The organism is Roseibium sp. AWQ4_290 (genome assembly GCF_056160985.1).
The window spans coordinates 1-53,161 of the sequence record NZ_JBSWYG010000032.1; the positions used below are offsets into that span (position 1 = coordinate 1).

The window sequence follows — 53,161 nt, forward strand, 5'->3', positions numbered from 1 at the left end:
CACGCCCGAGGAATTTGCCATGAAGACGAGACTGGAAATGAAGGCCGCATGAGGCCAGAAACAAACCGACGGATTCTCCTCGCAGATGGAGGAAAGTCGGGTCTCAGGTCACCTTTTATATGTACACCGCGAAGCTCGCGACAGAGGCGGCCATTATCTGGAATGAGGTTTTTGGCGAGGAAGCTGAAGCGCGGCTCCATCACACCTTGGGCATGCACACGGTTGGAGACTCCAGAACAAAGGACCTTCTGGAACCGACCGACTGGAAGCTCTATGAGCCGGACGACTATGTCGATCCTCTCACCGTTTTTGACTCTCTCGCCGTAACCAATTACTTCGGCGGAAAGACGATCACCTTCGAGGATCTACGCCAGGACATCTTGGACGCTATTGCCGACCCCGAAGTCGACGCCATGGCGTATTTCCGGGACCTTCTGCTGACACCGGATTATCCGGGATCGATTCAAAACTCCTACAACGAGATGATCGAACAAAGGGAACTGGCCGACCAATACGGTCTCGACCTCATCATGTATGAGGGTGGAACGCACATCCAGCATTACGACGGCACCGATATGACGCCCGAAGAAGCGGCAACGCTTCTGGATTTCATGTCGGACTTCGCTGGAAGCGAATATATGGCCGAGCTTTATCAGGTGCTGCTTGAGAACTGGATGGAAATCGGCGATGGCCCGCTGATGCAATTCGGCACAGTCGGCGAGCATTCCATCTATGGTGTCTTCTCCTTCCTTGAGAACCTCCAAGACAGCAATGCCCGCGCCGATTGGTTGTATCAGACCAGTGAAGAAGTCGATCAATGGTGGGACGGCGCTGAAGGCGGCGAATACCATCAGCAGGGTGTTACGGAAGACGGTACGGAGGGCGATGATGTTCTCATTGGCACCAATCAGGAAGACTTCCTCATCGGCCAGGCCGGAAATGATATTCTTGTGGGCGGCGCTGAAGACGACGGCTACAACGGCGGCAGCGGTATCGACACGGTCGTCCTGTCCGGCACGTTGACCGACTACATTGTCTACCGGGAGGACGACGGCTTCAAAGTCGCTCACAAGGGCGGTTACGGGACAGACTATCTGGTGAATGTCGAGCAGCTGCAATTCGAGGATGGCAGCATCGCCCTTCTAGAGGATCTGCTCGGATCTGAAGACGCCAATTCCCCTGTCCAGGCGCAAGACGATGCCATTACGGTCCGGGAAGATATTGCGCTCAACCTCGGCGCCCTTTTGACTGGAAATGACAGCGACACCGACGGCGACACTTTGCACATAATAGATGCCGATGATCTCTATAGCAGCGGTCATGTTCTGGTGAACCCGGATGGAACCGTGACCTACACACCCGGCAAGGACTTTGTCGGCGAAGACACCTTCACCTACACCGTTACGGATGGAACGGCCCGGTCCGAGGGAACGGTCACTGTTACCGTGATCAATGAGCCGGATGCACCGGTCGTGGAACCGGAGCAGGTCTACTCCGTTCTGGATACGGCCGAAGTCGGTTCAACACTTCTGACCGTTGAGGCGAGCGATCTGGATGGAGACACGCTGACCTATTCGATCACGGCTGGAAATGACGAAGAGCGCTTTGACATTGACCCTGCGACTGGCGAAATCAAGGTGGCAAAGTCCCTGCTCAAGGAAGGACCGCTAGAAAGCTACGCACTCAACATCACCGTATCGGACGGGCAGCTAACGACGGAAGCAGTCTACAATCTGGACGTTCACGGGCAAGCCGACAGTTTTGATCTGGCAACCGTTTCCGGCAGCCTTGTCAACGGGCTCGAAGGCACCCAAGACACGGTTTATCTCATATCAACCAATGGCGAGGGCTTCCGTGTCGGCACGATCGGATATTGGGGTGAAACAGGTGAGGAAATGCGGCTTGGCAACATCGTCGACGATGTGAACCCGGTGCCGGCCTATACGGTCTACCAGGCAAGCCATACCGTCGAAATTGACGGCCTGGACTACAAAGCGTCCAGCAGCATCTTGAACAACAACGTTCTGGCATCCGGGGACACGGAAACAATCTCGGACTCCGCCCTCGGCACGGCTCTGATGTTTGCCAATGTCATCGCCAATGTGGAAGTCGTCGTCGGATCGGACTATGCAGACCGGTTCTTTGGCAACGACACAAATGAAACCCGCTACGGTGGCGCTGGCAACGACTATATGAGCATGGCAGGAGGCGATGATCTCCTGGTCGGCGGACTGGGCCGCGACACCTTGTTTGGGGGAGCTGGCTCCGACACTTTTGTGTTCGACAACCTCGACACCTTCGATGTCGTGAGGGACTTCAATCCCGACGAAGGTGATGTTCTGAGTCTGTCGTCTCTTCTGGGCAACTTCGACCCGGAAACAAACGCGCTCGTGAACCTAGTCAGCCTCACGGAAAATGACGGCACCTATAATTTGAGCATCCGTTTAAACGGGGACGGTGATTACACCAAAGTGGCGCAGCTCAACAACATTACCGACGAACTCAACCTCGAAGATCTGATCAACAACGGAAACATATCAATCAATGATATTTTCTGATCCATAACATTGGCCAGGCGCTGGCATGATACAGCGCCTGCAGCTTCCCTATGGTCGGTCAGGCGGGCCGAAAATCCAGGTTTCTTTCGTCGGCTTTGGATTAGAGCATCGGCCGACAAGTCCGCACGATGCTCTAATTTCTGGGCGCTGACGAAATTTCACCCATCATTCCCTCTATGCCAGCCTCCGTCCCCTTCACTAAGGCTGGTTTCAAGGATGCGAAATATGTTGTCGAGTAACTTTCAATTCACTCAAGGTCTGCTGCGCATATTGGCCAGTGCTGTGATTTCAAATTTTGTTGTCATGAGTGCCTTTGCAGAATCGGTGGACGTTCGCGGTGCGGTTGACCATCCTCTGATTGAGCGGTTCCCAGACACTTCAATATTGTCTTACAGAGTGAGCGATTTTGCTGGCCTGAATTTGGCGACGGGACCATTGACAGACGAAATCTTATCCAGACAGGGACGAACAGCAATGCCGCCCGTCCGTCAGGTTGAAGGGCATATTACGCAAATTGGGTATCGCGCGAACACAAAAGAGACCTCGATGTTACGCATATATCGAAGCTTTGAGGAAGCATTTCGGCAAGCCAACTTTACCCCTCTTTTTAGTTGTGCGTCCGACACCGAATGCGGCCGAAATTTTGTCGTGCAAACTTATTGGTATGGCGACCCTGATCGTCAGGGCATCTATCAAAACCTGAGTGCCCCTAACATCGATAGTGACTACAACTACCGTTATTGGGCAGGCTTTGCTGAAGCGGAAGGACAAAAATATGCTGTTTCCCTGCTTGTGGCACAACACAGATCGGGAAGAATGGCGGCCAACATAGCGCTCGATATTGTGCGTCTGGAAAAAATATCGCTTGAAGAAATAACAATAAGCCTGACTGTGGACTCGATAGAGCAGAGCATTTCAGATACCGGCCGCGCGGTTCTGGATGGCATCTATTTCGACTTTAACAAAAGCACATTAACGACACAGTCAAAGGACGCGATTGGCGTTATTGCTGATTTCCTGCGGAAGCATCCAGAAGAAGAGTATTGGGTGGTCGGCCACACAGACAATGTTGGTTCGTCAAACTTCAACGCAGCGCTTAGTGAAGATCGAGCCCGGGCCGTCAAGCGACAGTTGGTCGAGGCCGAAGGGATTTCAACATCTCGCTTAACGTTTGCTGGGGTCGGACCGCTAAGCCCCATTGCGGGCAATGAAACCGAGGAAGGCCGCAGCAAAAACCGGAGGGTTGAACTGGTTCCAGTCCAATAGCGAGGCTGTGATGCGAAAATACTTCGTAAGCGTCCGGTGAGGCTCTACCAGGCGCAAAACCAACGGAGTAAGGGGGAAATGCTCTATCCGTTCATCCCATCAGCTCACTCAGAGCCCAAGCGTCAAATTTGACCCGCAGACTGGTCTGTTCACGTATGTGCCTCTGCCCCCTCACGCCTCGACCAGCCGGCTGTCGTCCCGTGCTGCTGCCAGGGCCAGCCCTGTGCACATCATCAGCGGGCCGACGCCTTTGCTGTCGTTGGAAACGACCGGTTCGCTCAGGTAATAGGCCGCAGACCCGTCTCGGTAGGTGCCTTTAAAGCCGCCGAGGCCGGCGACCTCGCAAATGGCGGACATGCGCGGGGAGCCGTCCAGACCGGGTGTCATGGCGAATTCCGTCAGTCCTTTGAGAAGACCGGCATCCGCTGTCCCTCCCCGCAGGGCTGCGCCAGAAGGCGGCGGGGCTTGTGTTCCGCCGTGCAGGTCCGGAGGTGAGACCGGGTCCAGCAGGCCAAGGGCACGGGCGCGCAGGAGAGCGTAGACGAACATGGCCGAGGCGGAAGTCTCGATATAATTGCCCTCAAGATCCGGAGCGTCGATCACCTGCAGCCACAGGCCCGGTGCGTGCTGAAGGCGTTCGATCCGGGTGAGAAACGCCTGCGTGCGCGCCTTCAGCGGCAGGAACGCCTGCGGGCCGGTCAGATCCGCCACGTCCACCAGACACATGGCCAGCCAGCCCAGCGCCCGCGCCCAGTGGGCTTTGGACAGGCCGGTCTGCGGATCGGCCCAGAGCTGCTCGCGGGCCTCATCAACCCCATGGGCGTAGAGGCCGGTATTTGGCACGAAGGTCTGGTCCAGCGCGGTACCGATCTGCCTGACGGCATCTTCCACCAGGTCCGGGCAACAGGTCACCTGGCCATAGGCAACCTGGAAGGGAGCGGCCATATAAAGCCCGTCCAGCCAGATCTGCCAGGGATAGCGCAGCTTGTGCCAATAGACGCCGGAGCGGGTGCGCGGGTGACTCTTGAGCTGGCGCGCCAGAAGACCGGCGCCCGCCAGCCAGGCGGAATCCCCGGTCACTTCATGCAGGTAGAGCAGCGCGCCTCCAGACTTGATATTGTCGATATTATAGTCCGACAGGCTGTAGCCGCGCAGCGCCGGGCCGGGCAGAAGCTGCGGGGTGATCAGGCGCATCAGATGTGCCAGCCAGCGCTCCTCTCCAGTGGCCCGGTGCAGCAGCTCCAATCCCCGGTAGATCAGGCCGTCCTCATAGCACCAGGCGCCGCCCTTATAGGCCCCGTAGGTGGCGGCGTAGCGGTCGAAAAACTCAGTCAGCACGGCCAGCCTCCTGCTCAAGAGGGGAAATTGCGCCGCTGAACCCGGCAAATTCGGCAACAATCTGTTCATGGCGGCAGGCGGGCACGCCGCAGGCCATCAGCGGCACCCCGGCCTCAGCCTCCGGGTCGAAACTCACCTTCAGGCCGGAGATCTCAATTCCGCTCAGCGGTGCCTCTGGCAGGCCAAGCAGGGCGACAGCCGCCAGGCGCACCTTTTCGGCAATCACGTTTTTCACCGTGATGCCGGTGATGTCCGGGGTGCCCTCAGTCACCGGCGCCAGCTGCCGCGACTGCACAAACGCGCTCTTGCCGTCCGCATCGCAGAAATAGAACGCATTGGCGCAGATGGCCGTGTCGACCTCGCACATATGCACATCGGTGAGGCTGACGCGGGCCACCCTGCCACCGCGCCCGCGCCGGGTCTTGATCCTCAGGCCCCGGTCGGTACGCAGGAAGGCGCAATTGGCAATGCGGATATCTGAGATACCGCCGCTCATTTCCGAGCCCAGCACAACCGCGCCATGGCCCCGCTCCATCAGACAATGGCGGATGGAAATGTTGCGGCAGGGCGCCAGATGATCCGTGCCATGGGCGCTGTCCCGCTTGCCCGCCTTGATGGCGATGCAGTCATCACCCACGGAAAAATGCAGGCCGGTCAGGGTCACATCCTCACAGCTTTCCGGGTTGAAGCCATCGGTGTTGGGGCTGTCGGGCGGGTTTTGAATGGACAGGCCTGCAGCCAGCAGGCTGCGGCATTGGAACGGATGGACCGTCCAGGAGGGGGAATTGCGCACCGTCAGGCCGCTCAAGGTGACATCGGTGCAATGGGCGAGGAACACGGTCCGCGGCCGCCGGGCGCCCCGCCGGGTCTCCTTGGGCCAGTCCCACCAGTCGCCCCGGTCGCCGCCGCCATCCAGAATGCCCTTTCCGGTCAGGGTGAGGCCTGTGCAGCCGACCGCATTGATCAGCGCGGCGAAACAGGGCTCCGGCAGCCCTTCCCAGGTGCCCACCACCCGGTTGTGGCCGTCCCGCGCGGGCAGAACCGGCCAGTTCTGCCAATCCGAAAGAGCCGCCAGTTCGGCCCCTTCACTCAGATAAAGCGTCATATGGGAGCGCAGGAAAAGCGGGCCGGTCCAGTAGCGGCCGGGGGGAACGATCAGGGTGCCGTTTTCCGGCACGGCGTCAATCGCGCGCTGCAGGGCTGCCGTATTGTCCTCAGCCTCCGGATCAGCCCCGAACCCGGCCGCATCCACGGAGCCACCGCAGGCGCGGGTGCGGAAGGTCAGATCACCAAGGGATGTTGACAGGGTGTAGCCGGTCTCCGGCGTCAGGCCGCTGACGTGCAAGACAGCGGCGGTGGCCGTCCCGTCCGCCACGCACCCACCCGGTTGTGCCGTCAGCGTGTAGGGGACGGGCTCGCCCAGATGATAAAGAGTGCCTTCCGGCGCGAGCAGAAGGGTTGCCGTTCTTGAGGAAACGGTGATCAGCGAAAGCAAGGTCAAGATCTCACATGAAGGTTGGAGGTTACGGCGGCCGGACAGACCGGCCACCGCACAAAGGCTCAGGAGCGGTAGTCTTCCAGGGCGTCGTTGATGCCCTCGATAATCTCCTCGGCTGCGGTCTGCGCATCGATCCGCCCGTAGGCGTAATATTCCAGCGTATCGAGAAAGATGCTGCGCACGTCGGGATGCTCGTTGAACGGCGACACGCTTGGCCCGGTGCCGGTCATGATGATCTCATTGGCCTGTTTCAAGATCGGCTTGACCGCCCCGGCTTCAATCAGCTGGGTGGCGGCCGCCCTGGAGGCAGGCAGGCCACGGGCGCTCGACATGGCCGCAATGCCTTCCGGCTCGTTCATCAGGCAATTGAGGATCTGGGCGGCGGCCTTGGGATCTTTCGCCCGCTTGGAGATGGCAAAGGTCATGGAGGCCTTGCGGTACACTCCTTCGGTCTTGGCGCCGTCCACGTTCAGGATCTTCACCGGCACCAGTTCGTTGCCCTCTTCCAGCGGATCGGAATATTTGAAATAGGTGGAATCCCATTCATAGGACCCGCCCATCTGCCCGCTGGCCCATTTCGGGTTTTCGTGCAGCTTCATATTGCCTTCCGCAGCACCCGCCTTCCAGGAGCGGATCGCGCCCTTGTCGACCAGCATCTGGTAGAACTCCAGGCCTTCGGCCAGCTCTTGCGCGGTCCAGGCCACGGTGGTCGTCGCCGGGTCGATCAGGTCTTTTCCGGTCTTCTGGGTCACCACGTTGGAGATCAGCAGCACCGCGTTGATGGTGGCCGCATCAAAGGGATAATAATCCTCCCCGAGCTTTTCCTTGAAGACCGGGGCTGCGGCGATCAGCTCCGCCCAGCTGGCGGGCACCGCAAGGCCCGCCTTTTCATAGGCGGTCTTGTTGAACATATAGACCCGCCCCGTGGTGGAGACGGGCAGGCCGTTCAGCTTGCCGTCCATTTCCCCGGCCTTCAGCTGCTCCGGTGTCCAGTTGTCCAGCGCAATCGTGTCCTTCAGATCATAGAGATTGGCAAAGCCGTCCCCATGGAGAGAAAACAGCGGCAGCCAGGGCCAGTTGATCTGCATGATGTCGGCTTCAGTGCCCCCGGCAATCTGGGTGGTGACCTTTTCCAGATGCCCGGCCCAGCCGGTGAATTCCGGCTTGATGGTGTGGCCGTGCTTTTCGCCGCACACCCGTAAGGCCTCCTGAGTGGCCTTGTGGCGGGTATCACCACCCCACCAGCTCATGCGCAATTCGGCCGCGCCTGCAGATCCTGTGGCGGCTGCCAGCGCTGTGGTGGCCAGCAGGGCCGCAGCCATTGTCTTCAGTCCTGTCATTCCTTCCTCCCATGACACACCCGGCCTCACCCGAGTGAAATGTTGTCCTCTGTGTGACGGTCGAACAGGTGGATCTTGTCGCCCTGGGGCCGCAGGGCGACCGCATCGCCGCGCGCAGGCAGATGTGCCAGCTGGCCGCCGGGCACCACCACAACAAAGTTGCCGCTGCCGACCTTCAGGTGGCAATTGAGCTCATGGCCGAGAAATTCCACATTGGTCACGACCCCGTTGAGGGCATTGTGAGTGCCGGGCGGTAGCAGCTCCAGATGCTGCGGCCGGATGCCCAGCTTGACCGGCCCGGCGCTTTCGCTAAGCCGGCCGGCCAGCCCTTCCCCGATGCGGATGGTCTGACCGGCCAGGGTCAGAAGCGGCACGTCTTCGGTTGTCAGCACCGCGTCCACAAGGTTCATTTCCGGCATGCCGATGAACCCGGCCACAAAGGCATTTGCCGGCCGCTCATAGAGCGTCACCGGATCGGCCACCTGCATGATGCGGCCTTCGCGCATGACGCAGATCCGGTCGCCCATCGTCATGGCCTCGACCTGGTCATGGGTCACATAAACAACGGTGGCCGGTTGGCCCTCGGCCTTCAGCCGCTTGTGCAGGTCGGTGATGCGCACCCGCATGGAGGCGCGCAGCTTGGCATCGAGATTGGACAGGGGCTCATCAAACAAAAACACTTCCGGCAGCTTGATCAGCGCCCGGCCGACGGCGACCCGTTGCGCCTGCCCGCCGGACAATTGCTTGGGCAGGCGCTCCAGAAGCTCCTCGATTTCCAGCACCCTGGAAACGTCCTTCGTGGCGCTTTCAATGGCCGGTTTCGGCTGACCCTTGAGGCGCAGGCCGAAGGATAGATTGTTGCGCACCTTCATATGCGGGTAGAGCGCATAATTCTGGAACACCATGGCAATGCCGCGCTTGCCTGGCACCAGATCGTTGACCACCTTGCCGCCGATGGAGATCTCTCCGCCGGTAACGGTTTCCAGCCCGGCAATCATGCGCAAGGTGGTGGATTTGGCACAGCCGGAGGGACCGACCAGAACCATGAACTCCCCTTCTTCCACCGCCAGATCGATGCCATGCACGGCCTTGAAGCCGCTGCCATAGGTTTTTTCAACGGATGTCAGTCGCAGCTCAGCCATTATCCCTTGACCCCTCCCGTGGAGATCCCTTCGATGAAATATTTTTGCGCGAGGAAGAACACGAAGAGCGAAGGCGCGAGCGCCAGCACCGACATGGCCAGGATCTGGTTCCAGTCAAAGGCTTCCGTCGTGTCGATAGACAGTTTGAGAGCCAGCGAGACCGGATAATTCTCAACGGAAGAGATGTAGATCAGGGGCCCGAGAAAGTCGTTCATGGTCCACATGAACTGGAACAGGCAGACCGAGATGATCGCAGGCATCAGCATCGGTACCACGATATAGACCAGCGTCTGCAGCGTGTTGGCCCCGTCCACCCGGGCCGCTTCTTCCATGTCCCGGGGGATGGCCCTGAGAAACTGGATCAGCATGAACACGAAAAACGCATCTCCGGCGACGGCGGACGGCACCCAGAGAGGCAGGAAACTGTCCAGCCAGCCAATGTCCCGGAACAGAAGATATTGCGGAATGCGCGTGACCACATTGGGCAGCAGCAGGGTTGCGATCACCGTTGCAAACAAAATGCGTTTGCCGGGAAAGTCGAACCGGGCGAAGCCGTAGGCCACCAAGGTGCACGACACCGCTGTGCCGATGACCTTGGGGGTGATGATCAGGAACGTGTTCCAGAAAAACCGGGCGAAGGTATAGGGCGTTGAGGTTTCCCAGCCCTTGATATAGCCCGACAGCGTCGGCTCCCTGGGCCAGAAGGAAGGGCTGGAGAAGATCTCCGCGTTGGTCTTGAACGAGGCGCCTACCAGCCAGATGAGCGGATAGAGCATGACCAGGCCAACGGCGGTCAGCACCGTGTAGTGCAGCAGGCTGTTGAGCCGCCGGCGGCGGCGCAGCTTGATCTCCATGACGGTGGCCGGTTCGTTCGACTGGACGGAGGCTGGCGGCAGGATGTCGGCGGATGTGGACATGGGGTCAGCTCCTCTTGTCGCCGGCGTAGTAGACCCATTTCCGGGAAGACCAGAAGGCAACAAGGGTCAGCACCATGATGATTGCGAACAGCACCCAGGCAATGGCCGAGGCATAGCCCATGTCGAAGCTTTTGAAGGCTTTGTCATAGATGTAGAGCGGCAGGAAATAGGTGGCTTTCAGCGGCCCGCCATCGGTGATGATGTAAGGCCCGTTGAACTCCTGAAACGCCTGCACAGTCTGCATGATCAGGTTGAAGAAGATCACCGGTGTGATCAGCGGCAGGGTGATGTAGCGGAAGATATGCCAGGGATTGGCCCCGTCGATGGAGGCGGCCTCATAAAGGGACTTGTCGACCGATTGCAGTGCCGCCAGGAAGATCACCATGGCCGAGCCGAATTGCCAGACCCGCAGCAGAGTGATGGTAAACAGCGCATTGGCCGGATCGCCGAACCAGTTGATGGCATCGATCCCGAACATCCCCAGCAGCATGTTGACCAGACCGGCCTCGGCAAAGATGTAGCGCCAAAGCACCGCGATGGCGATCGACCCGCCAAGGATGGAGGGCACATAATAGGCGGTCCGGAACAGGTTGATTGCCTTCAGGCGGTAATTGAGCATCACCGCGATCAGCAGGGCAAAACTCAGTTTGAGCGGCACTGTCATCACCACATAAAGCAGCGTCACGCCCAGCGATCTGGTGAAGGTGCGGTCCCGGGTGAAGAGCTTTTCGTAATTCTCCAGCCCCAGCCATTTGGGGGTGCTAAGAAGATCATAGTCGGTAAAGCTCAGATAGAAGGAGGCGACAAAGGGAAAGCCCGTAAACAGCAGCAGACCGATGATATAGGGCGAGACATAAAGGACCCCGAGATACTTGCTGTCACCGCCCATGGCGCAGCCCTCCGGCCCAGATTCCGGTCCTCTCTCCGGCGCGCATTCTGACCCGCTTTCCGGCCGTCGGCTCTATGCCCCCCGCGGGGCAGGCCGTTCTCGCGGCAAGGGCCGGTACCGTGGACACCAGGATGAGCCTGCACGCCAAAAATCTCGCATAAGTTGCATTTCCAGGCGAATTGCTCTGTTCGAAATATTTCATGTCTTTAGCTGACTGCCACAGCTGCGGCCCCGTGGACTGTTGCGTCCAGGTGCAGATGTGGCACTCTTTCCTCCCAAAACAGGCAGCATCCCTTGGTATCGGGAGATGCAGCCCCTGTCAGATCCATGCTAGCGCCCTCGGGGCTAGATCGAAATGAAGGCTATCAAACAAAAACATGGAGAAAAACGAACAAAGTCTGTTTTCACGCATGCCGGTTCAGGCCCTGACGCTCCGCCTGGCCCGCACCCCCATCCGCATGCAGCACTCCAGAAGCTGGCGTATCAACAAGGTCAATCCGGTGCATGATCTCGTATTCTGTCTGAGCGGCTGCGCCCGGTATGAGATCGCGCACGAGAGCATCTGCCTGAAGGAAGGCGAAGCCATGATCCTTTATGCCCGGGAGCGGTTCCGGGGCACCAATACGGGCGAAGGAGACTATACGGGCGTTGCCCAGCATTTCACGCTCGGCCTGTTCGGCCGGGCCGATCTTCTTGATAAGATGACCCTGGCTCGCACCGCTCCTTTGAAAAACTGGGCCGTGCTGCGCCCATTGATCAGTCATTACCGCGAGACGGCGGCCACGATCAGCCCGACCCTGGCGCAACACCACCAGTTTATGGTGCTGCTGCTGGCCTTTCTGGACGATGCGTTTCTGGGCTGGCGGGAGGATGTGGATCTGCTGGCAAGCCAGGGGCAGCTGTCCCTGCAGATCATGCTGCTGGCCTCGCGTCTCGCCGCCGATCCGCTGAAACCCGGCGGCCTGAACGAGGCGCTGGCCGAGGTTCCCTATAACCGGGACTATTTCCGCCGCGCCTTCCGCGAGCGCATCGGCATGACGCCGCAAAAATTTCTTGAGCTGAAACGCATGGAATATGCGGTCCACCGGTTGGGTCTTGGCCAGACGGTCAAGGAGACCGCCGCCGAGTTGGGCTATTCGGACCCCTATTTTTTCTCGCGCATGTTCAAGCACTATATCGGCACCAGCCCCTCCAGCTACCGCCTGTTGCGCACGAAGCGGTCGGGCTACCGATATGCGGAGTAAGGAGGCTTTGATCCGGCGCCTCCCTTTGACGTGGGAGAACCGTTTGACGAAATCCACGTTCGCCGCAGGCCGCCGCCTGCGCCGGGAACTGGTGGCCGGTTTGATCCTCGCTCGGAGCCTCCCCCGGCCCCTCCCCAGCCCCGGGGAGGACGCGCTTGGTCCCTTCGGCTTCAGGCTGAGCTCCGGAAACCGGACATCCCGTTTTCAAACGGCTGTCAGCACGCCCCCAGCCGTCTCAAGAGCTGCGGGACTTTGATTTGCCATCAGCACGCCAAGCTTCCCCTTAGTCAATTATTAAGGCAATTCCTTTGTCCTGAGATACAGCCGCCGATTGCGGCCGCTTTTTTCTCTGCAATCCCCAGATGGGGATGGGCAGCGCGGCCCGTGCAGACTAAAGGCAGATGCGCTTGAGGAGAGACCCATGAAAGGCATTGTCTTCAACGAGTTTTTTACCCTGGTTGATGAGGCCTTCGGTCCGGACATGACCGAAACCATTATCATGGAAGCGGATTTGCCCAATGACGGCGCCTATACGGGGGTCGGTTATTACGACACCGCAGAGATGGTGCGGCTCGTCAAGGCCTTGAGCGCGCGCAGCGGCCTGCCCGTGCCCGAACTGTTGAAGACCTTCGGCAAACATCTGCTCGGCAGTTTTGTGACCGGGCATGAGACGTATTTTGCCTCCTGCACCAGCACGTTTGAATTTGTCAGCTCCATTGAGGAACAGATCCATGTGGATGTTCTGAAACTCTACCCGGATGCGGAATTGCCGAAACTGACCGCCAGCCCGGTCTCAGAGACAGAAATGACCCTGGACTACCGTTCCAGCCGGCGCATGGCAGACCTTGCCGAAGGGCTGTTATGGGGGGCCATCGGCCATTATGGCGAAGACATCGGCATTGCACGCACCGAGCTGCCCGACCAGGACGGCGACCAGTGTACCCGCTTCACCTTGATGAGGAGGTGACCCTGAAAGAGCTCTCCTATGACATGCTGGTCCGGCGGCTGGAGCGGGAAAAAAAAGCCCGCCTTGCGGCTGAGACCCTGCTGGAGGAAAAGAGCCTGGAGCTCTACGAGGCCAACCGGGACCTTGCGGCTGCCGCTGCCAAGCTGGAGCGGGAACGTTCGCTCCTCAGCGCCGTTTTCGACGCCCGCCCGGCGGGTCTTGTGCTGACGGACAGCGCCCTGCGGCTGGTGCGGATGAACCCGGCCGCGCGCAGTTTTTTCGGCCTTGACGGGGAGGTCCTGCCCGAGGCCGAACTGACCGATTTTCTGACCGGTGAAGATCGGGCCTATGCCTGGATCCGGGCTCGTTCCGGCCAGGAGCCCGTGTTTGACGACACCACCATGGACTTGACCGTCAACCAGCGCGAGGGGGAGGAAATCCCGGTGCGCATGTCCTGTTCCCCCATCGGTCAAGGCGAATTGCGCCTCTGGATCCTGCTGGACATCCGCCGTCACCTGGCGATTGAAGCCGAACGCCAGCTTCTGGAACAAAGCCTCAATCAGGCTCAGAAGATGGAGGCGCTGGGCACATTGGCGAGTGGCGTGGCCCATGAGATCAACACCCCGATCCAGTATGTCGGCGACAATGTGCGCTTCATGCAGGAAGTACATGAGGCCGCCGGGGCTGTGATGACCGCCTATGACGCCCTGACCCAGGCTGCCAAGGGCACCAGCGGCCTGGAGGATCTTGTCCAAGCCGTTGAGGACCAGCGGACGGAAACCGACATCGCGTTCCTGATGGAAGAAGCTCCCGTGGCCCTGGACCAGTCCCTTCACGGACTGCAGCAGGTGGCCTCGATTGTCTCGGCCATTCGGGAATTCTCCCACCCGGGCGAAACCGAACTGAAGCCGATCGACATCAATCTGGTTCTGGAAACCACCATGTCGGTGTCCCGCAACAGCTGGAAACACGTGGCGGAGATTGACCGGCACTTTGCTTTGGATCTGCCTGATGTCATGGGCCAGCCCGGGGATCTGCATCAGGTGTTCCTGAACCTGATCGGCAATGCCACCGATGCCATTGAAGACAGCGCGCCAGCCGGTGGCGGTGTGATCCGCATCGAGACCCGGCTGAACGGCTCCTGGATCGAAATTTCCATTGCCGACAACGGCGCAGGCATTGACGCGCAGACACGCAGCCGGATCTTTGATCCGTTTTTCACCACCAAGGAACCGGGCAAGGGCACCGGCCAGGGTCTGGCGATCGTCTACAAGATCGTGCACGTGAAACATGGCGGCCGCATTGAAGTTGACAGCACACCCGGAAAAGGCACCACCTTCACCGTGAAGCTGCCGGTCACCCCACAACAGACCGGTGTCCCGCAGGCTCGCGCGTCTTCCGGGCAGATGGTCCCCGCACCTCCCGCAAAAGAGCAGCCGGAGGATGCCGGGGACGCCCTCTCCGGTGAATTTATCGGCTAGAGCATCGTGCGATAAGTCTGCACCATTTAACCGGATCTGCTTTGTCTGTTGCGTCGACCTCTCTCATATCAGGCCGCGATAGACAAAGCCGATGAAACGCGATTTGCTCCAAGGCACGCCACCGCCCTGCAAGGTCTTGTCACAAACCACCAGTCCCCAAATGAGGATATCGCACCAGGCGGCACTGATGCAAAGTTGCAGTCAGCTGCCACCTCTTGACGCCCCGGGAGCGCAGCTCTGGCCGAAAGGACAAGCCGGATGTTGTTCGCCAAACGCTTTTTCAGAGCCGCTCCCCTGGCCTGGATTACTTTGCCCGCACTGGCCGGGGCCGCGTTCCTGTGGGGCGCAAGCCTGCTGGTGGCGGACATGGCCAATGCCCTGAAAAGCCAGTCGGACAGTCATGAATTGCTGGCCTACCTGTCCCAGGGGCGTCACCAGCTTGAACACCTGGAACGGGATCTGGCAGCATTGGCCGAAAGCCCCGCCGGACCTTCCGGAAACCGGCAGAGCTCAATTCTGGAGATCCAGACCCTTTACCAGTCGCTTGTGGACAGTCTTCAAGTCGCCGGGAACGGCGGACCGGACGCTCAAACACACCTCCAGAGCCAGAGCCAGAGCCAGAGCCAGACCCAGACCCATCAAGCGCTCGTGGCCCTCACAGACACGATCAGAACCGACCTTCAGGCTCTACGCCCCGCGTTCGCGGCGCTGGGACAAAACCATCCGCAAGATACGGCAGCGCATCTGACCGCCGCCCTCAACGCCATCCGGGCGCATATGGAGCCTGCCGACTGGCATCTGATTCAGGCCATCACGCAGGAAAGCCAATCGCATATCGACAAGCGGGCCGCATTTCAGCTGGCCCTGGTCGCGGGGCTGACCGCTGCCGCGCTTCTGCTTCTGGCTGTCAGCCTTGTGCTGGGAACACGGCTGAAAAAGCAATGCGCCGCTCTGCGCCAATACGCTCAAAAAACCAACAAGGTCCAGCTCACGGACGGCTTGACCGAACTGCCCAACCGGTATGCTTTTTTGCAGATGATTGAAGAAGCTTCCCAGTCCCGCCAAATCGAAGGCCCCCGCAGGTGCCCTGACGGCGGCGCTGCACCGGATGGCTGGGGCATTGTGGTTCTGAAACTCAGCGGGCTGAAGCGCGTCAATATCCAGTTCGGCTATTCTTACGGTGATGATGTGATCGCCCGGCTCGGTGCCGATCTGTCCGGCTATGTGCGCGGACTGGACGGGCGCAACCGGATTGCCCGCACGGGCAGCGTAGAGTTCTCCTTCCTGATCCATGACATCACCAGCGAAGAGGAACTGGCTGTTCTCGCCCATATGCTGCTTGCCATTGTTGCTGTGCCGGTGGAGCGGCACGCGATCGCTGTGACGCTGGACGGTTATGCGGGGATTGCCACCAGCCAAGCGGAAGGGCTCGACTCCAGGGAGTTGGTTCTGCGCGCCGATCTGGCCATGCAGGAGGCGGCCCGCAAGGGGACCAACGAAGTCGCCCGGTTCTCACAGCCGCTTCAGGCCGGTCAGATCCGCCGCCGCAAGATCGAAGACACCCTGAGGGGCGCAATCGAGACCAACCAGATTTATCCCGTCTATCAGCCGCAATTCGACATGATGAGCGGCGAGATGGTAGGCATGGAAGCCCTGGCCCGGTGGAACAGCCCGGAGCTCGGCATGGTCCCGCCCCTGGAGTTTATCGAGGCCGCCGAGCGGGTCGGCGGCATTCTTGAAATCGGCCGCCACATTCTGCAAAGAGCCTGCGAGGATGTGGTCACCATGCGTGGTACTCCGAGTGTTTCCGTCAACCTCTCGGTCCTGCAGATTGTTCAGGACGATGTGCCAGCCTTTGCCCGCCAGGTTCTGGACGAAACTGGCCTGGAGCCCGTCCGGCTGAAGCTGGAAGTGACCGAATCCGTCCTGATCAGCGATGGCCGGCGGGTGCATGACACCCTGACACAGCTCAAGCGCCTCGGCATCTCCATTTCCCTGGACGATTTCGGCACAGGCTATTCCGCCCTCTCCTATCTGACGGATTTCGACTGGGACGAACTCAAGATCGACCGCAGCTTCGTGGCCAAGGCCCTCAACTGCGACAAGGCCCGGCATGTGGCGACAACCGTGGGCGCCCTGGCGGGCAAGATGGATGCCTGCCTGACGGTGGAAGGGATCGAAACCTCCCCGCAACGGGACCTGTTCGCCGCCATCGGCTACCGGGTTGCACAAGGCTATTTTTACGCCAAACCCATGGATTTCCGCGACCTGAATGCATCTCCCTACATCCTCACCTCCAGAAATACGCATTGTAATATTTATCAATAACTCAACGGAATAAATTTATCTGAATGAGAATTAGAATTTAAAATCAAATTATACTTTTGAAAAATTGAACATATACACTTGCTTTACTTTGTGTGACTACGGTAGCCACATGAGTGCAGCAAGACAGCGAATTCTGTTCGTCGATGACGAAGCCATGATGCTGAGCTCCCTGCAGCGGGTGCTCCGGTCCCAGCACGTGTGCTGGGATATGGTGTTTGAGACCGATCCGGTTGCCGCAATCGAGCGGGCCCGGAGCGAAGACTTCGATGTGGTTGTCAGCGATCTGCGCATGCCCCATCTGACCGGCATCGAGATGATCGACCGGATGCGGAAGGAAGAAGCCTCAGACCGCGAATATATTCTCCTGACCGGCAATGCGGATCTGGCCTCTGCCATTGATGCGATCAACAGGTCCGGCGTCTTCCGGTTCCTGACCAAGCCCTGTGCCGCCGAAAGCCTGATCGAGGCGATTGAGGTGGCCCTGTCTGCCATCAAGACCCGCAAGGAGCAGCCGGGTCATATGGCCACGGCGGCTCTCTCTGCCATGGCGCCTGCGGTTGCCGTGGTCGATGGCACCAGCCGGATCGTCTATTACAATGACAGTGCCGATGAGGTGCTGAAGTCCCACAAGGGCATTGTGGTGGACCGGAACGGCGCCCTTGCGGTCAACGCGCCCGGCGCCCGCAGCGAATTCAAGGCCGCCGTTCAAAAAGCAGCCGAAGAAATGGACTCCGTTCCAAAATTCGTCTCCCTGTCCGACCCGGAAGATCTGGAGCCCCTGACCGCCGTCATCATGCCTGTCGGCCAGAAGCGGGTTGCCGTCATGTTCACGGTGCCCGGCCGCTATGCGCCGCCGAGTGTTGAAAGCCTAGTAGACCTGTTCGGCCTGACCCAGGTCGAAGCGGTGATTGCCCAGACTATCGCCAGTGGCGGCACCGTGGAGGAGGCTGCGGGCAACTGCAACGTGACCCAGGAAACGGCCCGCACCTATCTGAAGCGCATCTTCCAGAAGACCGGTGTCCGGCGCCAGGTGGATTTGGTACAACTGATCCTGACAACACCGGCCGCCTTGGTCCGGCCCCGCGCAGTATCTCTTTAAAGCACTTAAATATATACCTAAATTCCGCCACTCCACGTGCTAGGCGTGCTGGAACTGCGAAGAAATTTCAAAAAAACAAGCCCGATAGAGATCCTGTACCCAAATGGGGATACTCGGGAGCTGCTCCAATTCGTAAGGTCCATGCCAGAAACGTTCAAACGCATGAGACCCGGCATGACCCGCAAAGTGAGCATACTGTTTGTCGATGACGAGCCCAACATCCTGAAGGCCGTCCGCCGGCATGTGCGCCATTACCGGGACCAGTGGGACATGCATTTTGCCTATGGCGGCGTGGACGCGGTCAAGGTGATCACCCGTGAAACCGTCGATATCCTCGTCACGGATATGCGCATGCCGGAAGTGGATGGCTCGCAGCTGCTGGAATGGATTTCCGGCCACCATCCCCAGATTATCCGCATTGTGCTGTCGGGTGAAGCCAAACAAGACGAGATTTACCGTATCGTCGGCCGCAGTCACCGCTTTCTGGCAAAGCCGTGCTCGCCGGAAGCCATCATCTCCGTCATCAAGGACATTGTCGATGCCCAGCTGCATGACCAGCTGGAAAACGGCATCTTCAAACTGTCCGTCCTGGACACCCTGTGCTCGCCTAAGGGCCTGTTCAAGAATCTGACCAGCGCCCTTGAGGCGGAGGAGCCGGGCATTGACCACATCGCCGGACTTGTCCGCAAGGATCCCAGCCTGTCCCTGCGCCTGCTGCAGTTGTGCAATTCCGCCTATTTCAAACAACCCGTGCCGACTTGCAGCATTCGCAAGGCGGTCGGGTATGTCGGCCTCGATCGGTTGCGGGAACTGATCGAGGCCGGCAGGCTGGGGCAGGAATGCTGCTCTGAAGACCTGCACGGGTTTGCACCTGAAGACGCGCACCATCTGGCAGAGGACTCCAAGGCGCGTTGCCTTGAGCTGACCCAGGATACGGAAGCCGCTGCAGCTGCGTTCCTGCTTGGAATAAGCCTGCGCTCCGGCGCGGTCGGCTCGGCCGGAACGCTGGCCCAGGCGGCAAAACGGGTTGCCTTTCTCACGGTCCTGTTCGGGCTGCCGGCGGGCCTTAGCACCGCCCTTCAGCAACTCGCGGACACCAGCCCGTCGGCACCGACCGGCGCATGGCCCCAGCTGATTGCCGAGGCCGTGGCCAGGCAACACGCCCCGTCATCGAAGAATGAGGTTGCAGCATGAGCGAGAACCGCAAAGTCCTTCTCGTCGATGACGAGATCCATGTCCTGCACGCGGCCAACCGCGTTCTGCGCAAAAGCGTGGACGTGACCATGGTCAACAGCCCGCAGGATGCCCTTGAAAAAATAAAAACCGAGGGCCCCTTTGCCGTCGTGGTCAGCGACCAGAACATGCCTGGTATGGACGGCATCCGACTGCTTGGTCTTATCTCAAAAAAAGCCCCATCGACCACGCGGATCATGCTGACCGGCAACAACGACCAGAAAACGGCGGTCAACGCCGTCAATGACGGGCGCATTTTCCGGTTTATCGGAAAGCCCTGCAACTCGGAAATGCTCCTGAAAGTGATCGAGGAGGGGATCGAGTTCCACCAGACGCTCGCCGCAGAGCGGGAGCTGCTGGAACAGACCCTGTCGGGAAGTATCAAGATGCTGGTTGACATCATCGCGATCTCCCGGCCGCGGGCCCATGTCCGCGCCTCGATCATCCAGCGCTGGGCCCGCAAAGTGACCAAGACCCTCGGCATGCGCCCCTCGCTGGAACAGGGCATTTCCGCCATGCTTTGCACCCTTGGCTACCTGACGCTGCCAGATGCCCTGGCCGACCGCTATTTCAACGGTGACGACCTGTCTCCGGAGGAAAAGCGCCAGGTCAACGAGGCGGTGGCCCAGGCCCGGGACCTTGTTTTGAATATCCCCCGCATGGAGGGCATCGCCGAGGCGATTTACTACTGCCGCAAGGGCTTTGACGGCAGCGGGTTCCCCTATGACGACATTGCCGGGGAGAACCTTCCAGAAGCCTCAGGCGTCTTGTGCGCCCTGATCGATCTGGCAGAGATTGCCACCGGCGATCAGCCCGATTTTGAGGCCTGCATGAACGAGCTTGAGCGCAATGCGCCGCGCTATGACCCGAAAATTCTGGAGGCGATGCGCCAGGTGCTCGGCGGCGACCAGGTGTTTGCCGGCAGCGTGGAAGCGGTGCGCAAGAAGGTGCCCGCGAACCAGCTTCTGGGCGGCGACATTCTGGCCTCCGATATCCGGGACGGCGAAGGCCGCTTGCTGCTGGCGGCCGGCAGCCAGCTGAGCGCCATCACGATCAAAAGGCTGCGGGCTTTGCCCACGCTGAATGCGTCCGAGACCTCCATTGAGGTCTGGCGTCAGGCCGCCACTGCCATGGCGGCCGGGGAAACGGCGGGTGAGACGGCCACCCCCGTTTCCTAATTCTTAACCAACAATACGAGGAGGAGGAGATTATATCCCTAAATGGGGATCGTGACGCAGGGTTCTTAGTGGCATCAATGGTGAAAACCGGAGGTAAGTGTCATGAAAAACCCTATCGACTTGATTGTACCACTGAAGAAAACTCGGCTGCAGGCTCTGAAACAGATCTTTCTGTCAGGTGCTGCAGCCTTTTTCTTGTCCGGCGTCCCGCAGGCTTCCGCAGAAAAAGTTTACACCTTTGGCGTTGTGCCCCAGCAATCCGCCACGCGGCTTGCCCAGGTCTGGGTTCCGTTTCTCAAAGAGCTGGAACGCCAGACCGGCTACAAGCTGAAATTCACCACAGCAAAAGACATTCCGACCTTTGAGGCCTGCCTCTCTGAGCGGGCGTATGACTTTGCCTATATGAACCCGTATCACTATACGGTCGTCCATCAGAGCGCAGGCTATGAAGCCTTTGCCCATCAGGCGGACAAGAAGCTGAAAGGCATTCTCGTTGCCCGGGCCGACAGCAGCATCGAGGCACTAACGGACCTGAACGGCCAGAAGATCGCATTCCCCTCCCCGGCCGCGTTTGGCGCCAGCGTGGTGCCCCGGGCCGAATTGTCCGCCGATCAGGTCGACTTCGAACCCCTTTACGTGAAATCGCATGACTCGGTCTACCGGGCGGTTGCCCTGGGCCTGGTGGCCGCGGGCGGGGGCGTGGTGCGCACCTTCGGCAATGTGCCGCAGGATCTCCAATCGCAGCTGCGGGTCTTCTACAAGACCGGTGCCTACACCCCCCATGCCTTTGCAGCCTCCGCCAATGTGGATGCGGACGCGCGCGCCACACTGGCTGAGGCCATGATCGCCCTCAAAGACGAGGCCCTATTGGGCCCGCTCGGCATGACCGGCTTTGTTCCGGCGGGCAACAGCACCTGGGATGATGTGCGGGCGCTCAACTTAAGTTCCAGCCAGACCCAGATCGCTTCTGCGGGAGAAGAGACATGTCATTCAAACTAAAGACCATTCTGGGCATTGCGCTCATTGAGATCCTCGTTCTTGGCATTCTGGTGGTGACCAGTCTTCAGGACCTCAGATCCTCCAACGAGCAGGAACTGCGCACCCGGGCGGAAACCTCCGTCCGGCTGCTGGCCACCATGACCAGTGACGCGGTGCTGGCCCTTGATCTGGCAACGCTGGACGCGCTTGTGGAGCAGGCGCTGAAAAATCAGGGCCTGCTCTATGTTCAGATCCGCAATTCCAGCGGACTGGTTCTGGCGGAAGGTGGCCCGGTGCCGGCCAGAACCCTGACCCATGGCAATCGCGCTCAGGATCTGGACCTGGAGGATGAGAGCGTCGATGTGGCCGCCCCCATACTGGCGGGCGGGGCCCAGTTCGGCGAGGTGCAAATTGGCCTCTCCACCTCCCTGCTCAATGACGTGGTGGCCGCCGGCACGCGGCGCATGCTGACCATTGCCGGCCTCGAGGTGATCCTGGTGGCCATCTTCGGCTATCTGCTCGGTTCAATCCTGACCCGCCAGCTGACCCAGCTGCGCGACGGGGCCGCCCGGGTGGCCAAAGGCGAGTTCGGCTATCACATGCCCGTACGCGGCAAGGACGAACTGGCCAGCACGGCCCAGTCCTTCAACCAGATGTCGACGGCCCTGGCTAAATTCGCCAAGGTCACGCGTAGTGAGCGGGACGAAGCGGAAGCCGGACGGAAATTCGCCGAAACCCTGTTACACAACGCCATCAACAGCGTGTCTCATGCGATCTTCATCGTGGGAGACAATGGTGAACTGCGCTTCGTCAACCGGGCCGCTCTCAACCTTTACGGCCTGAGCCGGGAGGCCTGCGGCCCAGGCGTGCATTTTGAGGACGTGCTCCTCAAGGCCTATGCCGCCACGCCCGTTCAGGACTCGCTGGCCCAGACCGAAGCTGTTCAGGACCGGCTCACCCGTCTTGAAGCCGAAGGCATCCAGACCTGGCAAAGCACCTGGAGCGAAGACAGGGTGCTGCTGCACACGCAGCGGCCCATAGCCTCCGGCGGCTTTGTCATGGTCGACACGGATATCACCGAACTCTACGAGGCGAATGAGAAAAACCGCCGTCTGGAACTGGAACTGATGGAAACCCACAAGCTGGAATCCCTCGGAACCCTGGCGAGCGGCGTCGCCCATGAGATCAACACCCCGACCCAGTTCATCGGCGACAATCTGAAGTTCCTTGGAGAAGCCTTTGACGACCTGAAGAGCTTTGTCGACGAGGCTGGCGGTGCGCTGACAGAGGCCCAGACGGACAAGCTGGAAGAGATCGACTGGGACTTCCTGAAGGACGAGATCCCCTCGGCCCTGACAGAAGCCGCCGAAGGCGTTCAAACCATCGGCAAGATCGTACGGTCCATCAAGGAATTCGCCCATCCGGACGATGCGGAGACATCCGAGACCGACATGATCAAGCTGATCGAAAACGCTCTGACCGTGTCCCGGTCCCAGTGGCGCCACAGCGCGGACCTGACTTTCAGCCCGCCGGAGGAGGAGATGATCGTGCCCTGTTATCCAGGCGACGTCTCCCAGGTGGTGATCAATCTGGTGGTCAATGCGGCCGACGCCATTTCCGAATATTCCCAGTCCCGGGACTATACGGGCGGCAAGGGCGAAATCACCGTCAGCGCCGAAAAGGACGACACCACCTGCACGATCAAGGTGACGGACAATGGCGCCGGGATCGATGAGCAGGCCCTGCGCCGCGTCTTCGACATGTTCTATACTACAAAGCCACCGGGAAAAGGCACCGGACAAGGGCTCGCCATCTGCAAATCCATCGTAGAGATCAAGCACAAGGGCAAGCTCAGCGTTCAGTCCGAACCGGGTAAGGGCAGCACCTTCACCGTTTGTCTGCCGCTCAATCCGGCCCAGGCCAAACAGCCTGAACCGGCCCGCCCCCAGGCCGCGTAAACCGGAACGCCCTCCAACCCAAGCGCAGACAGAACCGGCCCCCTTACGGGGCCGGTTTTCTGCCGACGCAGGAATTGACCGCTTTGCGCCCCTGTTCGGCCGTTCACGGGGTTTCGGCCCGGCCTGAAAAGCTGTCGCACACCGCAAGCTTTTGCCAGACACACCCAATAAGACCCTTTTCGGCCGTGCCCAGAGAGCGCTCAGCGAAGAGGGCATCGCCAACTTGTTTGGGTCGGCCCGCATGGCTCCCTGTTTTGGCGGATTTCAGGCGTTCATCCCAGCGGTGTAGTCCTGCCATAGGCCGAACGCATCTGCTCTCGCGTGCTGGTATGAGGGCGCGGACAGTTTGCATCGGTGCGGCCGGAAGACCGTGTTGATCTGATCGTGGGCGGACAGAAACTGTTGAGCTTGCCGAGGCGACTTGAAACGGCCCATGATCTTCTCCCGTTTCCGGGCCGGACGATGGGACTTCTCAATCCTGTCGTTCAGCCCTTTGTGAGGGCGATGATCGGCGTCTGGAGCCAGGGCCCGAACCGGCTTGGTGTAGCTGCGCAGCTTGTCCGTTGCCAAGACCCTGGGCTCGCCGTATTGCGCGACCAGTGCACCGAAGAAACGCCTGACAGCCTTTGCATACCGGTGGGATTAAACCAGGATATCGAGCACATCTCCATCGCCGTCAATCGCACGCCAGAGCCAGTATCTCACTCCGCCAATGACGTTCACAGCTTCATCCAGATGCCATTTGGCATTGGGCTTTGGTCTGTCCCGGCGAATGCAGCGCGCGAAGCGCTGGCAAAACCGGTTCACCCATTTGCGGATCGTTTCACGGCTGACACAAAGACCCCGCTCCGCAAGGAGGTCTTCAACATCTGCCGTAGTCAACGCAAACCGGTGATCGGCCCAAACCGCATAGGAGATAATCGATCTGGGAAAGCGCCCCCCTTAAGGTGCGGCAAATCGAAATCCTCAAACATCACAGCGATCTACCAAACCCAAACGCGATCAACAAGTTGGCGATGCCCCGTCGCCAGCCAAAAGAAAACCGGCCCCCAAGAGGGGCCGGCTCGCAAGGCGGACATGTGCTGAATGTCAGGCGGCGGCGTGGAGATGTTGCTCCAGCTCCAGGCGCAGTTTGGCGATGTGATCCCGCTTGAGCGGGAATTGCAGCATGGTGCCGCCCGCTTCCGTCTGGGCGATCCGGGCCTGGATCGGGCCGGACAGGCCGTCGGTAACGAACTCCACCGGCGTTCCCGGCGCGCCACTGAGGACCGTGTCGACAAAGCAGGAGGCCGTCGACACCTTGCGCACCCGCACAGGCACCGTGTCGCGGCCCAGGGTGACACTGCCCTGCCAGTCCACATCATGGATCCGGTAGGTCTCATCATCTCCGCGGCTGGCAATGGCATCCAGGAAGGTCTCGACTTCCGTACCAAGCAGCACAGCTTCATCATAGACCACCGAGCTGCCGGCCTTGACGCTGTCGGCGGTCTCTGCACTGGTGTCGGCGTTGCTTTTCATCAGGGAGACGCTTTCCTGCACCCGCCCGGCATTCTGGGCAACGGTTTCCATGCTGTGGGCGATCTCGGAGGTCGCGTCTTTCTGCTGGCTGACGGAGGCCGCAATGCTGATGGCGGTTTCCGTCACCTCGCCGATGGCGCCATAGATCTCGTTCAGGGACCTTTCCGCCCCTTGGGCCGTTTCCTGAACCGCATTGACCTGTTCGCTGATTTCCGCCGTTGCCTTGGCGGTCTGGGCGGCCAGCTCCTTGACTTCGGACGCCACCACGGCAAAGCCCTTGCCCGCCTCCCCGGCCCGGGCCGCCTCGATGGTTGCGTTCAACGCCAGGAGGTTGGTCTGGTCGGCAATCTCCCGGATCAGATCGACAACACTGGTGATCTGGCCCGACACGTCCAAAAGGCGGTTGAAGTCGTCGCGGGTCTGCTCGGCCTTGGACGAGGCAGACGAGGCAATTTCAGCCGAATGGTCGGCATTGCGCCGGATTTCCTCAATGGAAGAGATCAACTCTTCGGCCGCAGAGGAAACGGTTGCCACCATGTTAGAGGTTTCCGATGCATCCTTGTCGAGCACGGCGGATTGATCCGCCGAGACGGCCGAGATTTCGGTCAGGGACAGGGCCGAGGTAGACATTTGCGACGAGGAGGTGGACATGCGCTGGAAGATGCCCCGGATCGCATTGCCGAAGACACCGATCATCTGATCCAGCTCGTCCCGGCGGCGGGACGCGGTTTCCTCCGTGCGGATCTGCTCTTCGCGCATCTTGTGGCGCTCGACCAAAGCCTCATGGAACACTTTCACGGCCTCGGTCATCTCGGCAATTTCATCTCGGCCCTTCGGCACGTCGATCACCACATCCAGGCGGTTGCTGGTCAGGGACTGCATCACCTCCACAAGGCGGGTCACCGGGCGGCTGATAAGGCGGCCAAGGCCAAAGGCGGTGGCAAAGCCGATGATGAGCCCGGACACGGTGGCGGTGATGGCAAAGATCATCGCGGTTTTCGTCTGCGCGTGCACCTGTTCCTCGATCTTGTGTTCCGCAGTCACTGCAATGGCGTTGATCTCGTCTAGGTCGTGGGAAATGATGCCGGCTTCTTCCACCATGACTTCCTTTTCCAATCGGCGGATATCCGTGTCCAGCACGCGGAACCGGTCCAGCGCTTCCACATAGACATCGAGCTGGTGCAGGGCGTCTTCGATCAGGGTGCGGTCCTCCGCCGAAACATCTGTCAGGGCTTCACTGGTCAGATCCCGGCGGACCCGTTCGATTTCCGAAAGGGCAAAATCGAGGTCATTGTCCTGGTGGGAATAGACAAACCGGTTGGCATGGTCCTTGGCGATCAGCAGATGGATAATGGCGTCGGTTACCATATTGAGCGCCTCTGACGGCTTGCCGTCTTTCACTTCGCTGCCCAGAACATGGTCGAAGACCAGTTGCAATTCGTCCTGCAGGGTTTTGCTTGCCTCCGAGAGGTTGCCGGTGATCAGCTGGTTCTGCTCGTTCCGCTCCTGCGCCAGTTTGAGGAAGTTTTTCCAGTAAATCCTGATGTGCTTTTCGGCATCCTTCAACCGGCGGAGCTCTTCTTCGTCGTGCATGAGCTTCATGTCCTTGACGATCAGAGCCGTTGCCTCTTCATAAGCCTTTTGCGCAGCCGCCATATTGTCCGCCGAAGACACGGAAATGAAGTCCTTCGCCCGGCCTTCCAGCTTGGCGAAGGAGCGCGTGATTTCGCTGGTGGCGGCCAGAACATTGCCCTGAGCGGAAAATTCGGTGAATTCCTCATCAAGAACGCCGAGCGTGAACACAAATGTGCTGCCGAGAAATCCGAGCAGAACAAGCAGTACGCCAAAAGCGCAAAAGAGTTTGTTCATCAGGCGAAGATTGTAGAACCAGGCCATAACTGACTCCGAAAACTGCGGGAAAAGTGTGGTCCAAAGCGGGATGACCGGCGACTCAAGCCGCCAGAACGTCGCTGACCGTGGTGAGCAACTGCCCGTTTTCAATCGGCTTGGACAGAACCGCGTCAGACTTCACGACGGCCAGCTTCAGGGCTTCGGCCGCCGTGATACCGGCGCCGCCGCCTGACATGGCAATCACCTTCGGCGCCCGGTGGCCATCCTTGAGGGCAAAGACAACGTCTGTGCCATCCGTGTCCGGCATCATGATGTCGGTGATCACCAGATCGAATGCCTGGGCTCCAGCCAGATCGAGCCCTGCGGCCCCGTCTGCCGCAGCGACAACCGTATGTCCGGCCTTTTCAAGGATCGCGGCCAATGCGCGGCGAACCGCATCTATGTCGTCGATCAAGAGAATATGCGCCATGTGACTACTCCTTACGCGAGGCTGAATGGGTCAATATGCGGGAAAGGTGATCTGGAACCGGCAGCCGAAGCTGCGGGGCGCCCCGTTGGGCAACCCATCGGCAATGGAGACGTCGCCCCCTGCGGCCGCGACAATGGTCCTGACGACGGAAAGGCCCAATCCGGATCCCGTTTCCCGTGTCGTGAAGAAAGGTTTGAAGACTCTCTCCCGGTCATTCTTCTCAATTCCCGGGCCATGGTCAGACACGTTGATCCGGCAGGTACCAGCCGTTTCCGTGTTCGCCTCCAAGACAATGCACCCGGCATTGTCCATGGCCTGGGCTGCATTCTGCACCGTGTTCAAAAGCACCTGGAACAGATTCGTTTCCGACACAGGCAGACGCACGCTTCTGTCCAGCCGGTCGAGATCGACCTTAAGCCTCACCGGCGCTGGGATCAGGATACGCAACAACTTTTCGGCCCGCTCCAGGGCCGCACCGGCCGTCGTAAGGCCGGTCTGCCCCTCCGCAGTTCCCTTTGTCAGCAACAGAAGGCTGTTGGAAATCTCCGCCGCTTGCAAGGTGCTCTGAAGCGCGGTTTCCAGATCCTCCCGCGCTTCGGCGCTTGGCAGAGACGGGCCGTGCAGGGCCAACAGGCTAACCACAGGCTGCAGCAGGTTGTTCATCTGGTGGGCAAGAGTGCCGGAGGCCAGTCCAAGGGCTTCCAGCCGGTTTTCACCCCGATCGCGCTCCGCTCGGATTTTCACTTCGGTTATATCGCGCTGAATGCCCAGATAGGCCATCAGCTTGCCATCGCGCCCAAAGATTGGAGTCAACTTCAGCGCATTCAGGAAAGCCTGCCCGTCCTTTCGGTAGTTGAGCAATTCGACATCGACAGCGGATCGGGCTTTCAGGCCGTCGGCGATCGTTTTGACCACCTTGGGGTCCGTCAGAGGACCTTGAAGAAAGCGGCAGTTTTTCCCGATCACCTCTTCGGCCGCATAGCCGGTTGTGCGGGTGAAGGCCGGATTGACGTAAAGAAGCGGCATATCGGGGCGCGTGGCATCCGCAATGCTGATCGTATCCGGTGACGCTTCCATGACTGCGGACAGAAGATCCGGCGCCGCAGCGATCAACTGGCGCAGGGCCGCCTGGCTAGATGGCGGCCTGTCCAGCCCCCCGTCATCTTGCACACGGCCGTTCCGCGCCAGACAGGGGATCTGATGACAGGGCATTTGCTCACCCGCAGACACTGCTGAGTGAGCCTGGCTCCCGCCCAAGGGGATTTGCGTAAACTGGACAACTGCTTCCTGCATACCTTGCCTCCGCTGCAACCTCGCACGGCAAAAGAAATGCAGACAATTTGAATAGAATTCGATCCCCATTTGGGGACTGGAGCGGCCAGCATGCCGTCTCCGGCGCGCAGCCTTTGCGTGAACTACTGCCAAGACTACATGTTTTGCGATAACTTCAAGCGGACGAATACTTCAAATAACGCATCAAAGAGACACAGTCTCAACGGCCTATATCCTCAATAAAATTATACACATACATCGATATGAAAAATATGCGCATTAAATTCACATTTAAAATAAAGTAAAAAAAATTTGCTCCTTAGGTCACTTTAGTACAAGATACGCAGCGTTGATTTAAGTAAATGGGGTTTTTTCCGCCGATACCAAAAAATCTCGAACCTCTCTCCAGGTTCTCGCTGGCGAAACGTCAGCTGTATTTCACTGCGGTCCAGTCGTGTGTGGGGCCGGCATTTGTTCGCAGATTTTAACTTTGAAATATCGTAAGGGGCACAGCATGAGTCTTCTTCCATCCTTCTTCAAATCCGTTCCTGTTAAAACCGTGGCCGCAGGAGCAGGCGCTCTTCTTTTGGCAGCAGGCACCGCGTCAGCATCAGCGATCATCGACAATGGCACCATCCAGCTGGGCGTGGACGACTTCGGCCAGCTGAACGTTTCCGGAGGGACCCCCTCCCCGGTAAGCGGTACTACACCCGTTGGCTTACGGTTCATTCCGACCGGCAACGAGTCCACCTCCCACGGCTGTCTGTGCGAAGGCTGGGGCGTCGGGATTGCTGACAGCGGCGCCAGCGGCAGTGCCAACAATGACTTTGGTGGAGCGAGCGGCCTGTCCCTGGTGTCCTTCGCGTCAACTGCCTCAACGGCGACTTCCGTTGTCGATATGGGCAGCGACCTGCGCGTGACACACGACTTCAAGCCGGCAACGGAGACCTCAAATCTCTACCGTGTGGATGTCACAATCGAAAACACTAGCGGGGCCGCCATTGCGGATCTGAGATACACCCGCACATTCGATTGGGATATCGAACCGGATACATTCAGTGAATTTGTCACCCATGGGGGCGTTGCAGCCGCGTCTTCCGTTCTTCTGGCAGTGGATAACGGGTTTGTAAGTTCCGATCCGTTCGCTGCACGGTCGGAAATTGTAGCCGGCGGCACCGGAGATTTCACGGATCTCGGACCGGCCGACCATGGCTCCAATTTCGATTTCGGATTTGGCGGCCTTGCCGCCGGTGAAAGTTTTTCCTTCGAGATCTTCTACGGCGCCACCACCACTGAGGCCGGCGCGCTTGCCGCTCTGGGCCTCGTTGGCGCAGAAGTGTTTTCCCTTGGCCAGCCTGCCCGGGATGCCGCAGGGACGGGGGCCGGTGGCTCAAATACGTTCATCTTCGGCTTTGCCGGTGTTGGCGGCACTCCGCTGCCCAGCCCCAACCCGATCCCGGTTCCGGCCGCCCTTTGGCTTTTCATGACCGGCATTGCGGGCCTTTACGGAATGCAGCGCTTCAAAAAATCCTAACCTAGCGTAAGCACACAATGGACAGTCACCGCACTTTCGGTGATTGTGGGACGCCCGGCGGGCGTCCCATTCAGTCAACCCAATGGTACCGGCATGATTTCAACGTGTGACTTCTCCCCCGCATCCCTTGTGCAGATCTTTCTGCAGCGGGCCATGCGGTTTCCGGCAGCAGTCGGTCTGGCCGCCTTTTTCTCACTCCTGGCCGCCTTGAGCGCCAATGCCCAGGACAAGCCGGAAACGACTTCCGAGGTCGCAGGCTGGGCCACAGCCTGCAAGATGGGCTCCTGCAGCCTGACCAAGTCCGTTGCCGAAAAATCATCTCAGCAGACATTCCTGTCCCTTTCCGTACTGATCGAGCAGGATGGGCGCAAGCCAGCTCTTCTGATTGCCCTGCCGCTTGGCACCTCTCTTGAGCCGGGCGTTCGTGTCGTTCTGGGAGAAGATGTCTGGAACGTTCCCTTCAGCGCCTGTTTCCCGAACGGTTGCCAGGCGTTGCAGGATCTGAGCGCAGCACAGCTCGATCTTTTGCGCGGCAGCGACAGTGCAGATATTCGCTTCTTTGCGGTCTCATCGGAAGATCCGATCGCGGCAGATGTCAGCCTCTCCGGCCTGGGCGACGCGCTCGATTTTGTTCAGAGCAACTGACGGACGCGGTGGCAAACGCAGAGCCAGGCAAATACCCGCCTCGCTTCTCCATCCCCGAGACGTGTTGCGCTCTGGCTCCTGCGGCGTTTCGTCAAGGTCAATCCGGCTTTCCCTTTGCGCTGACCTCTTGGGTTTCAGGCCGCGCAAGAGACCTCCGATTGCGGCTCCACATCTAGTCACCCTGATCTGAAGTTCGGCTCATTTTTCAGCGTGTTCCGAACGAACTTCAGCTTCATAAGTGTGACTAGCAAACCCATATTTCTAGTGTGGTTTTCGGAATTGGAATCCGCTCAGGCGCGCGCTGCACAAATGAAGCGTATTTCAATTCCACCACGCTAGCGCGCCGGCAGAATATTGTGCTCCGGACCGTACGGAAAGCCAGTGATATTGTCCGCACCGGTCTCGTTCACGATCAGAATGTCATGCTCCCGGTAGCCGCCTGCGCCCGGCTGGCCCTCAGGGATCATGATCATCGGCTCCATGGATACCACCATGCCCGGCGCCAGGACCGTTTCCACATCCTCGCGCAGTTCAACGGACGCCTCGCGGCCATAATAATGGCTGAGCACCCCGAAGGAATGGCCATATCCGAAGCTGCGGAAAGACAGGAGATCGTGGCTGCGATAGATCTCGTTCAGCTCCGCAGCGATGTCGCAGCAACGGGCCCCTGGACGGATCAGCTCAAGGCCCTTTTCATGGACATGGCAATTGATTTCCCACAGGTGCAAATGCTCTTCAGACGCGTATTCACAGAACAGCGTGCGCTCCAGTGCCGTGTAATAGCCGAAGATCATCGGGAAACAATTGAGGCTGAGAATGTCCCCCGCCTCGACCAGCTTGTTGGTGACCGGGTTGTGGGCCCCGTCCGTATTGATGCCGGACTGGAACCAGGTCCAGGTGTCCATCAGCTCCACGAACGGAAATGACTTGGCGATTTCCCGGATCATGGCATTGGTTGAGGCAATGGCCACCTCATGTTCCGGCACTCCGGCCCCGACGGCTTCCACCAGCGCTGCGCCGCCCACATCGCAGACCCGGGCGCCTTCCCGGATAAGGACGTGCTCCTCTGCGCTTTTGATCGTGCGCTGTACCATGGCGTCTGCGGCCACATCCACAAACTCCACCCCGGGAAACACGCCTTCCAGAGCTTTCAGAAGATCCAGTGAGACATTGTCGAACTCCAGACCGATCCTGCGGATCCGGGAACTTGGCCAGCCCAGCAGGCTCTGCACCGCGTGGAAAAAATTGTCCCGCTGCCAGTCGGTATAGATCACGGTGTCCCCATGGGTGCGGCGCCAGGGCTGGCCGCCGTCAATCCCGGCAGCAACGGTGCTTGCGGTATCCTGGGTGACGACAAAGCCGTATTTCCGGCCGAAGGAGCAATAGAGAAAACCCGAATAATAGCAAATGTTGTGATAGGAGGTGAACAGACAGGCCTCAATCTGGCGGGACTCCATCAACTCGCGCAGATTTGCCTGCCGCCGGTCCATCTCATGCGGTGAAAACGGCGAAAAGGCCTTTTCACCATTGTTCATTTCATAAATGCGGATCATGTCTTTGCTCATGGTACAGCTCCTTTCCACTGTCTCTTGTCTGCTCTGCAAACTCCGATTTCAGACCGGGCTATCGTCCAGCCATTAATCCGCCGGCCCGTGTCTCGCGCCGGGTGCCGACCACCGGTGTGTGCCGCCGGTGTGTGCAGCCAGGTTTCTGTCTGGGCCTCAAACGCAAAGCGGGCCGGTTTCTCTCAAAAGAAACCGGCCCGCCAGGCCCAAATTCAAATTGTCATGCTGCCGGGAAGACCTGTCTGCGCCTTCCACCCGGTGACTGGCGTTCCGCCACCGGCATCCTGTGAGCAGCGAGGCGGACGCATCATGCGTTCCCCTGAACGCAAAAAGTGTCCACCCTTTAAGAATGTGGTCAACCGGAACCGGTTAACCACCCAGGCCAGGTTAGCCGGGTGTCAGCCCCCGCAACCGTTCGGAGCGCCTGCGCAGCAGTTCCAGCACCGTCAGCAGGGCGACGGAGATCACCACCATGAGGGAGGCCACCGCCAGAATGGTCGGCGAGATCTGCTCCCTGAGCCCGGTGAACATCTGCCACGGCAGGGTCTTCTGACCGGCAGACCCGAGGAACAGCACAACCACCACTTCGTCAAAGGAGGTGATGAAGGCAAACAGCGCTCCGGACACAACACCCGGCACAATCAGCGGCATCTGCACCTTGAAGAAGGTCCGAACCGGATCGGCCCCCATGCTGGCCGCCGCCCGGACAAGGCTCTTGTCGAAGCCGACCAGGGTCGCCGTCACCGTGATGATGACAAAGGGCGTTCCAAGAACCGCATGCGCAAGCACCACACCGAAATAGGTGCCTTGCAGGCCAATGGACGAATAGAAGAAATACATGCCCGCCGCAGAAATGATCAGCGGCACGATCATCGGCGAAATCAGCATGGCCATGATCGCCGAGCGGAACGGGACATGGGACTGGGACAGGCCAATGGCCGCAAGGGTTCCCAGAACCGTGGCCATGAGCGTGGCCACGGGTGCAATCATGACCGAATTCTTCAGCGCCTGCTGCCAGTCCGGATTGGTGAAAAAGTCTTCATAATGCTTCAGGGAATACCCGGCCGGGTCAAGGGCCAGCATTTCCTTGGTGAAGGTGAAGAAGTCCTGAGCATTGAAGCTCAACGGCAGGATCACCAGGATCGGAAAGATCAGGAAGAAGAAGATCACACCGCACAGAAACCGGAACGAATAGAACCAGGTTTTCTGCAGCGGGGAGGCGTATGGTGGAAGTGCGCTCATATCGTCCTCCTATCCGAGTTTCACGTTATCGATGCCGACGATCTTGTCGTAGACCACAAAGAGGATCAGCACCGCCACCAGAAGCAAGGACCCCAGGGCAGCTGCCAGCCCCCAGTTCAGCGACGAGGAGATGTGATAGGCAATCCGGTTGGAAATGAAAATGCCAGAGGTGCCGCCAACCAGTTCCGGTGTGATGTAGTAGCCGATAGACAGGATGAACACCAAGACGGCACCGGCGCCGATCCCCGGAACCGACTGCGGGAAATAGACCCGCCAGAACGCTGTCCAGTCATTGGCGCCAAGGCTTTTCGCAGCACGCACATAGGAGGGCGAAATCGTCTTCATCACAGAGTAGAGCGGCAGGATCATGAAGGGCAGAAGGATATGCGTCATCGCGATAATGGTGCCGGTCTGGTTGTTGATCATCACCAGACGGCCTGCGTCGCTGATGATCCCGGTCCAGACAAGGAAGTCGTTGATCACTCCCTGTTGCTGCAACAGCACTTTCCAGGCGGAGGTGCGCACCAGAAGACTGGTCCAGAAGGGCAGAAGCACCAGGATCATGAGCAGGTTTGACGTCCGCAGCGGCAGCGCGGCCAGCAGAAAGGCGATCGGGTAGCCAAGCAGCAGACAGGACACCGTAATGACAATGGACAAAAACAGCGTGCGGCCGAACAGGAACAGATAGATCCGTTCGTCTTCCGGCTTCATTTCAATGCCGTTTTCGGTCTGTTTGGCGTCAAAGGCGTTCAGAAAATATCCCGGCGTATAGGCGGGCGAAAAGCGCTGCAGGACCTGCCAGGTCTGCACATCGCCCCATTTTTTGTCCGCCTGCAGGAATTGCTCCTTGAACGGTCCTGCCTCATCCATGCGATTGATGCGTCTGCCGGTCTTTCGGAAGAGGCTAGAAATGCCGCTTTGCTCATAGTTCAGCCGGGAGCCGAGACGGGTATGTTTTTTCTCCGCCACCGCGACCACCATGTCGTCATACAGTGCGGCAAACACGGCTTCATCCGGCACCTGGCTCGAAGCCGGGTCCCAGGCGGACAACGAAACAACCGTTTTTGGAAGGGTGTCGGAGACGATACCGTTTTCCACCGACCTGTAGAGCATGTCCATGATTGGAAAGAGGAAAGTGATCAGGACAAAAATCAGCAGGGGGGCAATCAGCAACAGGGCGCGCATCTTTTCGCGCCGCAAGGCTTGTCGAAGGGCCGCTTTTAACGGCAGGCCATCCTGCGTTGTCAGCACCTGTCCATTGTGAGTGGTATCGCTCATATAGGGTCTTCCGCAAATCTCAACAGAAAATCCGGGCGGGGGTTCCCGCCCGGATCAAAGCCATCAGGCGTTACTGTGACAGCCAAGCCTGGAATTTGGCGTCGATGTCATCGCGGTAATCCGCCCACCACTCGTAGTTATAGAGGAAGGTGTTCTTGGCGTTGTTCGGGTCTGTCGGCATGTGCGGGGCCATGTCGATACCGAGGGTTGCGTGTTTGCCGACCAGCGGTGCGGACGACTTGCGGGCCGGGCCGTAGGAAATGTACTTGGCCTGATCAGCAAGGCGCTGGGTGTCGGTTGCGAAGTAGACAAGCTTCTTCACTTCAGCAAGACGGTCCTCCGGAAGACCGGCCGGGATGATCCAGCCGTCCAGATCAAAGACCTGTGCGTCCCAAAGCATTTTCACCGGCTGCTTCTGCTCTTCGATCAGAGCAAACAGACGGCCGTTATAGGTGGAGCCCATCACGACTTCCTTGTCGGCGAGCAGCTGCGGGGTTTCCGCACCCGCGGACCACCAGACAACGCTGTCCTTGATGGAGTCGAGTTTCTTGAATGCGCGTTCCTGGCCTTCTTCGGTCTCCAGAACGTTGTAGACATCTTCCTTCGGCACACCGTCACACAGAAGAGCCCATTCCATGTTGTTGATCGGACGCTTTTCCAGGGACCGCTTGCCCGGGAAGGTTTCCAGATCGAACACGTCACAAATGCTGGTCGGCTCCTTGCCGCCCCATTCTGCAACGTCGGACCGGTAGCCGAATGTGGTGGAGTAGACAATCTGCGGGATGAAACACTCGGAGACCAAAAGGTCACCGAAATCGTCCGATGCAGAGGTTCCGTCCGGAGCCGGAGCCAGATCCTTGTCCGGATCGATTTCCATCGCAAGACCTTCGTCACACAGGCGGATCGCGTCGGACGCAACCACGTCGACCAGATCCCAGGTGACATTGCCAGCTTCGTTCATGGCGCGAAGTTTGGCGACCGCTTCTGCAGATGATTCATCCCAGATGATGTTAATGTCCGGATGATCCTTCATATAAGGGTCGGTGTAGGCAGCCTTCTGGGAAGCCTGGTAGGCACCACCCCAGGAAACGACTGTGAGGTCTTTCGCGCTTGCTGCGCTCGCGGCAAATGCCAGGGCCGTGCCGGCCAGAATAATAGTCTTGAGCTTCATGTATTTAGCTCCCTCTTTTAGGATTGAACGGATCAATGTCCGTCGTTGTCGCAGGCGGCCTGAAACGGCCGCCGGGCGAATTCAGGCAACCACGTCGAGCGCTTTGCAGTCATTCAAGGCCCAGCCGACCTGGACCGTCTCGCCGACATGCAGCGTGCGCTTCTCTCCGCGGTTACGGACCTTGACGATGAACTCGTCATTTCCAGCCACATTCATGCGAACGCGGATGTGATCCCCAAGGTAAATCAATTCTTCGATCCTGCCATTGACAAGATTGTCCATTGCATCATGCGTATCGAACTCGACCCTCTCTGGACGCAAGGACAGGGTAGTCAAATCCCCGACCTCGGACACATTGACCTTGTCGGCCTTCAGCCGAGTGCCGTCGTCAAGTTCAACCAGGCATTCTTCGCCCTGGATACTGACCACTTTGCCGTTCAACTTGTTGTTTTCACCAATGAACTGCGCCACGAAGGAATTTTGCGGATCTTCATAGAGATCATCCGGGGTCGACAGCTGCTGGATGACACCATCATTAAACACGGCCACCCTGTCGGACATGGTCAATGCTTCGGTCTGGTCATGGGTCACATAGACGACCGTGACACCCAAATTCTCGTGGATGTGCTTGATTTCATACTGCATTTGCTCACGCAACTGCTTGTCAAGCGCTCCGAGAGGCTCGTCCATCAGCACCAGTTCCGGGTCGAACACAAGCGCACGGGCCACTGCAACGCGCTGCTGCTGGCCGCCGGACAACTGCGCCGGACGCCGGTTGCCAAAACTGCCAAGCTCGACCATGTCGAGCGCGCGCTGAACCTTCTCAGCCTGTTCCGCCTTGCTCACATTGCGAACCTGAAGCGGAAAGGCGAGGTTCTCTGCCACTGTCATGTGGGGAAACAACGCATAGTTTTGAAACACCATGCCAATACCGCGCTTGTGCGGAGGCACATTGTTGATCGGCCGGTCATTCAGGTAGATTTCCCCGTGGGTCGCCGGTTCAAATCCTGCAAGCATCATCAGGCAGGTTGTTTTTCCGGACCCGGACGGGCCGAGCATCGTCAGAAATTCACCAGGAGGAATGTCTAGATTGAGGTTCTTTACGACCAGGGTTTCCCCGTCATAGCTCTTTTGAACGCTGTCATACTTAACAGCAGCGCCCCTCGTATTCGCCATATTGTCCCCAAATCCAATTCTATTGTTAATGGGCACCACAGATAAACCCGCAGGCCAAAGCTCTGCCAGACAGATATCGCTCCGTGCTGCCGAAGCTAGAAAAACAAAAAAGCAGGTTCATTGAAAGGGGCTTGTGAAAAAAAATGTATATTTTTTGATCAGCGCCCGACTTAATATTTTGCATTGTGGCAGAAAGAAGGAAAATCTACTCACAAGGAAATCGGCGGGAGACTCGTACGTCTTTCTCCCATAACACACATATTTTTTGCGCGCTGACTTAGACAACAGAATGTCCTTGTGATGGTTCCGTGACGTTTGATCTTGAACCTGCCTAAATGCGACGCAATTCGATCAAAAATCGCCGTCTTCCATCGTCGAACGTTGCGGTCTCAAATGGTTGCCAGGCTGGCGGATGGCCTGTCCATCGGGCAAGTCTCTTGAAGCCGGACCGTTGTCTCAGTTACGGTCCGCAAAACGCAGGAATCACCGTGCCCGATCCAAGCTCCCAGACGCCGCTCTTTCTGACCACAAAAGAGGTTGCCGACCTTCTACGGGTGAAAGAACGCAAGGTTTATGATCTGGCAGCCGCCAATGAAATCCCCCACCGCCGGATCACCGGCAAGTTGCTGTTTCCGGCGGAGGCCTTGAAGCGCTGGATCGACGGGCCTGATGAAGACGCGAACGCGGACCGGCCGACCGTTCTGGCCGGTTCCCATGACCCCCTGCTCGACTGGGCCATCCGGGCCTCCGGCTGCGGATTTGCAACCCTTTGCAACGGCAGCCGGGACGGGCTGGACCAGTTTCAGTCCCGGCAGGCCGCCGCCGCCGGCCTGCATCTGCCTCAAGAGACCGGCTGGAACACCGACGCAGTGCAGGAAGCCGGTGTCACCGGCGCGGTTCTGATCCACTGGGCCGTCCGCACACGCGGGCTGCTCGTGTCGGAAGACGCAGCACCAGATATCAAGACGCTCGCCAACCTGAAAGGCAAACGCATTGCCATGCGCCAGCCCGGTGCCGGGGCTGCGATCCTGTTTACGAAGCTTCTGACAGAGGCCGGGCTGAGCGAAACGGATATTCTCCCCGCAGCGCATCCGGCCCACACGGAAAGTGATGCGGCAGCAGCCGTTGCGGCCCAGGAGGCTGATGCCGCGCTTGGCCTAAAGGCCATGGCCAGGCAATTCAAGCTGCCGTTCCTGCCGCTTGTCGCGGAGCAGTTCGATCTTCTGATCGACCGCAAGTCCTATTTCACTCCCGCCGTGCAGACCTTGCTGGCCTTTGCCCGGACCAGCGCGTTTCAGGAAAAGGCGGTCAGCCTTGGCGGCTACGATCTTGACGGCCTTGGCTCTGTCCGCTGGATTTCTCCCTGACCCGCCCCTTCCTTTCTCTGACAACAGGTCCGGCCTTTCATGAGCGATCTCCGTCCCCACGAAATCATGGTTCCCACCTCCGCCCCCGATGATGCCAGGCTGCATTTCATCGGGCAGATCAGCACACCCTGGACGGAGCGCAAAGACTGCCCCCGCCAGGGCCGGCAGGACGGCCCAGAATGCCGGATCGACGTGTTCGAGCCCTGGGTGCCGGCCCTGAAAGGCCTGGAAGCCTATGAGCAGATCGAAGTGCTGTACTGGCTCGACAAGTCCCGGCGGGATCTGGTGGTTCAAAATCCGGGCCACAGTGAAGGCAACGCCACATTCGGCACCTTCGCCCTGCGGTCCCCGGTACGCCCCAACCCGATCGGTACGGCCAGCGTACGGCTGATCAAGGTGGAGGGCGCCAGCCTGACCGTTAAGGGGCTCGACTGCCTTTCCGGAACCCCCTTGATTGACCTCAAGCCGGACCGCTGTGCTTTTACGCCTAAAGCCGCCCCGAAGGACTGAGTTGTTGCTGAAAGGAACAGGGCCTCGACCTGCGGCTTGCTTGACAAGCCCGCAAGGCGGATGGCACTCCGCCAGACAAAAACCCGCCCCAGCGGCATCCGGAGGACTTCATGCAGCCCCTTTCCAAGACCCACCCAACCAGCATCAACGGCGTTGTCCGTGTGGAACTGGACGGCCCTGTTGGCCTGATCGCGCTCAACAACCCACCGGTCAATGCGGCCTCCCATGCGCTGCGGACGGGCATATGGCAGGCCGTTGAGGCTCTGGCCGCCGAGCCCGGCATCAAGGTCATCGTCCTTTATGGCGAAGGCCGCACCTTCATTGCCGGAGCCGATATTCGCGAATTTGGCAAGCCCCCTGCGGATCCCTGGCTGACGGAGCTGTGCAGCTTCCTGGAAGACTGCGCAACGCCTGTTGTCTGCATTCTCCACGGTACAACCCTTGGCGGAGGCCTGGAAGTCGCCCTTGCCAGCCATGCCCGGGTGGCCCTTGAAGGCACAAAGATCGGCCTGCCTGAAGTTACGCTTGGCATTTTGCCCGGTGCAGGCGGCACCCAGCGCGCGCCCCGCCTTGCGGGCATCAAGACGGCACTGGACCTGATCACCAGCGGCAAGCCCGTGTCTGCAGACGCCGCCCTTGAGAGTGGCCTGATTGACCGGATCAGCAGCGGCCAGCCCCGCGAGGTTGCTCTGCAGACGGCACAAGATGTACTGAGCGGAGCCCTCAAGACCCGCCGGACCTGCGACCTGGAAGTGGTTCCTGACCCTGTTGCGCTCGCCGCCATGCGTGACACACTGGCCCGAACCCAGCCGCTGCTGTTTTCACCCCTGAAATGCGTGGATGCGGTGGAAGCCAGCCAGCTGCCGCGTGACGCTGGCATGAAAGAAGAACGGCGCCTCTTTGAAGCCTGTATCGACAGTCCCCAGCGCGCCGGGCTGATCCATGCGTTTTTTGCCGAACGGGCCGTTGCCAAGGTCCCTGAAGCTGCCGCTACGCCGCGCCCGCTCAGCCGGATCGGCGTGATTGGCGGCGGCACCATGGGGTCCGGCATTGCGACGGCCGCGCTGCTCGCCGGATTTGACGTCACCTTGAGCGAACGGGACCAGGATGGCCTTGACCGGGGCACGGCCACCATTGCGGCCAATCTGGACGGGGCAGTGAAACGGGGCAAGCTGAAACAGGCGGAGCGGGACGCCATTCTCGCGTCCGGACTCGCCACCGCCACGGATCTGGAGACGCTTTCAGAGTGCAGCCTCATCATCGAAGCCGTGTTTGAGGACATGGCGGTGAAGAAAGAGATCTTCACAACGCTCGGCAAGACCGCGAAGGACGGCGCGATCCTCGCCTCCAACACCTCGTATCTGGACATTGACCAGATCGCCGCCGTCACCGGCCGCCCGGAAGACGTGATCGGCCTGCATTTCTTCTCCCCTGCCCATGTGATGCGGCTGATGGAAGTGGTGGTGGCCGAAAAGACCGGGGCTGATGTGGCTGCGACCGGGTTTGCCCTTGCCAGGAAACTGAAAAAGATCGCCGTCCGCTCCGGCGTCTGCGACGGGTTCATCGGCAACCGCATCATGACGTTCTACAAAAAGTCCGCCGATTATATGATGATGGATGGGGCAAGCCCTGAAGAGATCGACCGGGCCATGACCGGGTTCGGCTTCGCCATGGGCCCCTATCAGGTGGCCGATCTTGCCGGGCTGGACATCAGCTGGGCGGCCAACAAGCGCCGCGCAGCCACCCGCCCGGCGGAAGAACGTTATGTCCCGTTCGCCGACAGGCTGTGCGAACAGGGCTGGTTTGGCCGCAAAACCGGTCAAGGCTTCTATCTTTACGGCGATGAGGGCCAGGGCGCCAACCCTCAGGCGCTCGCCATCCTTGAAGAAGAACGGGCAAAGGCAGGCGTGACGGCCCGCAGCTTCTCGGAAGAGGACATCGTTAGCCGGTTTGTGACCGCAATGATCCTCGAGGCCTGCCGCGTCCTGGAAGAAGGCATTGCGTTGAGGCCGGTCGATATCGATGCGGTGTTCCTGTTCGGCTACGGTTTCCCGCGCTTCCGCGGCGGTCCGATGCACACGGCCGACCAGATCGGCGCAGCGGAGCTGGTGCGGCGGATCGAAACCTATGCCAAAGAGGACAGCTATTATTGGCAGGTTCCTGCGCTGTTAAGGCAAATGGCAGAAACCGGCGGCACCTTCGCCGCCCGCAACGAGGCCACCTGACCATCGTTTTCCCACACCCCTGCCGCCCCGGCCCTGCTCCGGGGGCCGATGCGCCTGTGCCGTTCAAGACCAGATCCCGGCACGGCCGGGAAGACGCTCTTGGTGAGGATGATATTATCTGAGTTTGGCCAGCAAAGCTGAAAGCAGCTCGAAGAAGCCATCCGCGTTGGCGCCAAGCGCCACATCGGTATTGGCGTCTTTTCCACTGAGTTTCAAAAGGTCATGCACAGTTCGCCCAAAGCTGAGACCGCTGTTGGTTTCGACGTCCACGCGCATGGACTTTGTCTCAAAAAGCCCGGGCTGCAACAACCAGGCGACCGTGCAGGGATCATGGAGCGCCGGCCCGTCAAAGCCGTGACGGTCGCGGTAGGCCTTGTCAAAGAACACGGCAAGATCAGCGAACACCCGGCCAGCATCATTGCCCAGATCCCTCAAGGCCTTGACCCGCTGCGGTGTCGCAATAACCTGGTGGGTGACATTGAGACCGAACATGGTTTTGGGCACGTCAGCGTCCAGAACAATCTGCGCGGCATGGGGATCGCAATGCATGTTGAATTCGGCCGCTGGAGTGTCGTTGCCGTAATCCGTCGAGCCCCCCATGAAGACGATCCGCTCGATCTTGGACATCACATCCGGCGCCAGCCGCAGCAGGACCGCCAGATTGGTCAGCGGCCCGGAGGCAACCAGGGTGATCTTGTCCGGGGAGGCGCGCAACGTGTCGGTCAGGAACGCGATGGCCGCCTTGTCCTGGGCGCGGCTGACAGGCGGTCCGATCTCCGGCGCTTCCAGCCCCGATGTTCCGTGGATGCTGGACGCCTCAATCGCAGGCCCCAGCAACGCCCGGTCGATGCCCCGGTAGACGGGAATATCCGCGCCCAGCCAGTCAAGCACGCGCAGCGCATTGTTGGTGGTCTGGTCGAGCCCGACATTCCCATAGGTGGTTGTGATGCCGAGCACCTGAAGCTCGTCAGAGGCCACCGCCATGGCGATGGAAAAGGCGTCATCAATCCCGGGATCGCAGTCAAGAATGATCTTTGTCGTCATACGCCTTGGCTAGCCGAACACCCGCGGCTTGGCAAGGGATCAACGGCCCCCAAACGCAAGGCTGCGGACCGCCGGCACAACGGGCTCAGATCTGTTTTGCCGCCTGCAATCCGCCGCGCGCATAGTCCGGCACGCTGGCCCCGAGCCGCAGCGCCTGGTCCGGATTGGACGCATTGCCCTCCAGCGCCCGCTTTTTCACCCCTTGCAGGATTGCGCCCATCTTGAAAAACGCAAAGGCGAGATAAAAGCCGAAATCGCCAATGCCGCCGAGCCCCATGCGCCGGCAATAATCCGCGATGAAGGCTTCATCCTCCGGCAGGCCCAGGGCCTTGCGCTTCACCCCCGCAAGGCCCCGGCCTTCCGGTCCTGGCGGCCTTTGCCATTGCATGACAAGCGCGGCCAGGTCCGCGAAGGGATGACCGGCCGTGGACAGCTCCCAGTCCAGCACCGCCACACAGTCAGGCCCCTCTCCGGCAAAGATCAGATTGTCGATGCGATAATCCCCATGCACCAGCGTGCGCTGGCCGTCGTCCTCGGGAATATTGTCCGCCAGCCAGCCGATCAGGGCGTCCATGGCGGCAATCGTCTCCGTTTCGCTCGCCCGGTATTGCTTCGTCCAGCGGGCAATCTGGCGCTCGAAATAATTGCCCTGCGGCCCGAAATCCGACAGACCGAACGCGTCCAAATCCACCTTGTGAATGGCCGCCAGCACCTTGTTCATCTGATCGTAGATCCCGGTGCGCAGGCCAGCGCCGAGCCCCGGCAGCCTCGGATCATCGAACGTCCGGCCCCGTACCCGGTCCATCACATAGAAGGTGGAGCCGATGACACTGTCATCCTCGCACAGTACATGCATTCTGGCCACCGGAACGCCGGACCCGGCAAGCGCCTGCTGCACCTGGAACTCCCGATCAACCGCATGTGCCGACTTCAAAAGAACCCCGGGCGGTTTGCGGCGCAGCACATAGTCACCGGACGCGGCCACCAGATGGAAGGTGGGGTTGGACTGGCCGCGGTTGAATTTTTCTGCCCGGACAGGGCCTTTGAAGCCTGCAATGCGTCCTTCCAGCCACGTGCCCAAGCGCTCCAGATCAAGATCGGCCGTGCCCTCTGTCATGTGTTCTCAGACCTTGCCGTTGCCGTATTTTCTCAGTTCCGCGCGGGCGACCTGACGCCGGTGGACGGCATCCGGACCGTCGGCAAAGCGCAAGGTCCTAAGATGGGTCCACATGGCGGCCAGCGGAAAGTCCTGGCTGATCCCGGCCGCTCCGTGCACCTGCATGGCCTCATCCACCACCTTGAGCGCCATCAGCGGGGCGACGACCTTGATCTTGCTGATCCAGGGCTGAGCCGCCCGCGTGCCTTGCGTGTCCATGACCCAGGCCGCCTTGAGGCACAGGAGACGGGCCATCTCGATCTCCATCCGGGCATCGGCAATGATGTCGTGATTGGCGCCGAGATCGCTTAAGGGCTTTCCGAATGCCTGCCTTTGCAGGGCCCGCCGGCACAAAAGCTCCAGAGCCTTTTCCGCCTGGCCGATGGCCCGCATGCAATGGTGGATACGGCCCGGCCCAAGGCGCCCCTGGGCAACCTCAAATCCCCGCCCTTCCCCCAGAACCAGGTCCTCTTCCGGCACCCGCACATTGGCAAAGCGGATATGCATGTGGCCATGCGGGGCATCATCTGCCCCAAACACCTGCATGGGGCGCAGCACCTCGATGCCCGCGGCCCCGCTTGGTACCAGAAACATGGAATGGCGGCTGTGCTTGTGGGCGCCGGGGCTGGTGCAGGCCAGGACGATATAGAGTTTGCAGCGCGGGTCCCCGGCGCCGGTGGCCCACCATTTTTCGCCGTTGAGAACCCAGTCCGCACCGTCGCGTTCGGCGGTCAGGGCCATGCTGGTCGCATCCGAAGACGCAACAGCCGGTTCGCTCATCAGATAGGCGGAGCGGATCTGCCCGTCCAGCAGCGGTTCCAGCCAGCGGCGCTTGTGGTCCTGGGTGCCATAGCGCTCCAGCACTTCCATATTTCCCGTGTCCGGCGCATTGCAATTGAAGACTTCCGCCGCGATACTGACCTTGCCCATTTCCTCGGCGAGATAAGCATATTCCACCGTGGTCAGGCCGAAGCCCCTCTCGCTGTCCGTCAGCCAGAAATTCCAAAGGCCTCGCTCCTTCGCCTTCGCCTTGAGGCCTTCGAGAATTTCAAGCTGGCGCGGGGTGTGCTGAAAGCGGTCACCGGAAGGATGCCCGCCAACTTCATGATGAAATTCGATGTCCAGCGGCGCGATCTCGGTTTCAACCATCTGCCGGACCTGCTCGATCAGTGGCTGCACCCGCCCGGTAATGCCCAGATCCATGACGTCTCCCTAAATGATGTCCCGCGCGCGCCTGCACGCATCCAGATATTCCTGTTCCAGCCGGTCCACAACCGCCGAGACCGGCCCAACCGACTTGATCGCGCCAATCCCCTGTCCCGCCCCCCAGAGCTCCCGCCAGGCCTTCGGCAGCGGACTGTCGCCGGGCATGACGCTCGCGTTCCACTCCGCCGGCAGGTTTTCGGGATCAAGACCGGCTCGCGACAGAGACCCTTTCAGATAATTGGCCGGATGTCCGGTGAAGAGCGACGAGGTCATGATGTCCTCCGCCGCCCCGGTCACCATCATTTCCTTGTAGACTTGGTCGGCGTTGGCTTCGTTCGTCGCGACGAAGGGCGATCCGACATAGCCGAGATCGGCACCCAGCACGCGCGCGGCCAGAAGCGCTTCGCCCGTCGATACCGCTCCGGCAAGGAGCAATGGACCGCCGAACCATTCCCGGATTTCACGAACGAGCGCAAACGGCGACTGCGGACCGCCGTGGCCGCCTGCACCGGCCGCAACGGCGATCAGTCCGTCGGCCCCCTTTTCGATCGCCTTTCTGGCGTATGTGTTATTGATGACGTCGTGAAGAGCGATGCCTCCACAGGAATGCGCCGCCTCATTCACCTCGACGCGCGCACCCATGGACGTGATCCAGACCGGCACCTTCCAGCGGGCGCAAATCTCGACATCCCGCTCCAGCCGGCCGTTGGACCGGTGCACGATCTGGTTGACCGCAAAGGGCGCTGCGGGCTTATCCGGATGGGCTTGGTTGTGCCGGTCGAGCGCTTCGGTGATCTGCTGCAGCCAGATCTCCAGCATAACCGGACCATCCGCCGTATCCCGGGCGTTGAGCGCCGGAAAGCTGCCAATGATCCCCGCCTTGCACTGGGCAATGACGAGATCCGGGCAGGAGACGATGAACAGCGGCGCGGCGACGGCGGGCAGCCGCAGTCCGCTCAGGGCCGCCGGCAAGCGGCGCAGCCTCAACATACTGCCTGCTCCGGCCCGGGGGAGGTCAAATAGAACCGGTTGAGCCAGTCCGCCTTGAGCGCCGGGCGCTCCGCGCCCTCGATCTCTACCGTGGCATGCCACAAAATATCGGTCTCGCCGGGCCGCTTTTGGCGCAGGCTTCCCAAGGCAAAGTGCCCGCGTACCCGGCTGCCAGCCCGCACCGGCGACAGGAACCGGACCCTGTCGAACCCGTAATTGACCCCCATCTGTGCGCCCTCTATCTCCGGCTGGGCTTCCTGCCCCATGGCGGACAGGAGAGAGAGCGTCAGGAACCCGTGGGCAATCGCTCCGCCGAACGACGTGCCGGCGGCCCGCAGCGGGTCCACATGGATAAACTGGTGATCGCCGGTCACAGCGGCAAAGGCATCGATACGCGCCTGGTCGATCAGATGCCAGGACGACACCCCAACGTCCTCGCCCACACGCTGCGCCAGCCTCTCCAGCGGGAGCCGCCCCCGCCGCACCGGGTCCTTGTCCAATGTCACGTATAGGCCTCCTGAAACAGGTCCGGTCCGGTTTCCACATTGATCCCGCCACTCAGCGGCAGAACCGCCCCGGTGACATAGGCACCGCCCGGCCCGCACAGGAACTGCATGGCAGCGGCGATATCCTCCTTTCGTCCGACCCGGCCGAGGGGCACCTGCGCCCCGACCCGCGCACGGACCGTCTCGTCCTGCGTGGCAAAGGCGGTCATCTTGCTGACAAAAGGCCCGGGGGCCAGCGCATTGACGGTGATCCTGCGTCCGGCCAGTTCCTTGGCCAGGATCCGCGTCAGATGGTGCACGGCCGCCTTGGATGCCGCATAGCTGTAGGCCCTGTCCCCATGGGGCACCTCGCCCATGACCGAGCCGACATTGACGACCCGGGCCGGATCCGGGCCACTGGCCGCCGCACCCAGCAGCGGCAGAAGCGTCTGGGTCAGGTGAAAGAGCCCTGTGACGTTCACCTGCATGACCCGCTCCCAGGCCCCATAGGGAAAGGCCCCGAGCGGCGTGCCCCAGCTGGTGCCTGCATTGTTCATCAGAACATCGAGCCGGTCCGTGCGCCCGCCAATTCCAGTGCACAGCGCGTCAATGCCCTCCTCGCTGGCCACGTCGCCGCCGAAGCCCTCCGCGGTTCCGGTCAGGCCCAGAGCATTGAGGGCGTCTGCCGCGTCCCGGCAGGCCTCTGCCTTGCGGCTGGCAATCAGGACCCTTGCCCCCGCAGCCATCAGGCCTTCCGCTGCCATCAGGCCGATGCCCGTTGCCCCGCCAGTGACCAGTGCGGTCTTGCCCTCAAGGCTGAACAATGCGTCCGGGGTCATAGCCCGCCCTCGGAAAATTGCTGACGCAGCATACGTTTGGACACTTTTCCGGTCGCGGTCAGCGGCAGCTGGTCCAAAAACACTACGCTCTCAGGCACCTGCCATTTGGCAAGCTTTGCCTTTAGCAGCGCCAGAATATCCTCTTCCTGCGGCCGCGCGTCCTCCCGCGCAACCACCACCAGCAAGGGCCGCTCGTCCCATTTCGGGTCTGGCACCGCGATTACCGCACAATTGGCGACCTCCGGATGGGACATGACGATGTTTTCCAGATCAATGGAGCTGATCCATTCCCCCCCGGACTTGATCAGATCCTTGGACCGGTCCGTGATCTGCAGGAACCCATCGGGATCGATCGTTGCGATATCACCGGTCGAAAACCAGCCCCCTGCATCAAAGGCCGGTGCCGAGGCCTCCGGATCGTTGAAATAGCCGGAGGTGACCGTGTTGCCGCGCACATAAAGGTGGCCCGGCGACACCCCGTCCTGGGGCACCAGGGCGCCTTGATCGTCGACCAGTTTCATCTCCACACCAAAAACGGCCCGGCCCTGGGACTGTTTCCGGTCGATCCGCTCCTCCAGCGGACAATCCGCCATGGCGGGCGGCAGATTGCCCTGGGTGCCGACCGGGCTCATTTCGGTCATGCCCCAGGCATGGCAGACATTGACGTCCCGGGTCTCGAAGGCCTCGATCATGGCACGCGGGGCCGCCGAACCGCCGATAACCACATCGGCAAAGCCCTTGGGCAAGGCTCCGCGCCGACCGATCTCGTTCATCAGGCCCAGCCAGACCGTGGGCACCCCCCAGGCGGAATAGACCTCTTCCCGGTCCATCAGGTCGAACAGACTGGTCCCGTCGAGCGCAGCGCCCGGAAAAATGAGGCTCGCCCCGCAAAGCAGCGCCGCATAGGGCAGGCCCCAGGCATTGACGTGAAAGAGCGGAACCACCGGCAGAATGCGCCTGCCCTCCTGCAGCACCTTCGGCAGGCTGAGGCACAGGGTAAAAGCATGCAGAACCGTCGAGCGGTGGGAAAAGAGCGTGCCCTTCGGATTGCCCGTGGTGCCCGATGTGTAGCAGAGCCCGGCCGCCTCTGTCTCCTCGATCTCCGGCCAGTCAATCACCCGGCTGCGGCCCTTGAGCAGATCCTCATAGCACAAGACGCCGGGAAGCGAGCTGTCCGGCATATGCTCGCGGCCGGCCAGGATCACGATCTGCAGTCCCGCAGGCAAATGCGGGCGCAGCTTTTCCAGGATTGGCACAAAGGTGGTGTCAACGAAGAGAAGCCGGTCCTCCGCATGGGTGATGATGTAAATCATCTGCTCGGCGGACAGGCGCGGGTTGATGGTGTGGCAGACCGCGCCGATGCCCGAAATGGCGTAATAAAGCTCCAGATGCCGGTAGCCGTTCCAGGCAAGGGTGGCAACCCGGTCGCCCTGTTGCACCCCAAGGGCTGCCAGCCCATGGGCCAGCTGTGCCGCCCGTTCCGCTGTTTCCTGGAACGTGGTTCGGTGAAGATCCCCTTCCGTGCGCACGGACACGATCTCCGCCTGCGGATAAGTTGCCGCCGCAAAGGTCAGGATGTCCGCCACCTTCAGCGGACGGTGCATCATCAGTCCCTTCATGCCGTGTCCTCCCAAACACTGTTGCGTTTTCGCAATCTTTGAAAAAAGGGAACGGCAACCGTAGCGCGTGGCCCCCGATCTGGAAAGGCTGTGCTGCGCGAAAACCTTTGACAGCACGCGCCACTTGGGCCAAACCCCTGCGCGGACCCGCAGCTCCGGTGGCCCCGCTGCGCCAGATGAACTGGCGGCACCTGACGGCACCGGGGACATCCGCAGGAAGGATCGATTTTCCGACATGACCCAGACTTTGGTCATTGCCGTTTGTACCGCGCAGCGCCCCCAGATGCTGACAGCATGCCTCGACAGCCTTGACAAGCTGGTGCACCCGGACGGGGTCGCCCTTGCCGCCGTGGTCGTGGAAAACGATCCGCAGCCAGGATTTTCCGGCGAGGCCGGAGCCGCGCTTTCTGCCCGCCTGTCCCTGCCCGTCACGTTCCACCATGAGCCGCGCAAAGGCATCCCCTTCGCCCGCAACCGGGCGCTGGAGGCGGCTCTGGAGCAAGACCCGGACTGGATCGCCCTGATCGATGATGATGAACGGGCCGAACCGGACTGGATCGAGAAGCTGCTGGGCGCCTGCCGGACCTTCGGCGCGGAAGTGGCCAACGGGCCCGTGCGCCGGATCTATGAGAAGCCTGCGCCCCACTGGTGGAAATCGCAGTTGCTCAAACCCCGGCCGACCGGAACGCAGATCACCGAAGCGCCCACCAACAATGTGCTGGTGAGCGCGCGCCTGGTGCGCCCGGACGGGCTGGGCCTGCGCTTTGACGAGCGCCTGACCTTTGGCAGCGAGGATATCGACTTTTTCCGCCGCGCCCACGGGGCAGGTGCCAAGATGATCTGGGTGGACGATGCCTTTGTCGAAGAAGACATTCCCGCCTCCCGCGTCACCACCAAACGCCTTTTGAGCCGCATGCATATGGCCGCCACCTCCGGCGCCTTCAACATTGTGCTGCGCGAAGGCCGTACCAGCGCGGCCTTGCATTTCATCCCCAAATGCACCCGGCGGATGTTTTTCGGCTTTCTGGCCACCTGTCTCGGCTTCTGCCTCCAACCCTTCGCCCGCCAGCGGGGGGAAAAGCTCTTCTACTATGGCCTGATCCGGCTGATGAAAGGCTCGGGCAATCTGCGCGGCCTGTTCGGCCGGGCCCACAATTATTATGACGTGATCGATGGCAACTGAGCAGGCGGATATTTCAGGCAAGCTGGCCCATATCCATCTGGGTGTAGACGGCGGCGCGGAGAAATTCTTCGTGCGCCTGTCCCGCGCGCTTGCCAAACGCGGCGTGAAACAGATCGCCTTCATCCGGCACGACAGGCCCTGGCGCGACGAGCTGGCCGAACATTGCGAGGTGCACGAGCTGAAATTCAGTCGTTCGCATCTGAAGCGCCACTTTGTGCGCTGGGGCATTTCGCGGCAGATCCGCCGCTTCGGAGCCAGGGCAACCCTGGGCTGGATGAGCCCGGCCAGCAAGTGGCTGCCCAAACCTGGGCGGGACATGCGCACCTTTTTGCGCCTCGGCGATTTTCCCGACGGCTTTCACACCTATGGCAATGTTCAGGATCTGATCGGCAATACCCCGGAAATCATCCGCCAGGCAGTCGAGATGGGCTGGCCTGCAGAGCGGGCCCACATGATCAGCAATTTCGTTGAGCCCCTGCCGGACGGTCTCAAACCCGTTACCCGTGCGGACCATGCCACGCCGCAGGACGCAACCGTTCTGATCGCCCTTGGCCGGTTCGTGGAGCGCAAGCGCTTTGACCTGCTGCTGAAGGCGCTTGCCCAGCTTCCGGAGACCGTGCATGCTTGGCTCATCGGGGATGGAGAGCTGATGGACGAGATGAAAACCTTGGCAACGGATCTGGGCGTGGAGACCCGCGCGCACTTCCTGGGCTGGCAAAAGGACCCGTCCCCCTTCCTCCTCGCCGCCGACATTCTCGTGTGCCCGGCCGATGACGAACCCCTTGGCAACGTGGTGCTTGAAGGCTGGAACGCCGGCCTGCCCGTCGTCGCAACAGCCTCTCCCGGGCCAAGCTGGCTGATCGAGCACGGCAAGACGGGGCTTTTATCACCGTGCGGGGATGTGGAGGGGTTGGTGGGAAATATCCAAGCCCTCATTTCAAGCGTCATATGTCGGGAAAAGTTCCAAACAAACGGTCATGCGCGTCAGCAGGAACAGCACTCCGAAGACGCAATCTGCGAGTTCTACGCAAAGCGGCTCGGACTGAAACTCGTCCGCGCTACCTGAGTTTGCGTCGCCAATTGCTTCGTAGGATCGACAGCAACCTAAGAGTCTGTAGCGACGTTCAATTGAAACGGCACCATTCGAATAGACCGGGCAACGAGGCACAGAGTTTCTTAATCGGCCTTCTTGAAAAGTGCTGTCTTCCCAAGTGTCTCTATCTCTGCAAAACCGCGTTCGCTGAGATAGGCTCGCAATTCGCTGATCGCCGTTGCACCAACGATATGAGGGTGCATTTCAACCACGATGGTCGAAACGTTCGCAAGATCGCAGTTCGGAAGTAGGTCGATTTCCGCTCCCTCGGCATCAATGATTATCGCAGTGGGACGAAACTCATCGACAACACCAGAAATAGCGTCCGCTTCTACGAGGGTCGGTGTTCCCAGTTTTCGATCAACGAGCGATGAAGACAGAACATGTTCTGAGAAAAAAAACTCGAGTTCGCCACTGGTTACCGCAACAACCCTGCTTCTCAGATTGGGACGCATTCCGTTCAAAGAATAATTTGCCTCAATTACAGGCTTCATCTTCGGGTTCGGTTCATAAGACAGAATGTTGTCCTGGCCGCAGATTTTTGCACAAGCAATGCCGATAAAACCGATACCGGCACCAACCTCCAGAACGCGGTCCTGCGCTGTTATTCCCAGCCGGACCAACTTAAGCTCAGGGGTCTCGTAGTCCCTTTGCAGCAATTGCTTGCGTATTCCCTTTGGGACAAATTCCGGATCGGTGTTGAGAACGACCCCGCCAATAGAAATTGTCTTGTAGTTGAGTTTTCGCCTTATTTTATAGGCAATCCTCTTGGTGATTTTCCCAAGCATGCAGAAACCTTTTTCTACCCGTCGATCCACTCCCCAAGCAGACCGAGAACCCGCTTGTATAAAGCTGCCAAGCTGAGTCAAGTGGAATGAGATTGGTCCACCCAGATACGGGACGTCTATCGGTCCGATCCGTTCACGTTTCTTTCTGATGGGTTGCATAGGGTCAAAACCTGCTAAGCGCAGCCATTGTGTAGCACATGCCATCAAGCTATGATGGCGACTTGATATCATGCCAATACGGGCGTGAGACGTAAATTCTGTCCCGCGGCTTGTATGCGCAATAGGGACGAGTACGAAAGAAACTGAATATGTGCAGCGCTGCACCTTAGCGTGTGGACCCAGACGGTGACCCGCTGAAAGCAAGTCGTCAAATTTGTCAATTCATACAAGCCGAGATTATATGAACGTCTTACCCGCAATCTGTGTACAATAACAAATTGCGTCATCAATCTTTAGACTTCGGACAATCAGTATTTTAGTGTGTCGAAGTCTGATTGATAGACCTGCCTTACCACTTTACGCGACGCATCATCGTAGAATAGTTCCAGTCTTCTGGAGGCATTCGTTATCTTTCCGTGTTCCGCCTGCTCCAAAACGTGCGGTTTTCTCATATTTACCAGTCGGGACCGGGAAACTCCACACTCTTTCAAGAAAGAGCGCAGGTCGTGATCTAGGTTTTCTAGTCGCGCCACGCAGTCAAAACATTCAATGGGTTGGAACAAAAGGTCTACTTGTGGCCAAAAGTGCCTATCGTGGCCCACGCCTCCTGCCAGAAGAAAGTCTAGATAGAGATTGAAGCCTTTTGTACTGCCGTCGCCGTAGCCAGGTACTTTGGAGTGCAAGTGAGATACGCCTGGCGCGATCTTGTCCAAGAACGCCGAAAGCGTTCTAGAGTATGGGTCTCTCACAACAACCAGTGATCTATAGCCTAAAGCGGCTCGTAGCTGACTTAAAGTCATTGTTTTTACTGAACTAACTTGACTTTTCAGTTCCTCTGTATTGCTTGAGCCGTCATAGTCACACATGTCAGACAAATAACCTAAGATGCTCGTATTTCCTGATTTCTTGATTCGATTGAATATAACCCCGATTTCTGGAAATGCTGCGACGCAGTCAGAGTTGTAGAAGTTTTTGCTATTGATGTGATTACCTAAAATACATCTTTTGACATACGCTTTCCTCAGTCTTTGTGCGAACCTCACTTACATGCCTCCTTGCGCGAGTTGCGCCCTAATAGCCTGCTCCACATAGGAGCACAACAGGTAATCAACAATGGGCAATTGGCCGAATTGCTCATTAAGTGAAGTCTTATGAAGCGTGGCAAAAACTGCTCCTGCGCTACTTTCTGGCGTGCTCCTGCGTCTCCGCGTTCATATGTTACACCAGTGAGCATTACTGTCCGGGAAAATTCTGATTTAGGATAAAAAAGGTCCGTTTTGTAAGGAGATAGTCTAGAATCGTGGTTGCAACGCCTGATTCAGAATCTCTCCCAAAAACGGACCCAGAAATGACCCTAAGCGTTTTTCATCAGATCATAAAGCA

The 53,161-nt window shown here is 59.6% G+C and carries 41 protein-coding genes and 1 pseudogene; 18 read left to right on the plus strand and 24 right to left on the minus strand.

Features of this window, described 5'->3' with window-relative positions:
* Positions 1 to 119 precede the first annotated feature (119 nt).
* Both ACXAH0_RS23620 and ACXAH0_RS23625 read left to right on the plus strand, forming a co-directional pair.
* On the plus strand, positions 120 to 2,558 hold the full coding sequence (locus tag ACXAH0_RS23620) for an Ig-like domain-containing protein (RefSeq protein ID WP_475195529.1): 2,439 nt from the start codon (positions 120 to 122) through the stop codon (positions 2,556 to 2,558).
* Positions 2,559 to 2,783: 225 nt separating this feature from the next.
* Complete coding sequence (locus tag ACXAH0_RS23625; RefSeq protein ID WP_475195531.1) at positions 2,784 to 3,824, plus strand: OmpA family protein; 1,041 nt, start codon at positions 2,784 to 2,786, stop codon at positions 3,822 to 3,824.
* A gap of 171 nt (positions 3,825 to 3,995) precedes the next feature.
* On the opposite strand, the gene ACXAH0_RS23630 is transcribed toward ACXAH0_RS23625, so the two are convergent.
* The 6 genes from ACXAH0_RS23630 to ACXAH0_RS23655 form a co-directional block, all read right to left on the minus strand.
* Positions 3,996 to 5,162, minus strand: coding sequence for a glycoside hydrolase family 88/105 protein (locus ACXAH0_RS23630; RefSeq protein ID WP_475195532.1), 1,167 nt, complete (start codon positions 5,160 to 5,162; stop codon positions 3,996 to 3,998).
* Positions 5,152 to 6,663, minus strand: a complete 1,512-nt coding sequence (gene pglA / locus ACXAH0_RS23635) for a polygalacturonase PglA (RefSeq protein ID WP_475195533.1) — start codon at positions 6,661 to 6,663, stop codon at positions 5,152 to 5,154. Before pglA ends, ACXAH0_RS23630 begins: the two co-directional genes overlap by 11 nt.
* Before the next feature lie 59 nt (positions 6,664 to 6,722).
* A complete protein-coding gene (locus ACXAH0_RS23640) occupies positions 6,723 to 8,000 on the minus strand; it encodes an ABC transporter substrate-binding protein (protein ID WP_475195536.1) in 1,278 nt (425 codons plus the stop codon).
* 26 nt (positions 8,001 to 8,026) lie between these two features.
* The gene (locus ACXAH0_RS23645; protein WP_475195538.1) at positions 8,027 to 9,142 is read right to left on the minus strand and encodes an ABC transporter ATP-binding protein; all 1,116 of its coding nucleotides are present in this window, start codon (positions 9,140 to 9,142) and stop codon (positions 8,027 to 8,029) included.
* Positions 9,142 to 9,996 carry a carbohydrate ABC transporter permease gene (locus ACXAH0_RS23650; protein ID WP_475195585.1) on the minus strand — a complete coding sequence of 285 codons (855 nt, stop codon included), beginning with the start codon at positions 9,994 to 9,996 and terminating at the stop codon, positions 9,142 to 9,144. The genes ACXAH0_RS23645 and ACXAH0_RS23650 overlap by 1 nt, the downstream gene beginning before the upstream one ends.
* Positions 9,997 to 10,063: 67 nt before the next feature.
* Positions 10,064 to 10,948, minus strand: a complete 885-nt coding sequence (locus ACXAH0_RS23655; RefSeq protein WP_475179828.1) for a carbohydrate ABC transporter permease — start codon at positions 10,946 to 10,948, stop codon at positions 10,064 to 10,066.
* Between the two features lie 377 nt (positions 10,949 to 11,325).
* Between ACXAH0_RS23655 and ACXAH0_RS23660 the strand changes: the two genes are divergently transcribed.
* The 9 genes from ACXAH0_RS23660 to ACXAH0_RS23700 all read left to right on the plus strand — a co-directional run bounded on the left by ACXAH0_RS23660 (position 11,326) and on the right by ACXAH0_RS23700 (position 23,393).
* Positions 11,326 to 12,192, plus strand: coding sequence for a helix-turn-helix domain-containing protein (locus tag ACXAH0_RS23660; RefSeq protein ID WP_475195539.1), 867 nt, complete (start codon positions 11,326 to 11,328; stop codon positions 12,190 to 12,192).
* A gap of 421 nt (positions 12,193 to 12,613) precedes the next feature.
* The gene (locus tag ACXAH0_RS23665; protein ID WP_475179818.1) at positions 12,614 to 13,159 is read left to right on the plus strand and encodes a heme NO-binding domain-containing protein; all 546 of its coding nucleotides are present in this window, start codon (positions 12,614 to 12,616) and stop codon (positions 13,157 to 13,159) included.
* Positions 13,129 to 14,619: a two-component system sensor histidine kinase NtrB gene (locus tag ACXAH0_RS23670; RefSeq protein WP_475195541.1), complete on the plus strand. Its 1,491-nt coding sequence runs from the start codon at positions 13,129 to 13,131 to the stop codon at positions 14,617 to 14,619. The genes ACXAH0_RS23665 and ACXAH0_RS23670 overlap by 31 nt, the downstream gene beginning before the upstream one ends.
* 258 nt (positions 14,620 to 14,877) lie before the next feature.
* Positions 14,878 to 16,947 (plus strand): putative bifunctional diguanylate cyclase/phosphodiesterase, encoded by a 2,070-nt coding sequence (locus tag ACXAH0_RS23675; RefSeq protein ID WP_475195544.1) that lies wholly within the window; start codon positions 14,878 to 14,880, stop codon positions 16,945 to 16,947.
* A 109-nt stretch (positions 16,948 to 17,056) separates the two neighbouring features.
* A complete protein-coding gene (locus ACXAH0_RS23680) occupies positions 17,057 to 18,046 on the plus strand; it encodes a DNA-binding response regulator (RefSeq protein ID WP_475195545.1) in 990 nt (329 codons plus the stop codon).
* Positions 18,047 to 18,220: 174 nt separating this feature from the next.
* The gene (locus tag ACXAH0_RS23685; protein ID WP_475195547.1) at positions 18,221 to 19,240 is read left to right on the plus strand and encodes a response regulator; all 1,020 of its coding nucleotides are present in this window, start codon (positions 18,221 to 18,223) and stop codon (positions 19,238 to 19,240) included.
* A complete protein-coding gene (locus ACXAH0_RS23690; protein WP_475179794.1) occupies positions 19,237 to 20,457 on the plus strand; it encodes an HD domain-containing phosphohydrolase in 1,221 nt (406 codons plus the stop codon). Before ACXAH0_RS23685 ends, ACXAH0_RS23690 begins: the two co-directional genes overlap by 4 nt.
* A 102-nt stretch (positions 20,458 to 20,559) precedes the next feature.
* On the plus strand, positions 20,560 to 21,456 hold the full coding sequence (locus tag ACXAH0_RS23695; protein WP_475195551.1) for a phosphate/phosphite/phosphonate ABC transporter substrate-binding protein: 897 nt from the start codon (positions 20,560 to 20,562) through the stop codon (positions 21,454 to 21,456).
* Positions 21,441 to 23,393, plus strand: coding sequence for a sensor histidine kinase (locus ACXAH0_RS23700; protein WP_475179786.1), 1,953 nt, complete (start codon positions 21,441 to 21,443; stop codon positions 23,391 to 23,393). The genes ACXAH0_RS23695 and ACXAH0_RS23700 overlap by 16 nt, the downstream gene beginning before the upstream one ends.
* A gap of 264 nt (positions 23,394 to 23,657) precedes the next feature.
* Here ACXAH0_RS23700 and ACXAH0_RS23705 read toward each other — a convergent pair.
* The 4 genes and pseudogenes from ACXAH0_RS23705 to ACXAH0_RS23720 all read right to left on the minus strand — a co-directional run bounded on the left by ACXAH0_RS23705 (position 23,658) and on the right by ACXAH0_RS23720 (position 28,443).
* Positions 23,658 to 24,367: pseudogene (locus ACXAH0_RS23705) on the minus strand (IS6 family transposase).
* Between the two features lie 115 nt (positions 24,368 to 24,482).
* Entirely contained in the window at positions 24,483 to 26,807 is a 2,325-nt protein-coding gene (locus tag ACXAH0_RS23710; protein ID WP_475179783.1) for a methyl-accepting chemotaxis protein, read from the minus strand.
* A 55-nt stretch (positions 26,808 to 26,862) separates the two neighbouring features.
* A complete protein-coding gene (locus ACXAH0_RS23715; RefSeq protein ID WP_475179779.1) occupies positions 26,863 to 27,231 on the minus strand; it encodes a response regulator in 369 nt (122 codons plus the stop codon).
* Positions 27,232 to 27,261: 30 nt separating this feature from the next.
* Complete coding sequence (locus ACXAH0_RS23720; protein WP_475195553.1) at positions 27,262 to 28,443, minus strand: two-component system sensor histidine kinase NtrB; 1,182 nt, start codon at positions 28,441 to 28,443, stop codon at positions 27,262 to 27,264.
* Positions 28,444 to 29,017: 574 nt separating this feature from the next.
* On the opposite strand from ACXAH0_RS23720, the gene ACXAH0_RS23725 reads away from it, so the two are divergent.
* Both ACXAH0_RS23725 and ACXAH0_RS23730 read left to right on the plus strand, forming a co-directional pair.
* Positions 29,018 to 30,037, plus strand: coding sequence for a hypothetical protein (locus tag ACXAH0_RS23725; protein WP_475179770.1), 1,020 nt, complete (start codon positions 29,018 to 29,020; stop codon positions 30,035 to 30,037).
* 93 nt (positions 30,038 to 30,130) lie between these two features.
* A complete protein-coding gene (locus tag ACXAH0_RS23730) occupies positions 30,131 to 30,682 on the plus strand; it encodes an invasion associated locus B family protein (RefSeq protein ID WP_475195556.1) in 552 nt (183 codons plus the stop codon).
* A 335-nt stretch (positions 30,683 to 31,017) separates the two neighbouring features.
* Here the strand turns inward: ACXAH0_RS23730 and ACXAH0_RS23735 are convergent, their stop codons facing one another.
* The 5 genes from ACXAH0_RS23735 to ACXAH0_RS23755 all read right to left on the minus strand — a co-directional run bounded on the left by ACXAH0_RS23735 (position 31,018) and on the right by ACXAH0_RS23755 (position 37,114).
* On the minus strand, positions 31,018 to 32,247 hold the full coding sequence (locus ACXAH0_RS23735) for a M24 family metallopeptidase (RefSeq protein WP_475195557.1): 1,230 nt from the start codon (positions 32,245 to 32,247) through the stop codon (positions 31,018 to 31,020).
* Positions 32,248 to 32,634: 387 nt separating this feature from the next.
* Positions 32,635 to 33,489, minus strand: a complete 855-nt coding sequence (locus ACXAH0_RS23740; RefSeq protein ID WP_475186478.1) for an ABC transporter permease — start codon at positions 33,487 to 33,489, stop codon at positions 32,635 to 32,637.
* A gap of 9 nt (positions 33,490 to 33,498) precedes the next feature.
* Positions 33,499 to 34,767 carry an ABC transporter permease gene (locus ACXAH0_RS23745; RefSeq protein WP_475195559.1) on the minus strand — a complete coding sequence of 423 codons (1,269 nt, stop codon included), beginning with the start codon at positions 34,765 to 34,767 and terminating at the stop codon, positions 33,499 to 33,501.
* Between the two features lie 70 nt (positions 34,768 to 34,837).
* Complete coding sequence (locus ACXAH0_RS23750; RefSeq protein WP_475186485.1) at positions 34,838 to 35,938, minus strand: extracellular solute-binding protein; 1,101 nt, start codon at positions 35,936 to 35,938, stop codon at positions 34,838 to 34,840.
* Positions 35,939 to 36,019: 81 nt separating this feature from the next.
* Entirely contained in the window at positions 36,020 to 37,114 is a 1,095-nt protein-coding gene (locus ACXAH0_RS23755) for an ABC transporter ATP-binding protein (RefSeq protein WP_475195563.1), read from the minus strand.
* Between the two features lie 488 nt (positions 37,115 to 37,602).
* Here ACXAH0_RS23755 and ACXAH0_RS23760 point away from each other — a divergent pair, with 488 nt between their 5' ends.
* The 3 genes from ACXAH0_RS23760 (at position 37,603) to ACXAH0_RS23770 (ending at position 41,216) form a co-directional block, all read left to right on the plus strand.
* Positions 37,603 to 38,481, plus strand: coding sequence for a substrate-binding domain-containing protein (locus ACXAH0_RS23760; protein ID WP_475195564.1), 879 nt, complete (start codon positions 37,603 to 37,605; stop codon positions 38,479 to 38,481).
* A 39-nt stretch (positions 38,482 to 38,520) separates the two neighbouring features.
* Positions 38,521 to 38,991 (plus strand): tRNA (N6-threonylcarbamoyladenosine(37)-N6)-methyltransferase TrmO, encoded by a 471-nt coding sequence (gene tsaA, locus ACXAH0_RS23765; RefSeq protein ID WP_475195566.1) that lies wholly within the window; start codon positions 38,521 to 38,523, stop codon positions 38,989 to 38,991.
* 110 nt (positions 38,992 to 39,101) lie between these two features.
* Entirely contained in the window at positions 39,102 to 41,216 is a 2,115-nt protein-coding gene (locus ACXAH0_RS23770; protein WP_475195569.1) for a 3-hydroxyacyl-CoA dehydrogenase NAD-binding domain-containing protein, read from the plus strand.
* 114 nt (positions 41,217 to 41,330) lie between these two features.
* Here ACXAH0_RS23770 and ACXAH0_RS23775 read toward each other — a convergent pair whose 3' ends face one another.
* The 7 genes from ACXAH0_RS23775 to ACXAH0_RS23805 form a co-directional block, all read right to left on the minus strand.
* Entirely contained in the window at positions 41,331 to 42,260 is a 930-nt protein-coding gene (locus ACXAH0_RS23775; protein ID WP_475195570.1) for a nucleoside hydrolase, read from the minus strand.
* Between the two features lie 85 nt (positions 42,261 to 42,345).
* On the minus strand, positions 42,346 to 43,377 hold the full coding sequence (locus ACXAH0_RS23780) for a phosphotransferase family protein (RefSeq protein WP_475195573.1): 1,032 nt from the start codon (positions 43,375 to 43,377) through the stop codon (positions 42,346 to 42,348).
* A gap of 6 nt (positions 43,378 to 43,383) precedes the next feature.
* The gene (locus ACXAH0_RS23785; RefSeq protein ID WP_475186518.1) at positions 43,384 to 44,619 is read right to left on the minus strand and encodes an acyl-CoA dehydrogenase family protein; all 1,236 of its coding nucleotides are present in this window, start codon (positions 44,617 to 44,619) and stop codon (positions 43,384 to 43,386) included.
* Between the two features lie 9 nt (positions 44,620 to 44,628).
* Entirely contained in the window at positions 44,629 to 45,612 is a 984-nt protein-coding gene (locus ACXAH0_RS23790; RefSeq protein WP_475186523.1) for an NAD(P)H-dependent flavin oxidoreductase, read from the minus strand.
* On the minus strand, positions 45,606 to 46,112 hold the full coding sequence (locus tag ACXAH0_RS23795; protein WP_475186551.1) for a MaoC family dehydratase: 507 nt from the start codon (positions 46,110 to 46,112) through the stop codon (positions 45,606 to 45,608). The genes ACXAH0_RS23790 and ACXAH0_RS23795 overlap by 7 nt, the downstream gene beginning before the upstream one ends.
* Positions 46,113 to 46,114: 2 nt before the next feature.
* Positions 46,115 to 46,936: an SDR family NAD(P)-dependent oxidoreductase gene (locus tag ACXAH0_RS23800; protein WP_475195574.1), complete on the minus strand. Its 822-nt coding sequence runs from the start codon at positions 46,934 to 46,936 to the stop codon at positions 46,115 to 46,117.
* Positions 46,933 to 48,555 (minus strand): long-chain fatty acid--CoA ligase, encoded by a 1,623-nt coding sequence (locus tag ACXAH0_RS23805; protein WP_475195577.1) that lies wholly within the window; start codon positions 48,553 to 48,555, stop codon positions 46,933 to 46,935. The genes ACXAH0_RS23800 and ACXAH0_RS23805 overlap by 4 nt, the downstream gene beginning before the upstream one ends.
* 235 nt (positions 48,556 to 48,790) lie before the next feature.
* Here ACXAH0_RS23805 and ACXAH0_RS23810 point away from each other — a divergent pair, with 235 nt between their 5' ends.
* Positions 48,791 to 49,738, plus strand: a complete 948-nt coding sequence (locus ACXAH0_RS23810) for a glycosyltransferase family 2 protein (protein ID WP_475195578.1) — start codon at positions 48,791 to 48,793, stop codon at positions 49,736 to 49,738.
* The gene (locus ACXAH0_RS23815; protein WP_475195580.1) at positions 49,728 to 50,804 is read left to right on the plus strand and encodes a glycosyltransferase; all 1,077 of its coding nucleotides are present in this window, start codon (positions 49,728 to 49,730) and stop codon (positions 50,802 to 50,804) included. Before ACXAH0_RS23810 ends, ACXAH0_RS23815 begins: the two co-directional genes overlap by 11 nt.
* Positions 50,805 to 50,914: 110 nt before the next feature.
* Here the strand turns inward: ACXAH0_RS23815 and ACXAH0_RS23820 are convergent, their stop codons facing one another.
* Both ACXAH0_RS23820 and ACXAH0_RS23825 read right to left on the minus strand, forming a co-directional pair.
* Positions 50,915 to 51,619, minus strand: coding sequence for an FkbM family methyltransferase (locus ACXAH0_RS23820; RefSeq protein WP_475195582.1), 705 nt, complete (start codon positions 51,617 to 51,619; stop codon positions 50,915 to 50,917).
* A 467-nt stretch (positions 51,620 to 52,086) separates the two neighbouring features.
* The gene (locus ACXAH0_RS23825; protein ID WP_475195584.1) at positions 52,087 to 52,821 is read right to left on the minus strand and encodes a sulfotransferase family protein; all 735 of its coding nucleotides are present in this window, start codon (positions 52,819 to 52,821) and stop codon (positions 52,087 to 52,089) included.
* Positions 52,822 to 53,161: the final 340 nt, after the last annotated feature.

Excerpts from the sequence above, each read along its gene's own strand:
- ACXAH0_RS23720 (WP_475195553.1), bottom strand. The coding sequence starts at position 28,443 with ATGCCCTGTCATCAGATCCCCTGTCTGGCGCGGAACGGCCGTGTGCAA.
- ACXAH0_RS23620 (WP_475195529.1), top strand. The coding sequence starts at position 120 with ATGTACACCGCGAAGCTCGCGACAGAGGCGGCCATTATCTGGAATGAG.
- ACXAH0_RS23685 (WP_475195547.1), top strand. The coding sequence starts at position 18,221 with ATGACCCGCAAAGTGAGCATACTGTTTGTCGATGACGAGCCCAACATC.
- ACXAH0_RS23780 (WP_475195573.1), bottom strand. The coding sequence starts at position 43,377 with ATGACAGAGGGCACGGCCGATCTTGATCTGGAGCGCTTGGGCACGTGG.
- ACXAH0_RS23800 (WP_475195574.1), bottom strand. The coding sequence starts at position 46,936 with ATGACCCCGGACGCATTGTTCAGCCTTGAGGGCAAGACCGCACTGGTC.
- ACXAH0_RS23640 (WP_475195536.1), bottom strand. The coding sequence starts at position 8,000 with ATGACAGGACTGAAGACAATGGCTGCGGCCCTGCTGGCCACCACAGCG.
- ACXAH0_RS23625 (WP_475195531.1), top strand. The coding sequence starts at position 2,784 with ATGTTGTCGAGTAACTTTCAATTCACTCAAGGTCTGCTGCGCATATTG.
- ACXAH0_RS23745 (WP_475195559.1), bottom strand. The coding sequence starts at position 34,767 with ATGAGCGATACCACTCACAATGGACAGGTGCTGACAACGCAGGATGGC.
- ACXAH0_RS23645 (WP_475195538.1), bottom strand. The coding sequence starts at position 9,142 with ATGGCTGAGCTGCGACTGACATCCGTTGAAAAAACCTATGGCAGCGGC.
- ACXAH0_RS23735 (WP_475195557.1), bottom strand. The coding sequence starts at position 32,247 with ATGAGCAAAGACATGATCCGCATTTATGAAATGAACAATGGTGAAAAG.
- ACXAH0_RS23810 (WP_475195578.1), top strand. The coding sequence starts at position 48,791 with ATGACCCAGACTTTGGTCATTGCCGTTTGTACCGCGCAGCGCCCCCAG.
- ACXAH0_RS23655 (WP_475179828.1), bottom strand. The coding sequence starts at position 10,948 with ATGGGCGGTGACAGCAAGTATCTCGGGGTCCTTTATGTCTCGCCCTAT.
- ACXAH0_RS23725 (WP_475179770.1), top strand. The coding sequence starts at position 29,018 with ATGAGTCTTCTTCCATCCTTCTTCAAATCCGTTCCTGTTAAAACCGTG.
- tsaA (WP_475195566.1), top strand. The coding sequence starts at position 38,521 with ATGAGCGATCTCCGTCCCCACGAAATCATGGTTCCCACCTCCGCCCCC.
- ACXAH0_RS23700 (WP_475179786.1), top strand. The coding sequence starts at position 21,441 with ATGTCATTCAAACTAAAGACCATTCTGGGCATTGCGCTCATTGAGATC.
- ACXAH0_RS23805 (WP_475195577.1), bottom strand. The coding sequence starts at position 48,555 with ATGAAGGGACTGATGATGCACCGTCCGCTGAAGGTGGCGGACATCCTG.
- ACXAH0_RS23715 (WP_475179779.1), bottom strand. The coding sequence starts at position 27,231 with ATGGCGCATATTCTCTTGATCGACGACATAGATGCGGTTCGCCGCGCA.
- ACXAH0_RS23695 (WP_475195551.1), top strand. The coding sequence starts at position 20,560 with ATGAAAAACCCTATCGACTTGATTGTACCACTGAAGAAAACTCGGCTG.
- ACXAH0_RS23775 (WP_475195570.1), bottom strand. The coding sequence starts at position 42,260 with ATGACGACAAAGATCATTCTTGACTGCGATCCCGGGATTGATGACGCC.
- ACXAH0_RS23665 (WP_475179818.1), top strand. The coding sequence starts at position 12,614 with ATGAAAGGCATTGTCTTCAACGAGTTTTTTACCCTGGTTGATGAGGCC.
- ACXAH0_RS23790 (WP_475186523.1), bottom strand. The coding sequence starts at position 45,612 with ATGTTGAGGCTGCGCCGCTTGCCGGCGGCCCTGAGCGGACTGCGGCTG.
- ACXAH0_RS23785 (WP_475186518.1), bottom strand. The coding sequence starts at position 44,619 with ATGGATCTGGGCATTACCGGGCGGGTGCAGCCACTGATCGAGCAGGTC.
- ACXAH0_RS23680 (WP_475195545.1), top strand. The coding sequence starts at position 17,057 with ATGAGTGCAGCAAGACAGCGAATTCTGTTCGTCGATGACGAAGCCATG.
- ACXAH0_RS23815 (WP_475195580.1), top strand. The coding sequence starts at position 49,728 with ATGGCAACTGAGCAGGCGGATATTTCAGGCAAGCTGGCCCATATCCAT.
- ACXAH0_RS23750 (WP_475186485.1), bottom strand. The coding sequence starts at position 35,938 with ATGAAGCTCAAGACTATTATTCTGGCCGGCACGGCCCTGGCATTTGCC.
- ACXAH0_RS23770 (WP_475195569.1), top strand. The coding sequence starts at position 39,102 with ATGCAGCCCCTTTCCAAGACCCACCCAACCAGCATCAACGGCGTTGTC.
- ACXAH0_RS23740 (WP_475186478.1), bottom strand. The coding sequence starts at position 33,489 with ATGAGCGCACTTCCACCATACGCCTCCCCGCTGCAGAAAACCTGGTTC.
- ACXAH0_RS23675 (WP_475195544.1), top strand. The coding sequence starts at position 14,878 with ATGTTGTTCGCCAAACGCTTTTTCAGAGCCGCTCCCCTGGCCTGGATT.
- ACXAH0_RS23660 (WP_475195539.1), top strand. The coding sequence starts at position 11,326 with ATGGAGAAAAACGAACAAAGTCTGTTTTCACGCATGCCGGTTCAGGCC.
- ACXAH0_RS23690 (WP_475179794.1), top strand. The coding sequence starts at position 19,237 with ATGAGCGAGAACCGCAAAGTCCTTCTCGTCGATGACGAGATCCATGTC.
- ACXAH0_RS23820 (WP_475195582.1), bottom strand. The coding sequence starts at position 51,619 with ATGCTTGGGAAAATCACCAAGAGGATTGCCTATAAAATAAGGCGAAAA.
- ACXAH0_RS23710 (WP_475179783.1), bottom strand. The coding sequence starts at position 26,807 with ATGGCCTGGTTCTACAATCTTCGCCTGATGAACAAACTCTTTTGCGCT.
- ACXAH0_RS23755 (WP_475195563.1), bottom strand. The coding sequence starts at position 37,114 with ATGGCGAATACGAGGGGCGCTGCTGTTAAGTATGACAGCGTTCAAAAG.
- ACXAH0_RS23650 (WP_475195585.1), bottom strand. The coding sequence starts at position 9,996 with ATGGAGATCAAGCTGCGCCGCCGCCGGCGGCTCAACAGCCTGCTGCAC.
- ACXAH0_RS23730 (WP_475195556.1), top strand. The coding sequence starts at position 30,131 with ATGATTTCAACGTGTGACTTCTCCCCCGCATCCCTTGTGCAGATCTTT.